Source organism: Microbispora sp. H11081 (assembly GCF_012999535.1).
Classification (GTDB): domain Bacteria; phylum Actinomycetota; class Actinomycetes; order Streptosporangiales; family Streptosporangiaceae; genus Microbispora.
On sequence record NZ_JABBWV010000010.1, the window covers coordinates 1 to 57149 of the forward strand.

The window sequence follows — 57149 nt, forward strand, 5'->3', positions numbered from 1 at the left end:
GCCTGCGGCTTCTTACGCGCCACCGCGGCGTCCTCCAGGTCATTCGTCGCTTCCGATGCCTGGATCACAGTAGTCATCGAGTGCGTTCTCCTTGATCAGGAGTTACACCGAAGACCGTACAGTCCCGGTCACGGGGGTGACATCTGGCCTGATTTGGCACCATGGCCAGCGGCGATCGTGTCGATGTGGCGGGCGAGTTCGAAGTCCTTGCCGGTAAGGCGGTTGCCAGCGTCGTGCGTAGTGATGACGAAGCGGATTTGCTGCCAGGTGATGTGGATGTCGGGGTGGTGGCCGACTTCCCGGGCCTTGGCCGCGACGTACATCGCCAGGTGGACGCACTCGTGATACGTGTGCTTGAACGTTCGAGCGATGCTCTCGCCCTGGCGTTCCCAGCCAGGTAGCTCGCGCAGGTGGGCGGCGATCTCCTCTTCGGACAGCGACTCAGGGGTCAACTGCAGCCTCCACAGCGATAAGTTCAGCCGTACTGGCGGACGATATCGGCCAGATCGCGGCCAGAGGCAGTGCCGGCCCAGGCGGTCGCGTAGCGCGGAATGGTTTTAAGCTCCTTGCGTAGCCTCACCGATCCGGTGACTTTGACGGCGGAGGCAGCGACAGACGCGATCCCGACGACACGTTCCGGCTCAGGAACGGCGGCCAGAGCGGCGGCCTGACGCGCCCAGAACACCCCGTTGTCGCGACGCGCCGATCCCGGTGCTACGCCGAGAATGCTGTCCCACAGGGCGGCAGCCTCTCGATAGGCGCCCAGGCGTAGGTAGGCGGTCGCTCTCTGGACGTCGATGTACCGGAGAGTTCGACGGCAGGCGTTGCCCCAGGAGTACTCGTCGTCAACACGGTCCACGAGTACGGCCGCCTGATCCAAGAGTCGGTCGACGAGATCCTTGTTCTTCTCGGGCAGCATCGAGTGTCCGAGTGCCTTATGGACCAGAGCGAGCACCCGTACTTTCGGGCATAGCTTGCTCTCGTCGGCCAATGCCGCCTCCGCATAGTCAACGACCATGTGCCCGGTATCGAGATCGATCGCGAGCATGGCCTTGTTCGTGAGGGCGTAGCTGATGAGCTGCGGGTCCTGCGAGCGGTGGGCCATGTCGAGTGCGACCGCCCGCCAGGCTCGGGAGCGCGCGACGTCACCGGCGTCCTGATACAGCCAACCCAGCAGTGCCGCGTACGCGACGCCGGCACCCAGGAGACCGCGACGTACGGGCACATCCGCGGCTTGGACGAGTTCCTTGATGAGCTCCGCTTGGGTGGCAACGGTAGGGATGAGGTGGCGAGGACCGAGCCACATGTCCGCCTTGTAATGACCGGGAAGCTGTTCGAGGAAGTACATGACGAGCTCCGGGGCTACGGGGGCCTGATGAGGATGATTGACGGCGCCGGTCCGGCTCATGTCCAGGATGTCATCGCGCTGCCGGTACACACCGAGACCGTCTGCAGCTTGCCGGGTGCCGCTACCTCCAGCCTCCCCGAACAGTTCCGCTTCGCCAAGCCCGAAGGCTCGGGCGTACAGGACGCGGTAGGGGTCGCCTGGGCGGTTCTGCCCGGCCTCGTACGCTTTGATGCGGCGGATCATGGTCTCCCTGGAGGGCAGGCGCGGACGGATGTCCTCGTCGGCGGCCTCGACCAGGCGGCGGGCCATCTCTCGCTGGCTCCACAACCTGTTTCGCCGCTCGGCGCGCAGCCGTGCGGCCCATGCGGGTAGGTCGTCGCTCATCGCCTGCACCTCTGCTCGGATCCGGGGGTGATCCTTGGCCGCCCTCAGTTTCCCTCATCCGCACCTGTGCCGGGAAGGTTACGCAGCGCTGTCATAGCAGGTAGAACCGAGCGGGTCCGGCACAGGACCCTGATCAGGAATCGAGGTCCGAGCTGTGACAGACCGGAACAGCACCACACCGGCCGAGGGCTGGCGGGTGATGACGAGTGATCGCGGACGACTGTGGGCGACCCGCGAAAGGCCCTTCCCGGCGGCGGCCGAGGACGCGGGCGCCGCCCGGACTGTCGACGGCGACGACCTGACCGAACTGTGCCAGGTCATCGCCGAGCAGGAGAGCCTGGCCGCCCTTGCCTCGGCCCCCTGACAGTTGCCCGGGGCTGCATGTGCCTCCGGAGCAGGCGGGGTGCGTCGCGGTCCGGTGGATGAGGGAGACCAGGCGCACGGTCCGGGCTCGGGTCGTGGCGCACACCTGTGACCACTGCTCGCCCCTGGCGTACGAACTCTGCGCGTCCGGCGGGCTGCTGTTCGTCCGCCGGACGGACCGGAGCGGCGACAGACCGGAGGTACGGGAGACCGAACGCCTCCCGGACGCGCGGGCGCGCCGGTTGTGGCTGACCGTGCTGCTCGGTCGGGCCCGATGAGGACACTCGTCCGGCAGGCTCCCGCGAAACCGGGGCAGACCCGCGCGATTGCCCCAGCCCACCGCCCCGGATGGCCCGCCAGCCGCACGATCGGCAGCTGAAGGTGGTTTCCCGCCCGGATCGGGGGTACGGCGTTACGAGGTCAGGGCGGCCGGGTTTCCCACTCGCCGGCGAGCCCGCCCGACCCACAGGCGATGCCCGCGGTCCCCCCGGGCGTCCGGAAAATCCGTATCCCCACAGGTGAAGGAGCATTTCCATGCTGACGCTGACCGACAACGCCGTCATGGCGATTCGCGATCTGACGGTCGGTGAGAACATCCCCGACCAGGCGGGCCTGCGGCTGGCGCCGAAGCCCGGCGAGGAGACCTCGCTCGAACTGTCCCTGGTGAGCGCGCCGCAGGCCGGCGACCAGGTGATCGAGCAGGCGGACACCCGGGTCTTCGTCGACCCGGGGGTGGCGCCCGCCCTCGACGACAAGACGCTGGACGCCGACATCGGCGCGGAGGGCGCGCACGCCTTCAAGCTGATGCGCCGATAGGTCCACCTCGCCAGCCGGGCCCGCGGGCCGTCCGGCACCTGACCGGCCGGCGGATCTCGCGGGCTCGCGGCGGGTCATCACCACGAGACACCGCGCACAGGCGCTCAGGCCCCGCCCGTCACCTTGATCGCCTGCCCGGTGATGCCGGTGTTGGCGGCCGAGCCCAGATAGACGACGGCGCTCGCGACCTCGGCGGCGTCGAGCAGGCGGCCGATCGGCGCCAGCGCGCTGTAGTGCCCGCCCATCTGCTCGACCAGTTCGACGTTCGTCTCTGTCCTGGTGAGGCCGGGCATGACCACGTTGGACAGGATGTCTCCGTCCTTCCCGAGCCCGAACGCGGCGGACCTGCTGAAACCGTGCAATGCCGCCTTGGCCGCGCCGTAGTACTCCCCGCCGGGCATGCCGTCGACCGCGACGCTCGACGAGATGTGCACCATCCGGCCCCACCCGCGCTGCCGCATGGTCGGGACGACCGCTCGGCTGAGGGCCAGCGTTCCCTCGACGTTGGCCCGGATCATCTTCCGCCAACTCTCGTCGGGCGCGGCCTCGAAGGGGAGATCCGGCTCCGGCTCGGCGGCGCCCCAGTGCACGGCGTTGTTGACCAGCACGTCGATCCGGCCGGACCACCTCAGCACGGTCTCGACCAAAATACGGGCCGACTCCTCGTCGTCCAGCGCGTACGGCGCGACGAGCGAGCGTCCGCCGATCTCCTTGGCGAGCCGTTCCGCGCTCGCCTGGGAGCGGTGACAGGTGAGCACCACGTCGGCCCCTTCGGCGGCGAACCCGCGGGCGATCTCGCGGCCGATGCCGCCGGAGGCTCCCGTCACGATGACCGTACGGCCGGTGAGTCCCAGATCCATTTCGACGCTCCTCACGAACGACAGCGAAAACTCGAGCAGGGCCAAGGATCCGGCGGAAGCGACCGCCGGAGGGAGGCCGGGCCGAGACTGGCCCCCACAGGGCCACGATCGGAGGCGGGGCCACTCGGTAGCCTGCGAAGCGTGAGCGACACCAGTCTGGGCGCGTTCCTCCGGGCCCGCCGCGAGGCCGTCACCCCCGCTGAGGTCGGTCTGCCCGGCGGCGGGCGGCGCCGCACCCCCGGCCTTCGCCGTTCCGAGCTGGCCACGCTCGCCGGGATCAGCGTCGAATACCTCACCCGGCTCGAACAGGGGCGTGATCGTCACCCCTCGGTGCCCGTGCTCGCCGCCCTCGCCGACGCGCTGCGCCTGTCCGCCGACGACCGCCTCCATCTGCTCCACCATTTCAAGGCGGCCGACGGCGCCGGCCGGCTCGTCGGCCCGTGCCAGGGACCGCCTGCGCAGTCCGTACGGCCCACCGTCCTGGCGCTGCTCGACCGGTTCGAGCCCGCCCCCGCGGTGGTGGTCAACCGGCTCGGTGACGTGCTCGCCCACACCGGCGGCTACGAACGGCTCACCGGCCCTATCGGGTTGCTGGACCGCCGGCCGCCCAACCTGGTGCGATACGTCTTCGCCGATCCCCGGGCCAGAGCCGCCTATCCCGAGTGGGACCGCGTCGCCGACGAGCGGCTCGCCGCCCTGAGATTGGGCGTCGGCCGCGAGGACCCGCACGTCGAGCACCTCGTGAACGAACTGACCCTCGCCGTCGGCGCTCCCTTCGCCGAACGGCTGACGACCCCGCCCGGCCCGTCGCGGCGCACCGGCCTCGAACGGCTGACGCACCCGGACGTGGGCGAGCTACGGCTGGCCTACGAGACCCTCGACCTGTCCGGCGACGACAGCCAGTCCCTGATCGCCTATCTCCCCGCGGACGACGTCACCGCCTCCAGGCTCGACCGCCTCGACGGCCGCCGCCCCGGCTCCCTTCGCGCCGTCACCGGCTGAGGGCTATGCGCCTTCGGTCCAGTAGCGCTGGAGACGGGCGAGAGCCTGGTCCTTCGACATCCCCGCGACCTCGGCATCGGTAAGCCCTGCCCGGTGAATGAGGAGGTGCACGAGATCTGCGGGAAGCGCCTCCGGCGGTGTCTGAGGGCCTCCTCTGTTGGGAACGACCCCGTCTCGGACACACTCCCAGAACTCCTCCTCGGAGACCTGGAGCTGGTCCCGCAGGATATGAGCCCACAGGCTGGGCCTGGAGGGCCTGGCCGTCGTCGACGTCGTCGCAGCAGGTCAGGACGGGGATGAGGGCGGGCAGGGGCCGATCGTGCATGTGGTCACCGCCGACGAGGGCGCCCGGGCCTGCCCCGAGTGCGGGGTGCTGGCGGCCCGGGTCAAGGAGTGGGTGACCACCCGGCCGCGTGACCTGCCGGTCGCGGGCCGCCGTTGTGACCTGCGCTGGCGCAAGCGCCGCTGGTACTGCGATGAGCCGGCGTGTCCGCGGGGGACGTTCACCGAACAGGTGGCGCAGGTCCCGGCCCGGGCCCGGCTGACCGTGCGATTACGCAAGGCGGCCGGGGCAGCGGTCGGTGACGGTGGAGCGACGATCGTGCAGTCCGCGCGCGATCACGGCGTGTCCTGGCCCGTGGTGTGCGCGGCGTTCACCGCGCACGCCGGCCCCGCTGGGCATGGGATGAGACTGCCGGCACCTGGCAGACCGTTGTCAGGAGTCGAGGTCCGAGCTGGGACAGACCGGAACAACACCACGCCGGCCGAGGGCTGGCGGGTGATGACGAGCGATCGCGGACGACTGTGGGCGACCCGCGAACGGCCCTTCCCCGCGGCGGCCGAGGACGCGGGCGCTGCCCGGACTGTCGACGGTGACGACCTGACCGAACTGTGCCGGGTCATCGCCGAGCAGGAGAGCCTGGCCGCCCTTGCCTCGGCCCCCTGACAGCTGCCCGGGGCTGCACGTGGCCCCCGAGCAGCCCGGCCACGTCGCTATCCGGTGGATGCGCGAGACCCGACGCCACGAGACCGAGCGCTTGCGGTACGCGCGGATGCGCCCGCTGTGGACAGAACTGCTGCTCGGCCGCACTCGATAAGACCCTCCCGGGACCGATCAGTCCAGGACGAGGAACTGCTTGCCGTCGATCAGTTCGCGTACCGCGTCGAGGTGGCCGGCGTGGGTCTCCGTCTCGACGAGGACATGGAGGATCGCCTCACGCAGGTCGCTTGGCGGCTGTCGTCGCGGCAGTCCGGCCACCAGCGCGGCGCCTGGGTCGGTTTCGGCGAGGCGTTCGGACACAAAGGGACTAGGCGAGGTCGGCCGCCCGCAGCTCGCCGATACGCGTGATCTTGTTGAGCCCGGCCGGGGTGTCCGGGTCGAGCCCGAGGGCGAGGGCGGCGTCGTGGGCCGCGCGCTGGATGGGCAGGATCGCCAGGAACGGCACCCACTCGGGCAGTCCCTCGGGGAGCGTAACTCGCTGGTCGGCGGGCGAGTCGCCGGAAGGCCCGACATACACGGTCTTCGCCCCGCGCAGGCCGGCCTCGGTAACCACCTGCTCGGCCAGGTGACGCCCGAGGGGGTCGGCGCCGACCGCGATGACCCCGTTGCCGGCCGACACCGCGTTGACGCTCCCGTGCAGGAACTCACTCGCCTCAAGGGATGCCACGAGCGTCCGCAGCGTCTCCCGGATCTTGATGGCGCCCTCTTCGGCCACGGACTCAGCGAAGCACTCCCCCACGAGGACGAACCCGCTCAGTCCCGCGAGGTCGAACCTGGCCTCGGGATCGTCCAGCACGGCCCGCATCAGCCCAGGGAGCCGGCGGCGCGCCTGGTGGAGACGTTCGGGGGATCCGGCAAGCGCGAGCCCGAGCAGGCAGGCTAGCGTCGTGGTGAAGCTCTTGGTGGCCGGAACGGCGCGCTCACCGCCCGCGCAGCAGTCGAGCACGCTCTGCCTGTCGCGCGCCAGCCGCGCCAGCGCCGACTCGGGAGAGTTGGTGATGACGAGCAGCCGTGCCCCCTGATCGGTCGCGCGCTGCGCCGCGGCCAGCACCTCGCGGCTCTCCCCTGACTGGGAGATGGCGATCACCAGTGCACCGGACAGGTCCACACCCGGATTGCCCCAGCCCAGCTCGGCCGGGGAGAGCTGGAAGGCCGGCTTCCCCGTGAACGTGCGGATCGCGTGCACCCCGTAGGTGGCGGCAGACCGCGACGATCCCCGGCCCAGCAGCACGACCGACCTGGCGTCGCGAACCGCCTCGCCCAGATAGTCCCGCGCCGTCCACACACCGTCGAGTGCGGCGGCGACACGATCGGGCTGCTCGGCCATCTCGGCGCGCATCAGGGCGCCGGGATCCATCCGTACCATTGGTCCTCGCTCGTCAAAAATAATAACGTGATGATAACTAGGTCGACCACTAGCCGCTGAGGCTCAGGGAGAGAAGCGGTCAGGCGACCCGATGATGCAGGGGCTCCCCGGCGAGCGCGCGGAGCACCTCCTGTACGGCCGTGACCCCGGCCCGCTCGACGGCCTCCTGGGTCGTCCCGGCGCAGTGCGGCGTGAGGATGATGTTGTCGAGCCCGATGAGCTCGCTGTCGCTGAGCGGCTCGCGGGCGAAGCAGTCGAGCGCGGCTCCCGACAGGTGCCCTTCGCGGAGGACGGCGGCGAGCGCCGCCTCGTCGACGATCCCGCCACGGGCCGTGTTGACGAGCACGCTGCCCGGCCGCATCGCCCGAAGCGCCGCCTCTCCGAACATATCGGCCGTGCTGTCGGTCAGCGGGCAGTGGATCGAGATGATGTCGGACGTGGTCAGCAGCTCGTCGAACTCCACGAGCGGGACCTGTGCCTCCGATGCGACCGGGTCGAAGGCCACGACCTCCAGGCCGAGAGCCGCCGCCCGGCTGGCGACCTCACGACCGACCACACCGAGTCCGACGATGCCGAGCCGGCGCCCCGCGAGCTCGAAGCCGGGAACCCGCCGCCACGATCCGTGCCGTACGGAACGGTCGAGCGAGGTCACCCGGCGGGCGACGGCGAAGATCAGGGCTATCGTGAGCTCCGCCACAGATACCGCGTTGGCGCCCGGCGTCCTCGCGACGAGGACACCGTGCCGTCGCGCGGCGTCGAGGTCCACGTTGTCCACACCGCTGCCGAAGCGCACAACGGCGCGGAGCGTGTCGGTGGCGAGCACGGCCGGTCCGACTTCGTCGAGCCCCACGATCGCCGCGCTGCAGCCGGTGACCAGCTCGGCGAGTTCGTCGCCGGTGAGCGGCCGGTCGACCGCGGGATAGCGAGGGGTCAGCCCGTGCTCCGCCAGCAGGGCTTGGTGCCGTCCCGCCGTCTGCCGGAAACCGCGGGGCGTGACCGCGATGGTCGTCATGAGCTCTGGTACCGCGGGTTCGGGACCACTTCGGGTCCGGACGGGCCCTCGACGACCAGGACGGGGAAGCCCCGCTCCTCGATGGATCCGTAGTCGTGCCCCGAGTCGCCGATGTAGGCGGCGAAGAAGACGAGCGGCTCGTCTCCCACGTTGACGCTGCGGTGCGACCATCCACCGGGGATGTAGTTCATCGAGCCGGGGCGCATCTCCTCGACGGCGTACTGTCCGTCCTCGGTGGCCATCACGAGGCGGCCATAGCCGGAGGTCGTGAGATACACCTCCGACCGGTCGCGCACCTCGTGGAAGTGTCCCTTCGTCATGAAGTACTCGTTGCCGACCTTGCCGTTGTAGAGGCGGGTCGTGCAGGTCTGCAGCTCGGAGTTGGTCTCTGGGACGTCGATGTTGAAGACCTCGTAGACCATCTGCGCGCCCTCGCAGTCCTCGGCGTAGGCGCCCCTCATGTCGGACAGCCGCCGCCGCACTAGGCGGTTGTCGGGCGCGATGTCCCCGGTCGCGAGGTCGAGGACACGCGTGAACGGTTGAAGCATCAGGCTCTTCCTGTCTCTTCGAGTAGGAGTGGGGGGGTCAGCTCCGCAGGGCCTGGACGTCCTTCTGGAACTCCGCGTCCGCCAGGCTGGCCTCAATAACCCGAAGGATCGTCGATGCCCCTCCCCGCATGGGGTTGATGCGGATCGCGTACTTCTCCAGCCCGGGCATGCCCTTGAGGAAGGTGCTCGTGAGGTAGGTGAAGAGGGGAAGCACCTCCGGCTGCGCCTCCTCACCGACGGACTGGCTCGGGGATCCGTTCCGCCACGCCGAGCGGACGAACGCCTCCGCCACCGGCTCGTCGAACACCAGGACGCTGCACCGGATCCCCGGTTGCGCCGCCACGGCCCCGCGGACATACGGGAGCCGCCCGGCGGACACCAGCTCGTTGATCCGCTCCGTCGTCTCGATCACCGCCGCGTTCTGTACGGCGAGCGCCACCGGGGCGAAGACCAGCATCCGCAGAGCCTGCATCGCGGCCGGTCCCTGCACCTGACAGCCCGCCGACGACAGGTCCCGCCGGATGCCGGAGATGAGCTCCTCGTCGCCGAGCACGCACCCGATCTGCACCGGTGAGAGCAGCTTGAACAAGGAGAACGCACTGGCGTCCGCACCGAGCTGCACGCCGATCCGGCGCGACCGCATGACGGCGTAGTTGTCGTCGACGATCACCTTGACGCGGTCGCCCAACAGGGAGCGCGCCACGTCGATGATGTCGGTGATCTCATGGTTGTCACCCAGCCCCTGCGGGACGTGCTGGATGTAGAGGCCCTCCGGCTCGACGTCGGCCACGGTCTTGCGCACCGCGTCGAGGTCGTTGAAGTCGACTTGGTGGAGGCTCAGCCCCATGTGGTTCATGGCCGGCAACGTGGTCTTGTACGGGTGCGCGGAGTGCAGGACGACGTTGTCGCCCGGCCGGAGCGACGCGTTGAGCATCGCCCGGATCGAGCCGGTGCCCGCGCCGTGCACGAGCACGGCGTCCTCGGTCCCGAAGAAGCCGGCCAGGGCGCGCTCGACGCGGGCGGTCGCTCGGGGCCGCCCGCCGCCGCCGAAGCCGACGGTGGCGAGCTCGCGGACCTGGCCGTAATCTTCCGTGAAGTAGACGTCCGATCCCATGACCGCATGGATGGCGTCCACCAGGGCGTACTGCGTCTCGATCGCCTGGTCCAGAGTCATGTGCTCCCGGACTATCGTGGCCCGCAGCTGATCCAGCGCAAGGACCGGGATGTCACTCGGAGAGCTCACCGATGACCTCCTCGATCGCCTTGGTGACGCCGTCGAACATGGCCCGCACGTCGTCGTGGGTCGCGACCAGCGCGGGGAACAGCGTCACGACGTCGCCGGTGGCGCGGCACATGAAGTAGTTGCGCATGCCGGCATTCGAGACTTTGCCGCCGACTCCCCACTCGGCCGGGAAGGGCTCGCGCGTCTCCTTGTCCCGCACCAGCTCGATGCCGATCAGGAAGCCCTTGCCGCGCACGTCGCCGACGTGCGGGTTGGTCTCCCCCCACGCCCGGAGCTGCGCGAGCAGCCACTCGCCCTGGTCGCGCACGTTCTCGATGAGCTTCTCGTCGCGGATCGCGTCGAGTACGGCGAGCCCCGCGGCGCACGCGACCGGATGCGCGGAGTAGGTGTGGCCCGAGACCTTGGCCTGCCCGGCTCCGCCGTCCCCGATGAGGACGTCCATGACCCGCTGCGACGCGATCGCCGCGCCAAGCGGGATGTAACCGCCGGTGATGCCCTTGGAGACCGTGATGACGTCCGGGACGACGCCGTAGTGCTCGGAGCCGAAGTAGGCCCCCGTGCGGCCGACACCGATGAAGACCTCGTCGTCGATCCACAGGATGTCGTACTTGTCGCAGATCTCACGCAGCCGGCGCAGGTAGTTCGGCGGCGGGGTGAGGACGAGGGCCGCGGGGATGGCCTCGGCGAGGATCCCGGCGACCGTCTCGGGTCCCTGGCGGAGGATCTCGTCCTCGATCGCCTGGGCGCACGCCTCGCCGTACTCCTCCTCGGTCATGCCGGCGGGACGGCGGTAGGTGTAGCAGGCGTCGAGCTCGACGAAGCCCGGCGCCAGCGGCGCGAACCATGTGCGGAACTCCGAGCTGCTGCTCGCGCTGGCGCCGACCAGCGTGGTGCCGTGGTAGCCCGTCTTGCGGTAGAGGAACTTCGTCTTGCTCGGGTTGCCACGCTGGCGGTGGTAGGACTTGACGAGCTGGGTGGCGCTCTCGACGGCCTCGGAACCGTCGCAGACGAAGAACGAGGTGGTCAGGTCGCCCGGCGCCACCTCCGCGATGCGCTTGGCGAGCTCGATCGAGGGCTCGTTGATGAAGGTGCGCAGGGACACCCACTGCATGGTCCTGATCTGCGACGCGACCGCGTCCGCGACGTCCTCGCGGCCGTGTCCGAGCGTCGCCGCGGCGGAGCCGCCGGCAAGCGCGTCGAGGTAGACGTTGCCGTCGATGTCCTCGACCTGCACCCCTCTCGCCCGGACCGCGATCGGGCCCTGTGCGCGGCGGGTGCTGTCGGCCGAGACGCCATGCCGCCACACGTAGCGCACGGAGTCCTCAATGAGGCGGTGCTTGCGCTCGTCGGCCGTTTCCTCGGTGGTTGCTACATGCGTGGTCGCTTCGGTGCCCTGCACGGCGAAGACCTCCAACTTATAATGATGTAATGATGACCCTATAGGTCAGGCTCTTGCCTATCAACAACCTGTGCGGCCGTTTATCGGCTGGTGAGATGGCCGGAGGCGCGAAGCGCGGCGCGGTAGGCTTCCGCACGCTTGACCACGGCCGTGAGGTCGCCCGTCTCGACCGCCGAGCGCGGGACCAGATCGGAGCCGGCGAAGACGGCGAGCGCCCCCGCGGCCAGGAACTCGGGGGCCGTGTCCGGCGTGATGCCGCCTGAGGGCACGAAACCCACCTCGGGGAAGGGGCCCCGCAGGTCCTTCAGGTAACGAGGGCCGCCGAGCCCTCCGGGGAACAGCTTGACCGCTGCCGATCCCGCCCGCACGGCGGTCATGACCTCCGTCGGGGTCAGAGCCCCGAGGAAGAACGGAACGCCTGCCGTATGGCAGGGCTCGACCACGTCGAGGGCGAGACCAGGGGAGACGATGAAGCGGGCGCCCGCGTCGATCGCCGCCCGGGCGTCGTCCGCGGTGAGCACCGTGCCGGCCCCCACGACGGCCCCCTCGGCGGAGGCGGCGGAGGCGATCACGTCGAGCACCCCCGGGATCGTGAACGTGAACTCCACGCACCGCACGCCCTCGGCCGCGAGCGCGGCGGCGAGACCGGCCGGGTCGGCGACACTGCTGCCACGCACGACGGCCGCGACACGGTCGGCCGCCAGAACATCCTGAGGACGCTGAGGCGTGAAGGCGGTAGCCGGGGCGGGTTCTGGATTCGTCGTCATCTCGATAGATCAATCTCTGGTGGGATCATCGGCGGTCACCGCCGCCGGTGCGGCTTGCGGGGGGCCGTGCGGGCGCGGCGGCGTGGGAGGCCTCCTCGAAGGGCCACGTCGCGAGCAGGTGCGCGACCTCCTCGACCCGCGACGCGCGCAGCACCCGCTCCGCCAGTCGTGCGGCCTGCCGCGAGTCGATCTCACGGATCAGCTGCTTCAGCCTCGGCACGATCGGGGGCGCCGCGGAGAAGGCGCGCAGGCCCAGACCGACCAGGAGCGGCAGCGCGTGAGGGTCGCCGGCGAGCTCACCGCACACGCTGACCTTCACCCCGGCCTCCCTGCCCGCGTCCAGGACGGCCGAGATCACGCGGATGACCGCGGGGTGCAGGTCGTTGTAGAGGCTCCCGAGGTTCGGGTTGTTGCGGTCCGCGGCGAGCAGGTAGGCCGTCAGGTCGTTGGTCCCCACACTGAGGAAGTCGCATCGGGCGGCGAACTCCCGTGCCAGCACGGCCACGCTCGGCACCTCGACCATCGCCCCGACGGACAGCCGATGGTCCGCCGCGAGCTCGCCCAGCAACGCGTCCACGGCGTCAAGCTCCTCCAGGCCGCTCACCATAGGGACCATCACGTGCACGTTGGAGTGGTCACGGGCCACCCGGGCGAGCGCCCTGAGCTGCGTGGCGAAGACGTCCTTGCGGTCAAGGCACAGCCGGACGCCGCGAAGGCCGAGAAACGGGTTGTCCTCATGGGGGACGCTCAAGCCGTCCACCGGCTTGTCGCCCCCGACGTCGAAGGTCCGGAAGACGACGGGGCGACCGCCCGCCGCGACCGCCGCCGCGGTGTAGGCGGCGACCTGGCCTTCCTCGTCCAGCACGCGCATGGTCCCGCTGAGGAGCAGCTCGGTGCGGAACAACCCGATCCCGTCCGCCCCGTAGGAGACCGCGGCCGCGACCTCCTCTGCCGACGCGGCGTTGCCGTATACCGCGACGTCGACGCCATCTGCCGTGCGCACGGGGTCGTCACAGACCTCGACCACGTTCCTCGCCGTCCGGTGGCGCTCCGCCGTACCCGGGTCGGGGTCGAGCTCGCAGGTCCCTGCGTCGGCGTCGACCGCGCAGAGCACGCCCTGCCGCACGGCGGGCTCGACAGCGGCGAGCAGGCCGCTGACGGAGACGACCGCCGGTATGCCGAGCTGGCGGGCGAGGATCGCGGCGTGCGAGGTGCGGGTGCCGCGCTCCGTGACGATCGCCCGCACGACGGCCGGGTCGAGGCCCAGCGTGTCGGACGGCATGAGCTCCAGGGCGGCCAGCACGACCTCGCCGTCCGCCGCGGTGGGCAGCGGGGTCGTGCTGTCCACGCCGAGATGCCGGAGCACGCGCTGCGCGACGTCGAGCACGTCGGCCGCCCGCTCGCGCAGGTAGTCGTCGTCCAGCTCGCGCAGCTCGGCCGCCACGGCGTCGCTCACCTGGCGCACCGCCGCAGGCGCCGCTATGCCGCCGGCGACCAGCCGCTCGATCTCACCTCGCCACTCGTCGTCGTCGAGCAGCAACTCGTGCGCCTTGAAGATGCCGGCTTCCTCCGGGCCGAGCCGCGCCGTCACGTCGGCGACGACCGCGGCCAGCTCCGCTCGCGCGGCCTCGATGGACTCGGTCAGGCGCTCGCCCCACGTGCCCGGGACGAGCGCCCGCACCGAGACCGGCGCGGAGTGCGACCCACGGCTGGGGAGGACGTACAGCGGGGCGCAGGCCGAGCCTCCGGACACGCCCGTACCGGTCAAGATCATGAGTGGCCGCCGCTTCCGTCGGCGCCGTCGGGGTCGAGCAGGGCGACGAGCGCCTCGATCGCCTCCGCCTCGTCGAGGCCGTCCGCCGTGATGGCGACCGCGGTCCCCTGCCCGACGCCGAGCTTGAGCAGGGACACGAGGCTCTTGCAGTTCCCCTTACGGCCCTTGGCCTCCAGGGAGAGGTCGGAACTGAACCGCTTGGCGGTCGCGACGAAGTCCGCCGCCGGACGGGCGTGGATTCCTGAGGGGATACGCACGGTCACCGTACGCGTAACACTCACGAGTTCTCCAGAGGTGTGGTCGTCGGGAGGAGGTCGTCGCCGAGCGGGAAGCCCGCGCGGTCGAACACCCCGAGCAGCCTCGGCTCGGTGGCGACGTCCGCGAGGACCGCGACGAAGCAGCGGCTGACGAAGACCTGGGAGCGGAACGCGTAGAGAACGGTGTCGCCCACCGACAAGGCGCCGAGGTCGTCGACGTAGAGGTTGCCGTAGTAGTCGATCGCCTCCGCGGGGTCCAGCTCCACCCGCGCGGTCACGGGCTCGTCCCTGCCGCGGCCGTAGATCAGCGCGCTGCGCGCCCGCGACCGGGGGTAGAACCCGCCGCCGAGCGAGAAGACGGTGTCGCCGAGGATGTGGGTGACCTCGGACACGTACACCATCGCCGGGATCTCCGGCTGGTCGGTGACGGCGTGCAGCGGGGTGTGCCCGGTCAGGCAGCTTCCCGGCTCGACGTGGGTCGCGCCGTGCTCGGCGAGCATCCCGACCGTCGCCGAGCACGAGGCGCTGGGCGCGTTCACGATCGTCGCGTCCATGCCGGCGTCGCGGAGCATCCGCGCGCCCTCGGCGATGGTGGTGAGGTTGGACGTGGGCCGCAGCTCGCGGGCCTCCTCGTCGAACAGGACACAGGGGAAGGAGGTGACGCCCGCCACCCGCACACCGTCGAGCGCGTCGATGCGCTTGGCCACGTCGACCAGCTCATCGATGGGCACACCGCCCTTCTGGGCGGCGTAGTACACGTCGCCCTCGCGAACCACGCGGACGAGCACCGCCTGCTCCCTGCCCGCCGTCCGGGCCGCCTCGGCGAGCCGTTCCGCCTGCTCGAACCCGAAGACGGTGACGACCTCTGGCTCCATCGCGACCGCGGTCGCCAGCTCCGCGAACGGCACCTGCACGAGGTGGCCGAGATGGCCCATCCGCAGGCCGTGCCGGTGCAGGACCCGCGCTTCCTCGAAGTCCACCGCGACGACCTTCTCGATGCCGCTGCGCGCCACCGCGTGCGCCACGACGGGATTGCGGCCGAACTGCTTGGTCATCTGGTAGGTGACAAGCCCGTGCGCGGAGGCCGCGGCCGAGACCGCGCGGGTGTTCGCCGCCACCGCGTCGACGTCGACAACGTAGCAGTTGGAGGGAATCCTGCCGGCGCGGTGCAGCTCTACCGTGGCTTCGATGAGCTTGGGGTTGCGCCGCTGGGTCGCGTCTACGAACACCAGATCTCCTTGAGGAACGAGGTCCCGGACCTGAGAGCCGGCACGCCGAGGATCTCTCCCGCGGTGGCGCCGATGTCGGCGAGCGTGGCCCGCACGCCGAGCGGGACGGGGCTGACGCCGGGTCCGTACGCGATGGCGGGGGTGTACTCGCGGGTGTGCTGGCTGTGCCCGACGGCCGGGTCGTTGCCGTGGTCACCGGTGATGAACAGCGCGTCTCCCGGCCGGAGCCGGTCGAGCAGGTCGGGCAGCAGCTCGTCGACCGTGCGGAGCGTCCGGGCGTACCGCTCGACGTCCTGCTCGTGCCCGGCGAGGTCGGTCTCCTGGACGTTGGCGACGATGAGCCCGCCGGCCATCGCGTCGAGGTGCCCGACGACGCGGGCCAGCACGTCCTCGGTCCTGACGATGTTCTCGGCGACCGCCCCCTCGCAGCGCACGACGTCCGCGGCCTTGCCGAGGAGCACGACGTCGTAGCCGGCCTGCCGGGCGCGGCTCGGCAACTGCTGGTCCACCGCGAAGTCGACGCCCAGGTGGCGCACCTGGTAGTGCTCGTCGTAGACGCCGAGCGCGGGGGTGTCGACACCGATCTGCCCCGAGGCGCGCTCCTTGACGTGGGCCCGGATGGCATCGATGTCGAAGCCTCGTCCGCCGACCACGATGACGCGGGGCACCGGCACGGTCGCGCGGACGATCTCACCGATCCTGGTGAGGTCGTCGAACGAGATGTCGTCCTGCGACGCGGTGACGTTGATGTTGAGCCGCGGCCGGGCCTCGATGTTGTCGGCGACCAGCACACACCCGTCGACCACCAGGGGCGAGAGCCCCGGAGTCAGCGGCTCGCAGCGGTGACCGGCCTGGGTGAGCGCCGCCACCACCTCGTCGAGGACGTCGGCAAGCAGGAGGAGCCGGACGTTGTCGAGGCCGCCGCCCATGAGCTCCTGGTGGCCCATATAGGTGTCCGCGCCGGGGTGGCGCAACGCGCACCTTCCGTAGGCCGCGGACGGGGACGGCTCGGGGGGAACGCCGTCCACGTCGGTGAGGTTGCCGAACCCGAGGGCCGCCAGGTTGGGCAGCTTGAGCGGGCCCTCGGCCTGGTCGACGTGGCGCAGGGTGTTGGCGCCCGCGTCTTCCGGCGGGTGGTCGGGCATGACGCCCACGCCGAGACCGTCGAGGACGAGAATGACGACGCGGCGGTCGCCCATGCTTTCATTCACGGGGGTTCGCCCTCTTCACTCGTCGTCGAGGATCGCGCACAGGTGCACGGTCATGTAAGCGATCTCCGACTCCGGTACCTCACGGTCGAGGAGCTTCTCGCATTCCTCCATGACACGCTGGATGACCTCGCGCTCCCGGGTCCGATCGCGGATCTCCTCGTCCACCACGGCGGACGGCGCCGCTTCCCTTTCGAACCGGTTCAGCCGGGTGAGGGCGACCGCGAGGTGGGTCACGAACGGCGCGGCGTTCTCCTCGGTGAACGTGACGGCGAGCTCGTCGGCGATCTCGGCGATAGCGAGCTCGGTGAGCCGCCGGGCCAGCGGGGTGATCTGCCGGGCCTCCTCGAGCAGGTCGAGCCGCTCGGCGAACTCCGCGCTGATCTGCTCGGCGAGCGAGGTCTCCGATACGGCGCCTGGGTCAGCCATTGCCCGCCTCCTCGCCGTTGGTGTCGCGGTGGGCGAGGATCGCCTTGATGATGAGCGGGATCGCACTGCGGGACTGCTCGTAGGGGAACCCGAACGCGATCTTCCCCTCACCGACGAGCTGGGCGACCTTCTCGTCGCTCACGGCCATCCCGGGTGTCCCGGCGATGCCGACCTTCGTCGAGCCGAGGAGGGCCGTCGCGGCGGCGAGCGCGCCGCCTCCTCCGGACCAGCAGGTGCCGAGGTAGTAGTCTGCCTGTCCCTTCTTCACCAGCCGGGCGCCCTGCATGTCGCCGAGCGCGGCCGCCTCGACCCGGCCGCCACCGGCTTCCTGCGCGATTTTGGCCATTCCCGCGGCGTCGACGCCCGCGGCAACGACTCGGATGATCTCTCTGCTCGCCATCACGAGCCTCCTATTGCTTTCTCACATCCGGCATGGAAAATGGCGGACGCTTTCTGCGTCGGGCCTGCCGCTGATCCACTAAAGTTACGATCTAATGTTGAAATCATCGGTGATGATGTCATGATGTTAGTGCCTTAGGGAGTGGTGATGGCTGAGCGTCCTCCGTTGTCGATCCGGCGGGACGTGCCGGTCCCCTACTACGAGCAGCTGAAGCGGCTCATCGTGCAGCAGATCGAGAGGGACGGGCTCCAGCCCGGGGACCTGGTCCCCAGCGAGGTCGAGCTCTGCGAGAAGTACGACGTGTCCCGCACGGTCGTGCGACAGGCCGTCGGCGATCTCGTCAACGAGGGGCTGCTGCACCGCATGCGGGGAAAGGGCACGTTCGTGGCGCGGCCCAAGCTGCGCGAGCAGTTCATCGAGAGCACGGTCGGCTTCTTCGAGGACCTGACGACGCGGGGCCACAAGGTTGTCAGCGACGTGCTCAACCTCGACCTCGTCGAAGCCGGCAGCAAGGTCGCCGAGGCGCTCGGCGTGCCGGAGAAGACCCCATGCATCGAGCTCGTACGGCTTCGCTCGGTCAACGACGAGGTCGTCGCCTTCACCAAGTCGTACGTCAACTCCTCGAGCAGGGAGCTGCTGGCCGACCTGCGCAAGGCCGAGCTCTCGAAAACCTCGCTCTACCGGGTCCTGGAGGACAACTGGGAGATGCGCATCGAGTCCGGGCACCGCTCGCTCGAGGCGTCCAAAGCCCAGGGCATGCTGGCCCGCCTGCTCCACATCCGCTCGGGCGAACCCGTCCTCTACATCGAGTCGGTCGGCCGCGACGGGAGCGGCAGGGCGGTCGAGTACTTCCAGGCGTGGCACCGCGCGGACCGCACGCGGCTCGAGATGAACGTCGTGCGCGACCACCGGCCCGCGCCCACCGACTTCATGCATCGCTGAGCCCCCCGGCCACGTGGGCGCCCGCCCCGGCCCGCCCCCTCAACGGCTCGGCGACACGGGCGAGCTGCCCGAACAGCTCGGGCGTCATGGGAACGCCGAAGACCTCCGCGATGACCTCGGTCCAGCCGTGCAGAAAGTAGCGCCACCCGTCGTGCACCATCAGCCCGCCGGCCGCGGCCTGCGCCCGGGCGTGGTCGAGGAAGACGAGATCGCCGCGGTAGTTGAGGTCCCACACCACCGCTTCGGCAGGGAAGCGCACCTGGGCGGAGACCGGAGAGCCGGGCAGGTCCTTGCCCATCCCCGTGGCGTTGATGACGAGTGAGCCGGGCGGCGCGGCGGCGACGAGCGCGTCGTTGAGCGCCACGTCGCCATGAGTCGCGAACTCCACCCCGGCGTCCACGCCCATCTCCGCCGCGACCTCCCGCGCGATGTCGGTACGCCGCGGGTCACGATCCACCAGGACGACGCGCTCGGGACGGTGGCCTTCGGAGAGCAGGCGCACCATGATGGCCAGGCCCGCCCCGCCCGCTCCGAAGCAGACCACGTGGCCGCCGGAGTTCGCCCAGTGGTCGCTCCCCAGCATGTGGTCGAGGGTCAGACCCGCCGTCAGCGGATCCTTCGCCAAGCCCCTGACCTGGCCGTCCGCCGAGACGATGCACGACACCTCACGGCACAGGCCGGCATACGGGTCGAGCTCGCTGAAAAGGTCACCCGCCGCCTCGTACACCGCCGCCTTGTGCGTGGTGACGAGCCCGCCGCGGGCGGCCGGATCTGCCGCGATGGCCTCGACGCAGGCCCGGTAGACGGCGGGCCCGGCGCCGAGCGGCACATCGATGCCGGTGATCCGGGCGTCAAGCCCCAGGTGCCGCGCCCACGCGGGAAAGAGGGTCATGATGCTGGAGCCCGACGTCGTGACGCCGATGAAGTAAAGCGCTTCTTGGGCGACGTTGCCAGTGTCCTGTTGCGGAGTGGTGGAGATCGTCTGCCAATTCGGCATTCGGTAGTCCCTTCAGGTTGTGATGACATTATGATGAGCATTGTGGGACAGTCAAGAGACGCGGGAGGCGGCATGAGCGGGCAGGTGCGGACAGTGACAGGAGACGTCGATCCGGGGTCGTTGGGCGTCACGCTGGGACACGAGCACCTCTTCACGCGACCCGCCGAGCGGCTCCAGGATGGCGGCGACATGGTGCTGGACGACGAGGACAGGGCCGTCGCCGAGCTGGAGCTGTTCCAGCGCGCCGGCGGCGGAGCACTCGTCGAGGTGACGACCCCCGAGTTCGGACGCGATCCACTCGCCCTGCGCCGCATCTCCGAGCGCTCTGGCGTGCACGTCATATCCACGACCGGGCACGCGTCGGCGGAGTACTGGAGCGGCGTCATCGACGTCGACGCCATGACCGAGGACGATCTGGTCGCCGAGATGGTGACCGACCTCGTCACCGGCATGGCGGACACCGGAGTCCGCTCCGGCATCATCAAGGCGGGGACGTCCTACGAGGTCGTCCTGGCGGCCGAGGAGCGGGTGCTGCGCGCGGCGGCGCGCGCGCAGCGGGAGACCGGGGCCCCGATCACGACACACACCAGCGCCGGCACGATGGCGCGCGAGCAGGCCGACATCCTGCTCGACGCCGGGGCGGACCCGTACCACGTCTGCCTGGGCCATCTCGACCGCCGGCTCGACTTCGACACCCATCGCGGGCTCGCCGAGGACGGCTTCTTCCTCGGCTACGACTGCGTCTCCAAGGACTGGTACGAGCCGGACGCCCGGCGTGTGGAGCACATCGTGCGCCTCTTCGAAGCAGGGCTGGGAGATCACATCTGCCTGTCCGGCGACCTGGCCCGGCGCAGCCAGCTCGTCTCCTGGGGCGGCGGCCCTGGATACACCTACATCCCGTGGCGTCTCGCACCGTGGCTGCGCCGGGCCGGGCTCGGCGACGACGAGCTGCGCGCTCTCATGGTGGACAACCCCGCGCGGCTGCTGACCTGGGGCCCGCGTGCGTGACGGCTCCGCCGCCCCACATCCTGACCGCTTCCTCCTGAGGACTGGAACCCGATGCTCTCGTGCAGCGCCTCGCCGGACTGCCCGTTCGCCGACGGGCACACCGACCCGTGCGTGGTCCCGGTGGTGGATGGCTTCGGCTGGGTGCCGATGCCATCCGAGCCATGGAACGAGATCCTGGACGGCCTGCACCAGGGCGGCTCCTGGGTCACTCCCACGGAGGCCGAGTTCGACGCCGTACTCACCCTCTACGCGTCCGCGCAGCCGATCTCCGGTCGCCTCGAGCAGCGCCACTGGCCCATCCTCGACGCGGGGATGCCGGACGAGAGCGAGCTCACAGCGGCGATGCGCTGGGTGCACGCCCAGTGGTGGGCCGGCCGGAGAGTGCTGGTGCGCTGCCAAGCCGGTCTCAACCGCTCCGGCCTCGTGGTGGCCCGGACGTTGATCGAGACCGGCGTCGAGCCCGGCGAGGCCATCCGTCTCATCCGCGCCAAGCGCAGCGGCTACGCCCTGTGCAATCCACGGTTCGAGGCCTATCTCAGAGCGATGACCAAGCTGGCCGATTCAGAACCGCAGCCGTGAGGTGTGGCGACGCCTACTCGACCAAGGTCCCCGTGTGGAAGCACAGGATGGCCCACCGCGGGGACCGGCCGTTACCCGCGTGAGGACGGAGTAGCCGCGCGGACCACGCGCCGACCGGGTAGCCGAGCCGCTTCACATCCACGCCGAAGGAGGTCGAGAGCTCCTCAGCGAGCCGTCATTCCGCCTTCGCGGAGATCCATCCGGCACTGGTACATCGTCGGAGTGCCGGAGCGCTCAGGTTCTCCTGAATCGACCTGACCGCGAACAGTCCGTCGCCCTTGCGGTCACCGGAGCAGTAGGCGATCCCGGCTCGCTGCGCTCGACGAGCCCCTGGAGCACTCAGTTCCGTGCCGTCCACAGTGATCGACCCGGCAGTCACGGGTCGCACGCCCGCGATCGCCTCGATCAACCCGGCCGCACGCTCCTACCTCGACTCCGCCCGCAAGCACGGGCTGAGAGCCTTCCACGCCATCCACCGCGCCTTCACCGGCAACCTCTGGATGCCACCCGTCGCCCTGGCCGACTGACCAGCCAGGCTCACGCAGCGTCACAGAGCCGCTGAATGCTTACGGGAGGGAAGCACCGATTTCCTGCTCTTACCGCTGTTATCGGCTGGGCCGTTCACGCTTTCACTGCCGCCACACGCGGCGCTGAGGGCGAGCGTCACGACGCCGGACACGACCACGGAAAGGCGCCTCATCTTCTCCGGCATGTCGTTTACCACCGATCCGCCGTTCGCTCGTTGAGAGCGAGCGATTAAGAACGGCGTCCGGGAGTGGCGGTTCAGATCGCGGGAATGCTTTCATGCCGCTTCCCGGAGTTTCTGGACAGCGGAACGCATTCACTACTGAGCCGCGGTGGCCGTGAGCGTGGACTCGCGCAGCGCGGTGAACTGGGCCTCGATCCGGTTGAGGTAGGACGGGTTGGTGGGTGTGCAGGTCCAGGGCGGCGAACAGATGCCGTACGCCCTGGGTGCGGGTGCAGGTGGCGCGCATCCGCGCGGGGGTTCCCGGTCGGGGTCCTGCCGCGTTCGATCATCTGGGGCAGGACCGCCGCTGTGCTGTTCAGCAGGCCCAAGCAGTTGAGTCGAACTGGCGTCGCCAGTCGTCGGCGGACTGCCGTGCGACCGGCTCGAGCGTCATGAAACCCGCGTTGTCGATGAGCAGGTCGACCGATCCGTACTGCTCCTCGGCCTCCGCGACCACCGACCGGTAGCCCTCGGCGTCAAGGACGTCGTGCTTGCGGCAGATCGAATCCGGCAGGTCCAACGCCTCGAGCCGGTCGATCCGGCGGGCGGTGAGCAGCGGCGGGTGTCCGGCCGTGCTGAACGCCCGCGCCGCGGCTGCGCCGATTCCCGGAGCTGGCGCCGGTGATGGCGACAAGTGGCTTGGTCAAGATACTTCTCCTGTTCGCTGATGGCGATTTGGCCGCCTCGCGAATCCGCTGGGCGGCACAGGACGCCGGGGCCATCGCAGAGGGAGGCCACCTGGGCGGCGAGTCAGGTGATCTGGAAGCCGAGGACGGCCAGGATGTTGACGAACACGCCGACGGCGAGTGCGGCGTAGGCTCCGACGGACATCGGCATAACCGGGAAGTTCTTGCGGCTGTTGAGGAACCAGGCCGCGATGACGATGGCGAACCCCCACTGCCCGGCGAAGGCCGAGGCGGCGAGCGCGCCACCGATCAGGAAACCGATCTCCATCACGTGGAAGATGGCCGTCCGCATGACGTCCGCGACCTCGCGGATGGACGGCAGCCGCTCGATGCCGCGGACGACCGCCACGAGGGCGAGCACCTCCACCGCCCGCAACGCCGCGCAGGCCGCCGCGGCGGCCCACGGGTTCGGCATGAGCATGGCGATGCCCTGGTCCAGGAATGTGCCGGTCGCCATGCAACCGGTGACGGCCGCGGTCGTGAACTTCATCGGGATGAACGCGAAGGCCCACGCGAGCATGATCAGCGCCGCCGGGATGGCCAGGCCTTGGGCGTAGAGCAGCCCGGAGATGGGGTCCTTCGTCATGAGGCCCCAGTTGTACGCCGCTCCCATCAGCGCCGCGAGAGCGACGATCGGCAGGAGGGCCCGGCGGATTCGCCGTGCGTTCTCGTCGAAGACGTCCTCCTCCTCGTCGTCATCGTCCTCGACGGCCCAGGCCACGGTGGGCTCCTGCGCCGCCTTGCCCCGCCGGGCCTCCAGGATGAGAAATGCGAGGAGGAACACGATCCCGACGGTGAACGACCACACCGCGGGGTACGGCAGGCCCGCCGTCCGGGCGCCGAACCACGCGACCGAGCAGGCCACGAGCGCGACGAACGCCCGGCGGTAGCCGTAGTGGTAGGCGATGGTCAGCACCGCGAACAGGAAGTACGCCCCGGCGGCGGGCTCGCTGAAGAGTTGGACCGGGCTGGCCATCTCGATGGGCAGGCGGTGCATGACCTCAGTGATGAGGCGGAGCAGGACCGCCATCGCCGCGCCCCACAGGCCGCCCGCCAGCAACGCGAGCGCGACCCCGCGCCGCGCACGCGCGGTCCGGTGCCACGGGGACGACTGATCTCCCCGGACGGTCACCCCGATCCAGTCGGTCGCCATGAAGATCATGTAAACCAGGGGGATCACATAGCCGATGGAGAAGGGGATGCCGAAGGCCCAGAAGAAGCCCCACGCGAGGTTGAAGGACGTCTTCGACACCTCCTTCCGCGGCAGTTCGCCCTTACGGAAGGAGCCCATGACGGGCCGCAGGCCGTCGTGGAAGACGCTGACGCCGCGGTGCGCGAGCGCCGACGCCAGTGCGCCGATGGCCGCGAACAAGACCACGGACGGGATGAACGGGACGGGGAGCGTCACCGCATGACCGATCGTCACGAGCAGGAACCTCGCAGACACAAAGGAATTTCGGGGGGCCGCAATCCACTGGGGTGAGTCGACGCGGCTCGACACCGGCGGAGGGAGCTGGGGATGAGAGGAAAGGAAATCAGGGGACCGATGGGTTCAGAGGACGAAGAACAGGAGCAGGGCACCCGCTACCAGCGCGGCGTACAACGGTAGACCCTTCCAGATCCTGCGGTCGGGGCCGGCCTCGCCCTTCCGGTTGAGGGCCACCACCACGATGACGATGAGCCCGGTGACCATGAGCTGTGTCCACGGGTTGACGTTGAGGAGGTTCAGCAGGTTCTCGAACAGAGCGATGATGAGTACCCCGACACCGGTGCCGAGAATACTGCCGCGCCCACCGGTGAGCGGCGCCCCGCCGACCACGACCGCGGCGATGGCGGCGAGCTCGTAGCCGGTGCCGAAGTTCGCGTCGGCCGTGCTCAGCCGCGCGGTGGCCAGCACACCCGCCAGCCCCGCGAGCAGACCGCTGATCACGTAAACGGACAGCCGCAGTCGGTTGACGTTGATGCCGGAGAAGAACGCCGCCTCCTCGTTGCCGCCCATGGCGTACAGCTTCCGGCCGTACACCGTCCGGCTCAGCACGAGCTGTCCGACGAGGAGGGCGGCGCCGAGGATCACGATCGGCACCGGAATGCCGAGGATCACGCCGGTCGCGAGGTAGTCGAGGCCGGGCACGCTCACGTAGATGGGGGTCGCGTTGGAGAGCTGGAATGCGACACCGCGGGCGATGGTCAGCGTCGCGAGGGTGACGATGAAGGGTTGCAGCCGGGCCGTGGTCACCCCCAGCCCGTTGACCAATCCGAAGAACGCGCCCGTCGCGAGGGCGGCGACAATCGTCCCCGTCAGGCCGTACCCCTGGTAGAGGGCTCCCACGACGCCGGCCGCGGCGGTCACAGAACCGACGGACAGGTCGATGCCTCCTCCCCCGGCCAGGATGACGAGAGTCTGGCCTATCGCGAGCAGACCGACGACGGCGGAGATCCGCAGCACGTTGGACAGGTTCGGCGCGGTGAGGAAGGCCGGCGACAACATCGTACCGATGACGATGACCAGCGCGAGCGCGGGAATCATGCCGCTGTTCGCGAAGACGCTCCGCGCCCTGCGCATGGTGTCGCTCCTGCCACCGGCCTTGGGGCCGGACTGCACGCCGCTGTCGGCTGTAGTGGTCATGAGATTCCCGTTCCCATCGCCATTTCGAGGATTTCGTGCTCCGTCGTCGTATGTGCCGGTACCGCGCCGACGAGTCGCCCCTGACGCATCACGAGGATCCGGTCGCAGATTCCGAGGAGTTCCGGCAGTTCGGAAGAGATCACCAGGACGCCGGCTCCCTGGTCGGCGAGCCGTCCGATCTCGCGGTAGATCTCCGACTTGACCTCGACGTCGATGCCTCGTGTCGGCTCGTCGAGGATGTACAGCGCCGGTTGCCGGGTCAGCCAGCGGGCGAGCACCACCTTCTGCTGGTTGCCCCCGCTCAGCGTGCCGACGGGGGTCGAGACGCTTGGCGCCTTGACCCGCAGCCGCTCGCTGGCCTGCTTGGTGTGGTCACGCAACCGGCGCGTTCTCACGAACGGCCCCCGGGCGAACGAGCGCAGGTGCGGGAGAGCGATGTTGTCCGAGATGGACAGGTTCAAGACCAGTCCTTGGGATTTGCGCTCCTCAGGCACGAGCACGATCCCCGCCGCGATGGCGTCCCGTGGCGTCCGTACGCGGACCCGGCGGCCCCGTACGGTGATCTCACCCGCGTCGACCGGGTCCGCCCCGAACAGTGCTCGCGCCACCTCGGTCCGCCCGGCCCCCACCAGCCCGGCGAGCCCCACGACCTCTCCCGCGCCGACCGTGAAGCCGACGTCCTCGAACACGCCGCGCCGGGTGAGGCCGCTGACCGTGAGGACCGGCTCCGAGCCGGTTCGGGGTTCCCCTGGACGGTCGAAGAACCGCTCCACCGAGCGCCCGACCATGGCCCGCACAAGCTCGTCCTCAGTCACGCCGGAGGACGAGCGGTGCTGCACGACGTGGCCGTCCCGCAGCACGGTGACCTCGTCAGCCAGCCCGGTGATCTCGTTCAGCCGGTGGCTCACGTACACCAGCGCGGCTCCGGTCGACTGCAGCTCTCGCAGCACGGCGAACAGGCGCTCGATCTCCGGGTCCGTCAGCGCCGCGGTGGGCTCGTCCAGGATGTAGACCTTGCCGTCCAGGACGATCCCACGTGCGATCATGACAAGCTGCTGAACGGCCGGCCCGTGCTCGCCGAGGAGCGAGGCAGGGGACACCCGCGCGCCGAGCCGTTCGAGCAGCTCCCCCGCCCCGCGCAGCAGGGCACGCCGGTCGACGAGCCCGGCCCGCCGGGGCAGGCAGCCGAGGTAGATGTTCTCCGCCACCGAAAGATGCGGCATGAGCGACAGCTCCTGCGGCACCAGGCTGATCCCCCGGCGCCGGGCGTCCGCGGGGCCGTGGAACCGTATGGCGGCGCCGTCGACCGCGATCGTTCCCGAGTCCGGCTGGAGGACGCCGGCCATGACCTTCATGAGGGTCGACTTGCCGGCGCCGTTCTCACCCACCAGCGCGTGCACCGTTCCCGCGTGGACGTCGAGGCCCACCTGGGACAGTGCGGTCACTCCGGTGAACGACTTCGTGATCCCGCGAAGAGAGAGCAGGGGCGGTCTCACCGTACCCCTCTCTCCCGATCCGATCGATTCCTCGCGCTCCCGCTTCGGAGTCCCAGGAGTCATCGGAGTCATCGCGTCTCCAGCCATCTGACCATCACCTCGGATCTGCCCCGCCGTAGCCGGCTACTTGTTCTCGAGCTGGCCCCAGGCCCTGTCGAGTTGGTCGTCCGCGTTCTCCGACGTGATCAGCTCCGGCTGGGACAACACGATGTTCTTCTGGACCTCCTTGCCGAGGAGGTGGTAGGCGGCCGCGCGGAAGGCGATGTCACCGTGGAGGGGGGTCCAGGGAGCGACGGCCTTGAAGTTGCCATCCTTGACGTTCTGCACCTCGGGCTTGGAGCCGTCGATCGTGAGGATCGGGATTCCGGTCCGGCCGAGCTCCTGCATGGCCTTGTGGATGCCGACCGCGATCTCACCGGAGTGGACGTACCACGCGTCGATGTTCTTGCCGTCGGGGGACTGCAGGAAGTCGAGTGCCACCTTGTAGCCCTGGGCCCGGCTGTAGTCGGTGGGCGGCGTCGTCACGACCTTGATGTTGGGGAACTGCTGGCCCATGACCGAGACGAACCCCTCGTGCCGGAGGATCTGGGCCGAGGACCCGATGGCGCCGGACGTCTCGGCGACGACGCCCTTGCCGCCCAGCAGCTTGCCCGCGGTCTCCGCGAGCTGCTGGGTGGCCGTCTTGTAGTCCAGGTAGATCCAGGTGTCGTACTGATCCGTGGCCACCGTGCGCTCCATGCCGACGACGGTGAAGCCGGCCTTCTTGGCCTTCTCGATCTCCGGGGTCAGCGGGCCGACGGAGTGCGGCCACACCAGGATCGCGTCCGCCTTCTGCGCCATGCAGGTGTCGATGTCCTGCACCTGCTTCAGCGCGTCGTTGTCGGTGTTGTAGTAGATGACCTTGACATTCGGGTGCCGCGCCGCCTCCAGCATGACGCTTTCCTTCTGCGCGACGGACCACGGGTGCCGGATCAGCGCCTGCGAGAAGCAGAAGGTGTAGGTCTTGTTCGGGTCGCCGATCGGTCCGTCGGGGAGCGGCAGCACCTCCTTGTACGGCAGGGACAGCGGCGCGCCGGTGATGGGGCCCTTCTCGACCGGCCCCGGCTTGCTGTCGAACGCGACGGCGTCGGCAGGCGGAAGCAGGTACTTGTCGATGACGGTCTTGGATGCGCCGGAGTTGGCGGCGGCGTCGTCGGACGGCTTCTGCGGTGAGCAGGCCACCAGCCCGGCCGCGACGGCGAGCGAAACAGCGATCGTAGCGGCGCGGCGCGCCGGGAACGGACGGGGACGGGGGTCCTCTACGTACATGGTTCCTCGTTATTTCGGGGGGGTGGTTTGAGGAGGGGTCAGTTGCGGGCGCTCGCGTAGAACGACTTGACGACGCCGAGGACATGCCGGGCCGATCGTCCGTCGGACATCGGAGCCCGGTCGTGCGCGATCGCGTCGGCGAAGTCGGCGAGCTGCGCTATGTGGCCGCGCCCGTACGCGAGATTGGTCTGGAAGGACGGATCGTCCAAAGGCTCGTCGAAGACGTGGGTCTCTCGGCTCCCGTTGAGATACTCGACGTCCAGCCGGCGCGAGTCGGTGAGGACCGCGACGCCCTTCGTGCCCGAGATGGTGATCCGCGACTCGAACTTCAGGCCGACGGACATCGACGCCGCGATCGTCGCGAGTGCTCCGCTCTCGAAGCGGAGCACTCCGCCCGCGGTGTCCTCGACCTCGGTGGAATGGGTGAGCGTGGCGATCGCGCCCCGGGTCTCCTTCACCTCGCCCAGGAACCAGCAGAGCAGGTCCAGGGCGTGAACGGCGTGGGTGTTGAGGACGCCGCCACCCTCGCGCTCCCAGGTTCCGCGCCAGCCGCTGCCGGCGAAGTAGCTCGTGTCCTCAGGGTTCTTGTAGTACTGGAAGAGTGCCGTGCCGAGCACCGGGCGGCCCAGCCGTCCCGAGTCGAGGAGCCTGCGCAGTGCCTGGGCGTTGTCGTTGAACCTGTGCTGGAAGACGACAGCCAGCTTCACGCCGTTGTCGTCGCACGCCTCGATGATCCGGTCACATTCCTCGACGGAGGTGGCGAGCGGCTTCTCGCAGAAGACATGCACCCCTGCCTGCGCCGCGGCCACGCATACTTCCTCGTGGAGGTGGTGCGGCAGGCAGACGCCGACGGCGTCCACTCCAGCCGCGAACATCTCCCGGTAGTCGGTGTAGAAGGGGACATTCCACTCCCGGCCCGACGCCGCCGCCCGCTCCTCGTCCACGTCGGAAACGCCGACAAGCTCGACTCCATCAGCCGCCAGCGCCGCCTGGGCGTGGTTACGGTGGATCCGACCGCATCCGACAATCCCGTACCGCATGCGCGCTCCTCTCATCATGGTGTTATGACGTTATTACAACTTAAATGCTTGTCAAGGGTTCTCTGCGAATCTGTGCGAACTGTTAGAGCCCCAGGTCAGACCCCATCACCACACGAGTGCCCAGCATGAGGGCGCGCCTCAGCGCCGGTCGTGGTGACCCCCGACGCCGCCCAGCGCTCGTGTCGCCACCAGGGCCGGCCGCACTCCCGCCACGACCCGATCGGCAGCGGCTCAGGCCGCTCCTCTACCAACCTCCAGACGGCGTGCGCGAGCCCAGTGCACCGGCGAGTACGCCACCGTCCACCTCAGGCGAAGGCGACTCGGCCGACCGCGATGAAAGGAGTGACCGCCAGGCTGCCGTGTTGCGGCGCTGGTCGATTTCCGGCACGACGGCGGACTGTGGTCCGTCCGCCGTCGAGGACGTCCAGGGATGATCACGGTGCGTATGCCGGAGGGCTGCCACCGCGCGGCGATCCCGGGCACGACCAGTTGGTCTCATCATGGTGTTGTGACGTTATTACAAGAGTCGAGCGGGTAAAAGAGGTAGCAGGGCGTCGAGTTGCCCGAACCTTCGCTCCGGCGTGTGTGCGGGAGCACCGGTATGCGCCGTGGTTTGCGGTGGACGGTGTGCGTCGGCGCGTTCATTGGGCAACCGGGCGCGAGCATCGTCATGCTGATCTTCCCTGCGTTGCAGCGCGGGTTTCACGCACCGACGACGGCTGGTTTCTACCTGCGCAGCCTCTACCCGCCCGAGGTCCGCATCGCCAGCTGTCGCCGGGGGAGACGGGTTGAGGAACGAGCAGAGGGCCGGGCCCGTTCGACCACCGGGCCGTTCCTGGGATCGCTCGGTGCCGACGCCACCCTGGTCGGCAGGCGACCGGTGCCGGCGAGGCGGCGGGCCTGCTGCTGCGTCTGATCACCGGCCCTGCGTCGGACCGTACCGGCCGCTACTGGGGCTGGACAGCCTACGTTGGCCTGGTCAACGCGCCGACGCGACCATCAGACCCGCGCCCGCAGCAGCCACCACTGGCGACGGCGGCTACGACATCACGAAATCAGGCTGTAGCACTGGCCCCATCGCCCACGGCCATCGCCAGCGGCGGCCGACGAAGCCCAGCCAGAGCTAATGAGCGTCCCTTTTATGCCTTTTTGCTACTTATGTTAACGTTTACTACCGTTCCACTTCGGGCGTCCGGATGCGCGACAGTAATCCACCGATATGCAACTGTTTCCACCAGTTCGCAAGATCCGGGTCATCTTTGCTGCCCACTGCTCGCGGGTGATCGCGTACTCGACCTCGCCGAGGTCGCTGCCGGGGAGCGGTTCCTCCCAGTCCTGGTGGAACGTACGGACGTACCGCATGCCGATCGAGGTCATGGTCGCGCGGGAGGCGGTGTTGACCGCCATGGTCTCGGCGAAGACGCGGGTCAGTCCGAGATCTTCGAATCCGTGGCGAAGGAGCTCGCGGGCTCCCTCACTGGCCAGACCCTGGCGCCAGTAGCGCCGCAGGAGCCGGTAGCCGAGCTCGGCCTGCCCCTCGATCTGGCCCTGGTCGGCCCGCGTGGGCGGCTCCAGGATCCACCAGCCGACGAACCGCCCGTCCACGAAACCGGCCCAGAAGCCCAGCCCGGGAACGCGATCCGCGACGGCGAGCCGCCTGCGGTGCAAGTCCTCCACTTCCTCACGGGTACGCGCACGGCCGGCGAGATAGCGCATGACCTCGGGATCGGCGTCCAGCTCGACCTCGTGTTCGAGGTGTTCGTCGGAAAGCGGAACGAGTTCGACGCGTTCGGTGCGCAGGATCGCCTGGGACATGGGAGGCATTCTTTCCCCTGCACCACTCGCCGGTCATGCGCTTTTCCCGCGGGCGCCGTCAGGCGGCACCCCTGTCAGCGCTCGGTCAGAGAGACGGGAAGCGGCTTTCGTCTGCCAGCCGACGGCTCAAGAGACGACGCGGGCCGGTGCCCTCGTCTCCGAGACGATCGTCGGGGTTGCGCAGTGCGCACCGATCGATGGAAAGGCATCCGCAGCCGACGCAGTCGGACAGCTTGTCGCGAAGGCGGGTGAGCTGCTCGATGCGAGTGTCGAGTTCGGCTCGCCATGAGGCGGACAGGCGGGTCCAGTCTTCCCTGTTCGGTGTGCGCTCCTCCGGAAGTCCTGCCAGCGCCTCGCCTACCATGCGCAGCGGAATGCCGACTCGCTGCGCCACCCGGATGAAGGCCACCCTGCGCAGGGTGTCGCGGGAGTAGCGTCGTTGGTTTCCCGCAGTCCTGCGGCTGCGGATCAAGCCCTTCTCTTCGTAGAAGTGCAAGGCGGTCACCGCGACACCGGCACGGGCAGCGAGCTGCCCGACAGTGAGCTCCTTGGCATCGAAAGGGGGTTTTGTCACGCCTCTCAGGCTAGAGCTTGACCTCGCCTATAGTCGAGGTTTCACCCTTGAGGGGTGACGAGATCTCCTGCGGACACCGCCCCGCCCACCACCGGCCGCGCTGGGCGACGGGAATGGATCGGGCTTGCCGTTCTGTCCCTCCCCGCTCTCCTCGCCTCCCTCGAACTGACCGTGACTCATCTGGCGCTGCCCGCCATCGGCAGAGCACTGGCAACCGACAGCGCTGAGCAGCTGTGGATCGTGGACGTTTATGCGTTCCTGCTCGCCGGATCGCTGATCACCATGGGTACGCTGGGCGATCGGATCGGCCGCCGACGCCTCCTGCTGATCGGCGCGGCCGCGTACGGCGTCGCGTCCGTGCTCGCGGCCTACGCTCCCAGCGCGGGCGCGCTCATCGCGGTCCGCGCGCTACTCGGAATCTCTGGCGCCACGTTGATGCCGTCCGTGCTCTCCCTGACCGTCGCCATGTTCCGGGATCCCCGGCAACGCACCGTCGCGGTCGGGATCGTCATCGCCAGCGTGTCCGGAGGCACCGCGATCGGCCCTCTCGTGGGCGGGTGGTTGCTGGAGCGCTTCTGGTGGGGGTCGGTTTTCCTGCTCGGCGTGCCGGTGATGGCACTGCTCCTGGCGCTGGGGCCGATCCTGCTGCCCGAGCGACGCGACGCGGGGGCAGGGCGGTTGGACCCGATCAGCGCCGCACTGTCGCTGGCCGCGGTGTTGCCGGCGGTCTACGGTCTCAAGCAGATCGCCGCCGACGGTCCCGACCGGCTGCCCGTGCTCTCCGTCACAGCCGGGCTGCTGTTCGCCGTCGTTTTCCTGCGGAGGCAGCGCGCGTTGCGCCACCCGCTGATCGACCTGCGATTGTTCGCGAACCGGGCGTTCAGCACCGCCGTGGCCACGCTGGCGCTCGGCATCTTCGTGTTGTGGGGCTTCAACTACGCCTTCGCGCAATATCTGCAGTTGGTGCGCGGGCTATCGCCGCTGGAGGCCGGTCTGTGGACGGCGCCCTCGGCTATCGGGGCGATCGTCGGATCGACGCTGGCCTCCAGGATCGTGCGCTGGATCGCCCCGGGACCGGTCATCGCGGCCGGACTGGCCCTGGCCGCCGTCGGCTTCGTCGTGGTCGCCCAGGCGGGCATGACGGCCGGGACAAGTGCCCTGGCCCTTCTGGTCACCGGGGCCGTCGTCGTGTCCGCTGGGCTCGGTCCGATGATGGCTCTGGCCACCGACATGGTCGTCGGTAACGCACCCCCCGAGCAGGCCGGCGCCGCCTCGGCGATCTCCTCGACCGCGCCTCAACTCGGCGGCGCACTCGGCATCGCACTCCTTGGCAGCGCCATCACCGCGGTGTACCGGAGCGAAATGAGCCGCGCTGTCGTGGCGGGCCTCCCCTCAGAGGCCGTGTCCGCCGCGAGGGAGAGCCTGGGCGGCGCTGTGACGGCGAGTCGCGTTCTTCCCGACCTGCCCGGGGCCATGCTGCTCAGCACCGCCCGTGAAGCGTTCGCCGCGGGGTTTCAGCTGAGCGCCGTGGTCAGCGCCGCGACCGTGGCAGGCATGGGCGTCACGGTCGCGGTCATGCTGAGGCACGGCCGAGTCGGCGCCAAGCCGACCGCCCGACGTTGATCGGACATTCACCTACGAGCTATACCGAAACGATATTCCGAATTACCCGATTCCGGCCTGGTCACGGAACCGTCCCAGGTGAGAAACGCGCACGAACGAGTCCCGCGCCATAACGCACGATGATCCTCGGCATATTGTGAGGAGTCTTCGTGTACCCCACACCACCACCCGCTCCCCTGCAACCCATCCGGGGTGTGGGGACGGCGGCCGTCGTGATGCTGGCCGCCGATTCCGTGGTGTGCCTGATGGCCTCCGTCATCGACGCACAGCGGGCCGTGCTCGTCGACAGGTTCCTGACCGACACGAACTCCGTACCGATCAGCGATCTCGAAACCAACGATGTGCTCTACGCCGCGTCCGGGCTGGTGGAGACCGTCGTCTACGTCGCCACCGCCGTCGCGTTCCTGGTCTGGCTGTTCCGGGCCCGGGCGAACGCGGAGGTCCTCTGCCCATGGCCGCAGCGGCGGGCCACACCCTGGCTGATCTTCGGGTGGGTCGTGCCGATCGTGAACTTCTGGTTCCCGAAGCAGATCGTCGACGACATCTGGACGTCGTCCAAGCCCGGCGCGGTCGAGGAGAGCGGAAGCCTCGCGACCGCGCGCCGTTCCGGCCTCGTCTGGGCCTGGTGGCTGGCGTGGGTGGTCATGACCCTCGTGACCAGGCTGGTGAGCCGCATGTACGTGGACGCCGAGGAACTGCCGGAGATCCGGGACGCCGCGGTCTTCGACATCGTCGGCAACGTCCTGACCATCGGCACGGCCGCCCTGGCCGTCGCGGTCGTCCTGGCCATCACCCGCTTCCAGGAGGACCGCCGTCAGGCGGCCTTCTGGTCGTACGCGGCCTGAGTCGCCGGGAAGACTCAGGCACGGGGGTGACCTGGGCCGGCCGCTAGATCAGATCTAGCGGGTCCTGTCCGTCGATCTGGCGCCTCTTCCGTGAACGGACCTAAGGAGACGACAGATCATGCGGGACCGGACGACGGACCTGGCTATAGAGGCATCGGGCCTGGTCAAGATATTCGGCGAGAACCGTGCTGTGGACGGTCTCGACCTCACCGTGCGCGCGGGCACGGTCTACGGAGTGCTCGGCCCCAACGGAGCGGGGAAGACCACCGCCGTCAAGATGCTGGCGACCCTACTGCGCCCGGACGGCGGCGAGGCGAGGGTGTTCGGTCACGACGTGCTGCGCGAGGCCGACGCCGTACGCGGCCGGGTGAGCCTGACGGGCCAGTACGCCTCAGTGGACGAGGAGATGACCGGGATGGAGAACCTGGTCCTGCTCGGCAGGCTGCTGGGGCACAAGAAGCCCGCGGCCAAGGACAGGGCCATGGCGCTGCTGGACGCCTTCGGGCTGACCGAGGCCGCCGGCCGGCAGGTCAAGACCTACTCGGGCGGCATGCGCAGGAGGCTGGACATCGCGGCCAGCATCCTCAACACGCCCGACCTGCTGTTCCTGGACGAGCCCACGACCGGGCTCGACCCGCGCAGCCGCAACCAGGTGTGGGACATCATCAGGATCGTGGTCGCTCACGGCACCACCGTGCTGCTCACCACGCAGTATCTGGAGGAGGCCGACCGGCTGGCCGGGCGCATCGCGGTCGTCGACCACGGCAGGGTCATCGCCGAGGGCACCCCCGGCGAGCTCAAGTCGTCGGTCGGCTCGGGATCGGTGCACGTACGGCTGCGCGACGCCGCGCAGCGGCCGGAGGCCGAGCGCGTGCTGGCCAGGGAGCTGAACACCCAGGTCCACCTTGAGGCCGACCCCGTGGCCCTGACCACGCGCGTCCCCGGCGAGGACGCGGACGCCGGTGCGGAGCGGGCCGCGCGCGCCCTCGCGGCGCTCGCCGCGTCCGGCATCGTCGTCGACGACTTCTCCCTCGGCCAGCCCAGCCTCGACGAGGTCTTCCTCGCGCTCACGAACCACCCGGCGACCGACCAGAACACGCAGGAGGAGGCGGCATGAGCGCCACGACCACCGAGAGCGGCACGGCCTTCGTCCCCGCCGCCGACACGCTGGGCGCGGTCCTCGCCCCCGGGGCGCGTCCCCCGCGCCCCAGCGCCCTGTCCGCCTCGCTGACGTTCGGCTGGCGGGCGATGCTGAAGATCAAGCACGTGCCCGAGCAGCTCTTCGACGTCACCGCGTTCCCGATCATGATGACGCTGATGTTCACCTACCTGTTCGGCGGTGCGCTGGCGGGGTCGCCGACGGAGTATCTGCAGTATCTGCTGCCGGGCATCATGGTGACGAGCGTCGTGATGATCACTATGTACACCGGGGTCGAGGTCAACAAGGACATCGAGAAGGGCGTCTTCGACCGTTTCCGTACGCTGCCGATCTGGCGGCCGTCCACGATGGTCGGCTACCTGCTCGGCGACGCGTTCCGCTACACGATGGCGTCGACGGTCATCCTCGTGGTCGGCCTGGTGCTGGGCTTCCGCCCGCAGGGCGGCGTCGCCGGCGTGCTCGCCGCGATCGCGTTGCTGGTGGCCTTCTCGTTCGCGTTCTCGTGGATCTGGACGATGTTCGGGCTGCTGCTGCGCAGCGAGAAGTCGGTGATGGGCATCAGCATGCTGGTGCTGTTCCCGCTCACCTTCCTCAGCAACGTCTACGTCGACCCGCAGACCATGCCGGGCTGGCTGCAGGCGTTCGTCGGCGTCAATCCCATCTCCCACCTGGTCAGCGCGGTGCGTTCGCTGATGGCGGGCAGCCCGGACACCGGCGAGATCTTCTGGGTGCTGGTCAGCGGCGCGGCGTCGATCGTGGTCTTCGGCGCGCTGACCATGCGCCTCTACAACCGCAAGTAGCGCCGGCACGCCTGCCGGACACGACGCTTCCGCCGGTCACCCGCGAAAAGCGACCGGTGCCCGGGTCCGCCGCCGGGCGGGCCTGGGCACCGGACCGCCCGGCGGGCAAGCATCCGATCCGGCAGGCCGGTGGACGTCTAGGCCGGCCCAAGTGGCGTCCAAGCGGCGTGCGGCACGCTCCTCCCGTAAAGCCCAAGCAGCGATCCCCTGGGAGGAATCGTGTCTCGAATCAGAACGCGTCTCACGCTCGCGACCGTAGTGTCGGCCGCGGCGATGCTGGGCGTCGCAGGAGCCGCGGCCCCCGCGCACGCGGTGGACGAGCAATGGCACACCCTGGTCCTGCACGAGGACGCGGGGTACGAGGGCTCGGTCAGGGTCATGTACACGGTCGTGTCGAGCGACGCCTACGACAGGGTGTACATGCCGACCTCCAGCCCCGACCTCGGCGGGTTCAGCGACAAGACGAGCTCCCTGACCAACAACGACTGGATGGCGTGGGTGGTGTACGACGACAAGCAGTACCGCGATCGTCACTACTGCATCCGTCCCGGTGAGACGGTGCCCAACCTCAGCTCGTCGAAGTGGAAGTTCAACGACAAGATCTCGTCCGCCAAGCGGCTGGAGACGGCCAGTTGCGCCGGATATCCGGCGTTCTACAGCACCGGCTGAGAGGTTGAGAGGTGACGCGTGCCGGAGCGGGACACCCGGGGGGCGGCTCGGGCCCGGGGCGGGAAACGTCGTGCGGGCCGCCGTGTCGCGCGAAGGCGGCGTCACAGGTGCGTCATCGAAGCCGCGCCCGCCGGTGCGCTGTCACAGGTGCGCTGTCACAGGTGCCACGTGAGCTCGTGCTCGGGCTGGTATCGGCAGGTCGCCCCGGTGGAGACGGAGGCGCGTAGATGAGCGGCCAGCGCGGGGTGGAGCCCGTCGAGCTTGCGCAGCACGTCGCGGATGCGGGCGGTGACGGCCTTGCGGGCGCGTTCGGCCTCGTCGCCGAGGCGGCGGTCGCGCCCGCCGAGCCCCGACGCGGAGCGCAACTCGGCCAGCAGGGCCGCCCGCTCGCCGTCGAACTCGGCCGCCCTGTCGTCGTCTCCCCGCTCGGCCGCCCGGTCGATCTCCTCGTCCAGCAGGGCGAGCCTGCGCCGGTATCGCGCCTTGGCCTCCTCGTCGAGGACCGCGTCGCCGCCCATCCCCCGGGCGGCCACCACGAGATCCCCACCCTCCGGGGCGAGCAGCCGTACGGCGGGCAGGTCGGCGCCCGGACGGCTCAGCAGGCAGTGCAGGTCGCGCAGCCCCTTGGCGTCGGGCAGGTGAACGGTGTGGCCGCCGAACCCCAGCCGCCAGACCGCGCCGTCCCGCCGGAACTCGGCCCCCGGCCGGCCGGGCACGGGCATGGGCACGGCGGCGCGCTCCCGCAGGCGAGCCAGGCGGACCCGCTCCACGATGTGCCGCATGCCGAGCCGAGCCGCTTCGCCCTCCACGTCGTCCAGCAGCTTGCCGGCCTCCCCGGCGTCGCCAGGACGGCCCCGCCGCAGCAGCGCCTCGCCGAGATGGGCCCGCGCCTCGACCGACCACGGGCGGGCCAGCAGCAGGTCGGCGGAGTGCCACGCGGCGGTGAACCCGTCGACCGCGTCGTCCCAGCGCTCCTGCGCCGCGTCGACGAGAGCGCGCAGCAGGACCACCGGGCCGCCGATGTCCCAGCCGTAGATCGAGACCGCCCAGTTGCCGAGGTAGGGGTCGAGCTCGGCCCTGACCTTCTCGCACAGCTCGGGGTCGCGCGACCAGGCGGCGACCATGGCCTGGAACCGCAGCCACAAGGGCTGTATCGCCCGCCGCGGCTCGCCCCTCGCCGTGACGTCGCGCAGGTGGCGCAGCGCGGCGCCGCCGTCTCCCCTGCTCAGCGCGGTCATGGCCTCAAGCAGGCCGGGACAGGGATGCCGGCTCCTGCGCAGCGCGCGGTGGATCTCGTCGAGGTCGTCGTAGCGGCCCTGGAGCATCCGCACCGCCCAGCGGTGGTGGTGCAGCATGTGCGTGAACTGGTCGTACCCGTCCGCGATCCCGGTCAGCTCGTCGAGCAGGGCCTCCGCTTCGTCGAAGTCGCCCATGAGGGCGGCGATGATGCTCCGGTCGCTGACCGTCGCGACGTCGATGCGTGGCAGGTCGGTGCGTCCGCCGAGCGCGACGAACTCGCGGAACTGCGCGAGATAGGCCGGGTCGCCCTGCTCCAGCAGCGCCACCCAGCGCAGCGCGGCGGCGATGCTCTCCATCTCCGCGTCTCCCGTGCGATGGGCCAGGGCCAGCAGTTCACCGGTGAGCGCCGCCCTCTCCGGTGCGGTGCCCGGCCCCCAGATGGTGTCGTGGTAGGCCCAGAGACTGAATGCCAGCGCCTCGTCGTCGTCGCCTCGCCGGGCGAGCACGGCGACATGGATGGCCAGGTCCCGCACGAGACGGTCGAGAGAGAGCCCGCCGTCGGAGGGCCGCCCGCCGCCCACCAGCGCGCCGTGCGCCTCCCGCAGCAGGGCCGCGCCCAGGGGGCCGCTGTCACCGCCGTCGGCCGCGTAGAGGGACAGCGCCACCCGGGCGGTCAGCTCGGGGTCCGCGGCCTGTCGCGCGACGGCCGCCGCCTCCTCGAAGACACGCTGCCCGCCGTCGCGGTCGTCCCAGTGGTTGAGCTCACGGGCGAGCTCGAGTGCGATCACGACGTGGCGGCGTGGGTCACCGGCGACGGCGGCGCGTTCGAGCGCCCTGCGGTAGTGCCCTCGCGCCTCCTCGGTGGCCAGACGGACGGCGGCGTCGCGGGCCGCGGACAGCAGCAGGTCGACCACCCGGCCCGCCTCGACATGGTCGCCGGCGAGGTGGACGTGCCTGGCCATGTCGGCGGGAAGCACATGATCGGCGAGGCCGGCGGACCGGTCGACGGCGTGGACGACGGCCGCGTGCCTGACGGGTGCCGTCTTCTCGTCGAGGGACTCGTAGAGCGTCTGGCGCACCAGGTCGTGCGCGAACGCGAAGACCTCCCCGCCTGCCGCGTCCTTCGCCACGACGAGCCGGGCGGCCACCGCCTGGTCGAGCAGCCGTTCGACGTGGAGCACGGGAGCCCCGGCGACGGCGGCCAGCACCTGACGATGGAACTCCCGGCCGAGCACCGCGGCCGTGACGAGCAGGTCCACGACCGGCGCGGGCAGCAGGGACAGCCGCCGCAGCAGGGTGTCGCGGACACCCGGGGCGATCGCCGTGACGGACCCGCCGCTGCCCCACAGACGCGCCGTCTGCTCGACGAAGAACGGGTTGCCGCCGGTGCGCCGGTGCACCTCGGCGACGAGGTCGGCGGACGGGTCGCGGCCGGCCGCGCGGGCCATCAGCGCGCCGACCTCGTCACGTCCGAGCCCGGTCAGGGTCACGGTGGTCGCCCGCGCCGCCAGCGGCAGCACGAGGGGCCGCAGCGGATGGTCCGCCGCCTCCACCTCCACGTCGCGGTAGGTCCCCATCAGCAGCACCCGCTCGAACCAGGTGTGCTGTGCCGCGAACTCCAGCAGCCTGAGCGACGCGGTGTCTGCCCAGTGCAGGTCTTCCAGCACGACCACCAGGGGCCGGCTCTGCGACACCGCGACCAGCGCGCTCGTCACCGCGTCGTACAGCCGGAAGCCCTCGGCCGCGTCACCGCCGGGCGACTCGCCGAGCAGTGCGGCCAGGCCGGCGCCCCCGGCGTCCTCGGCCGCCGCCCACTCCTCCGGCGCGGCGTACCGCCGCATCCCCCGCAGGACCTGCACCCACGGCCAGTAGCCCGGGGCGTTGTCGGACTCCCAGCAGGCTCCGCCGAGGACCAGTGCGCCCAGGCGCCTGGCCTCCTCGGCCGCGCTGGTGACAAGCGTGGTCTTGCCGATGCCGGCCTCACCGGCGACCAGCGTCAGGCCGCCGTGACTGCCGACCGCCCGCGCGATCTCGGCACGCAGCATCGCGGCAGGATGCTCCCTGCCGATGAGCTGAGGGGTCGCGCTGTCGGTTCGCATGCCGCTTCGACGGTATCCGCCCGCTCCGACAATTTCCCAGCCTCCGATGCGGGCAGACTGCGTCAGCCGAGGAACTTGGTGAGGAGCTGCGCCAGCGCCGCCGGCCGCTGCAACACACCGTGGTCCTCTCCGGGCATCACCTGCAGTTCGGCGCCGGGCACGGTCGCCGCGACGGCCTTCGTCCCCTCCGCCAGGTTCGGCGCGGTCTGGTCGCCGTAGACCGCCAGCACCGGCACGCCGACAGCGGCGAGCCGATCGAACGGCATCAGCTGCCAGGGCGTGCTGAGCAGCACGTCGTACGGCAGGCTGGGCGCCTTGTCGGCCAGGAACGCCCACCCCGGCCCGGCCTTCATCCCGGCGATCGCCTCGGCCGGGACCCCGACCGCCTCGTGGAGGAACAACTCCACCGCGCCGTCGCGGTCACCGGCGGCCACCAGGGCCGTGAGCCGGTCGTAGACGTCGGCCGCCGGCCTCGGCTGGTTCTCGTCCGCGCAGTACGGCGGCTCGTAGACGGCCACCCGGTCGATAGGCAGCCCGCGCATGGCCCCCTCCAGCACGAGGATCGCGCCCGAGGAGTGGCCGAACGCCGAAGCCCGGCCGCCCACGTGCTCGATGACCGCCGCCAGGTCGTCGACCTCGTTGGCGACCCGGTAGTCGTCGCTCTTGTCGTCGCTGGCCACCCGGCCGCGCCGGTCGTAGGTCACGACGGTGAACGCCGAAGCGAGTTCGGCGCCGAGCCCGGCCACCGTGGAGCGGTCGTTGAACGCGCCGCCGACGAGGATCACCGGCGCGCCCTGGCCGATCGTGTCGACGGCGAGGGTCGTGCCGTCCTTCGAAGTGATTTTCTCGGTCATGTCCGTCAGCCTTTCAGGGTCTACCGTCGCGTGAAGGTCATGTGGGTGATGCCGCTCGGGGTGGTCACGGACTCGATCCCGAAGCGCTTCTCGAGCCCTTCGAGCCCGTCCCACAGGCGTTCGCCGCGGCCCAGGACGATCGGGACGACGGCGACGTGCATGTGGTCGACCAGGTCCGCGGCCAGGAACTGGCGGACCGTGCTCGGCCCGCCGCCGATCCGCACGTCGAGATCGCCGGCGGCCTCGCGAGCCTGCCGCAGCACCTCCTCAGGGGTGGCGTCGACGAAGTGGAACGTCGTGCCGCCCTCCATCTCCACCGAGGGCCTGGGGTGATGGGTCAGGACGAAGACCGGCGTGTGGAACGGCGGGTTCGGCCCCCACCATCCGGTCCACTCGTGGTCCTCCCACGGGCCCCGCTGCGGCCCGAACTTGTTGCGGCCCATGATCTCCGCGCCGACGCCCTCGTTCCAGGTGCGGGCCACGGCGTCGTCGGCCCCGGCGCTGCCGCCGGTCTTCCCCTGCATGGCGAGGAAGACCCTGGTGTCGAAGAACCACTCGTGGAGCCGTCCACCCGCGTGGCCGAACGGCTCTTCGAGGGTCTGACCCTCGCCGGTGGCGAAGCCGTCCAGGGAGACGGCGAAGTTGTGCACTCTGACCTGAGGCATGGCTGCTCTCCCCGCCCTCGACCAGTGATTGCAACTTGCAATCACTTGCCTTGAGCGTAGAGTAGGTAGTGGCGAAACGCAATCACTCGGAGGTGGCCGTGCGAGCTGAACCGCGATCCGGCTGTGCGATCAACGCGGCGGTTGAGGCGCTCGGCGACCAGTGGAGCCTCATCGTGCTGAGGGACGTCATCTTCGGCGGGCGCAGGCACTTCCGCGACCTGCTCGCCAACTCCGAGGAGGGGATCGCGTCGAACATCCTCAGCAGCCGCCTCAAGGCACTCGTCGCCGGAGGGCTGCTGACCCACGAGGACGCCGGGCGGGGACGACGGGGGACATACAGCCTCACCGAAGCCGGCATCCAGACGGTTCCCGTCATGGTCGCGCTCGGCTCGTGGGGCCTGCGGCACCGTCCGACGACACCGGAGCTGACCATCCGGGCGCAGTTGCTGGAGGAGGGCGGCCCGCCACTGTGGGAGAACCTGATGGACGAACTGCGCGAGGCGCACCTCGGCATCCCCCGGCCCGACCCCGATCGCCCCCGCGCGTCCCAGCTGCTCCAGGAGGCGTACGAACGTGTCCTGGCGACGTCGGCCTGATCGCATAGGGTGATCCACGTGGCGTCTCTCCCGAGCGGTCGCGTCGTCGACCTCAGTCATGTGGTCAGGCACGGCATGCTCACCTATCCGGGACTGCCCGGGCCGGAGATCGGCGACCACCTGACGCGCGAAGACTCCCGCGGCAGCTACGCGCCGGGCACCGAGTTCCACATCGGCCGCATCACCATGGTGGCGAACACCGGCACATACCTCGACACGCCTTTCCACCGCCTCGCGGACGGCGCGGACCTGGCCCAGGTCGACCTGTCCCGGCTGGTCGACGTCCCCGGCCTGCTGATCGACGTCTCCGGCTCCCCCGCGCGCGGCATCGGCGCCGACGCCTTCGAGGGCCACGACGTCACGGGACGCGCGGTCCTGCTGCGCACGGGCTGGGACAGGCACTGGGGCAGTCCGTCCTACGGCGACCCGGACCATCCCTTCCTGACGGCGGACGCGACCGCCCTGCTCGCCGACCAGAGACCGGCCGTCGTCGGCATCGACAGCGTCAACATCGACGACATGGCCGACGGCCTCCGCCCGGCCCACACCGGCCTGCTCACCGCGGGCATCCCGATCATCGAGCACCTGCGCGGGCTCGACCGGCTGCCGCGGACCGGCTTCCGCCTCCACGCGGCGCCCGTCGCCGTGTCCGGCATGGGCACCTTCCCCGTCCGGGCGTACGCCCTCCTCCCCTGACCGCCTCCCTCGCCGTACGCGACGTTCAGCTGGAGCGCGAGCCGCGGATCCGACGAGCACCAGACGGAACAGGCTTCACGTGCCCTTCATATAAGTGCACTTCTAAGAAGCCGACTTCTTAGAAGTGTACTTATACACGTCGCCGTCCTACTGCTTTGGCGCGAAGTGGGTGAGGACCTCGGGGTTGGCCATGGCGTCGGGGTTGGCGGCCTTCTCGACCGGGGTGCCGAGCAGGATCTTCCGTACGGGCACCTCCAGCTTCTTGCCCGACAACGTCCTCGGGATGCCGGGGACGACGTGGATCTCGTCGGGCACGTGCCGGGGCGACAGCTCGGTGCGCAGGGCCGTGCGCATGCGGGACACCAGCTCGTCCGACAGGGACGCGCCGCCGGTGAGTGTGACGAACAGCAGCAACCTGCCCTCCGTGCCGAGTTGCCCGGTGTCGATGACGAGGCTGTCCGCGATCTCGTCGAACCGCTCGACGACGCGGTAGAACTCGCTGGTGCCCATGCGTACGCCGCCGCGGTTTAGGGTCGAGTCGGAGCGCCCGTAGATGACGCAGCCGCCGCCGGGAAGGATCTTGATCCAGTCGCCGTGCCGCCAGACGCCGGGATAGTCGGCGAAGTACGACTCCCGGTAGCGCTCGCCCGAGGGGTCGTTCCAGAACATGACCGGCATGGACGGCATCGGCCGGGTGATGACGAGCTCCCCCACCTCGCCCACGATCGGCGATCCCGAGTGGTCGAAGGACTCGACCGACGCGCCGAGGCATCGGCACGGGATGACCCCGGCCCGGATCGGCAGCAGCGGCACCGCGCCGACGAACCCGGTGCACACGTCGGTGCCGCCGGAGAACGAGCCGAGTTGCACGTCGGGCTTCACATCGGAGTAGACCCAGGCGAACCCCTCGGGCGGCAGCGGCGAGCCCGTCGAGCCGATCCCGCGCAGCCGCTCCAGCCCCTCCGGCTTCAGCCCCGCCTTCATCGACGCCATGATGTACGGCGCGCCGGTGCCGAAGTAGGTCACGCCCTCCTCGGCGGTCAGCCGCCACAGCACGCCCGTGTCGGGATGGGCCGCGCTGCCGTCGTACAGCAGGATCGTGGACCCCACCAGCAGGCCGCCGATGAGGTAGTTCCACATCATCCAGCCGGTGGTGGTGTACCAGAAGAACACGTCGCCCTCGCCGAGGTCCTGGTGGAAGGACAGCGACTTGAGGTGCTCCAGCACGATCCCGCCGTGCCCGTGGACGATGGGCTTGGGCAGGCCGGTGGTGCCCGACGAGTAAAGCACCCACAGCGGATGGCCGAACGGCACCCGCTCGAACTCCAGCGGCGCGGTCCGCGCGCGCAGGTCGTCCCAGCTCAGGCCGTCGTCGGGCGCGGCGGCGGCGAGTACGGGGATCCAGACGGTCGCCTCAAGCGCCGGCAGCTTCCCGGCGATCTCGCGCACCACCTCCGACCGGTCGTACGCCTTGCCGCCGTACCGGTAGCCGTCCACCGCGATCAGCACCTTCGGCTCGATCTGGGCGAACCGGTCGGTCACCCCTGCCGCGCCGAAGTCGGGAGAGCAGGAGGACCAGATCGCCCCCAGCGAGGCGGTGGCCAGGAAGGCGATGAGGGCTTCGGGGATGTTCGGGACGTAGGCCACGACCCGGTCGCCACGCCCGACGCCCAGCCGTACGAGCCCGGCCCTGACCCGCGCGACCTCCTCGCGCAGTTCGCCCAGCGAGTACTGCCAGCGGCTGCCCTGTTCGTTGCGGAAGATCACCGCCGTACGGCCGGGGTGGCCGCGCAGGGCGTTCTCGGCGTAGTTCAGGTCGGATCCGCTGAACCATTCGGCGTCCGGCATCGTTCCCTGGATGACGGGCCCGTCACCACGCGTACCGACCACACCGAAGTAGTCCCATATGGACGTCCAGAAGTCGGCCGGAGACTCGACCGACCACTTCCACACGTCCTCGTAGTCCCCGGGACGGCCCACCTGTTCCATGTAACGGGTGATCCGAGCCCCCTGCACGACCTCGGGCGTGGGTTCCCAGAGCAGAGCGTCTTCCTCGACCATGCCCCCCATCTTCGCCACGCCACAACCGCGTGTCATCCTCCAGGCCCACAGAGAAAAGGCCTGTTTATTGGGCTCTGAGCTGATCTATCGCCATCCGGGCGGCGGCTCCGATCGCGGCGTCGGCCCGCGGCTGATTCTGCGCGGTGCCGAACGACCGGGTGAACACGGCCACGGCGTAGCGCCCGCCGTCGGGATACTCGACCACCCCGACCTCGTTGCGCAGCGTGGGCAGCGTGCCCGTCTTGCCGCTCACCGCGACGTCGTCGAACGGGAAGCCCGAGGCCAGCCGGTGCGGCCACACCTGCAGCGCCATGAGGCGGCGGATGGCCGCGCAGGAGGCCGCTCCCGCCGCCTCGTCCCGCCAGATCATGGCCAGCAGCCGGGTCATCTCGCGTGGCGTGCTCCGGTTGCCCGCCGCCGGGTCGAGCGCGCTCAGCCGCGCCACCACCTCGGGGTCGGTGCACGCCTGGGTCACGGCCGACTGGTCCGCCACGCCCGCGTCCACCCACAGGCTGGTGAGCATCTCGCGGCAGTTCTGCACCACCCGCGTCGCCGTCAGCCCGAGGCCGTCGAGCAGCGCGTTGACCGCCTCCCGGCCCACCCGGGCGAGCAGCACGTCGGCCGCGGTGTTGTCGCTCACCGCCATCATCAGGTAGGCCAGGTCGCGCAGCGACAGCGTGGCGTCGTCCAGCATCGCCGCCAGCCCGGTGCCCCCACCCGTACGGTCCGTGGCCGGCACGGCGACACGTTCGGTGAGGTCGAACAGCCCGCGCTCGGCCTGTCGGTGCAGTTCCAGGAGCAGTGGCACCTTGAAGACCGACGCGAGCACCACCGGCTCGTCGGCCCGCAGGCCCGCCTCGCGCCCGTCGTCGATGTCGACCGCGTGCAGCCACCCCGTGACGCCCGCGGACCGGAAGACGCGCTCCACAGGATTCATACCGGGGTTCACACCAGGGCTGATGCCGGGTTTCATGCGAGGAACCCGGTCGCCGGGCGCGGCGTCACCCGCGGCGCGGGCGGCACGCCTTCGTCCACCATGCCGGCGCTCTCTTTCAGCACCTGTACGGCCACGGTCGTGAAGTCTCGCACGTACGGCCCCGGCTCCGTCCGCCAGGCAGGGGAGCAGCGCCAGGCAAGGGGCGTGCCTGCGAGAGGTCGCCACACGACGCCCGGCACCTCGGCGGGGGCGCCGAACGCGACGGCCGTGCCGGACAGGACCAGGCCGAGGGCGAACTCCAGGCGGTCGGTGCAGACGATCTCGGTGGGGACGAAGCCGCCCCGGCGGCACGAGGCCAGCGTGTCGTCGTACAGGCCGGGCTCGGCGTCCCGGGGAAACAGCACCAGGTCCCGCCCGGCCAGGTCGCCGAGGTGCACGGTCGCCCAGGCGGTCAGCTCGTCGTCCTCCGCCAGCAGGACGCCCGGATGCCGGACGAGCACCGGCCCGTACGCGAGCCCGTTCGCGGCGACCGGATGGCGCAGCAGCCCGACGTCGAGCCTGCCCTCCAGCAACGCGCCGACCTGCGCGGCCGTGCCCATCTCGGTCAGCGACAGCCGTACGTCGGGGCGGCGTTCTCGAAACCCCGCGATGAGCGCGGCGAGCACGGCCGCGCCCAGGTCGGCGGGGACGCCCGCCCGCACGACCGCCGCGTCGCCGCGCGCGAGGTCGGACATAAGGTCGCGCATCCGCTCGACCCTGGCGACGATCTCACGGGCCTCGGGCACCAGCAGCCGTCCCGCCTCCGTGAGCGCCACCCGCCGGCTCGACCGCTCGAACAGGCGCACGCCCAGCTCCTCCTCCAGCCGCCTGATGCGCTGGCTCAGCGGCGGCTGCGCCATCCCCAGTCGCGCGGCCGCGTTCCCGAAATGCAGCTCTTCCGTCACAACCAGGAAGTAGCCGAGATGCCGGACCAGGTCCACGAGCTGGGAGCATATCCGAACCGCACATGAAGCACGTTGATATCCATATTGGACATCCTTTCCGCCGATCTGCTGCTCTTGGCGTGCACTCGACTCGAAGGGGGACGCATGCGAGAGCGAAGGCGCTGGCCGTACGTCACGGCGGCGGTGCTCGTGCCGGTGGTGGCCGCAGGGGTCACTGTGTGGGCGCTGCGGACGAAGGGATCGCCCGAGGAGACCGCGCGGGACTTCCTCGCGGCCTGGTCACGTTCGGACTACGCGGCGATGCGCACGCTCGCCGCCGACCCGCCGGCCGGCTTCGAGAACACCTATCGACGCTTCCACGACGACCTGAAGCTCACGGGGCAGCGCTTCCAGGTCACAAGCGTCCAGGACGACACGGTGCGGTTCCGGGCGCGGCTGACCGGCCCGCTGCCCATCGCGTACGACGGGAGGCTCCGCCTGGTCGAGCGCGACCGCGCCTGGAAGGTGGCATGGACCTCGACGGCCATCCACCCCCGGATGGGAGACGGTGTCCGGGCCAAGCTCACCACCGTGCCCGCCGAGCGCGCGCCCATCACCGCCGCCGATGGCACCCGCATCGACACGCCGGACGCCCCCGGCTCCGTGCAGCAGATCGTCGAAGGGCTGCGCGAGCAGTACGCCTCCCGCCTGGCCGGCACCGCGTCCGCCCGGGCCGACCTGGTGGACACCCGTACGAACACGAAGGTCGCCACGCTGGCCGAGGGCGGGTCGAAGCCCGGCAAGCCGCTGGCGACCACCCTCGACCTGCGGGTGCACCAGGCGGGAGCGCGGGCCCTGGAGGGCGTGGACAAGCCCGCCTCGCTCGTCGCGCTGCGTCCGTCCACCGGCGAGATCCTCGCGGTGGTCAACAAGCCGGGCGGCTACAACCGCGCCCTGCTCGGCACGTATCCGCCCGGCTCGACTTTCAAGATCGTGACCGCCTCGGCGCTGGTCGCCGGCGGCGTCACGCCCGGCCAGACCGTCGAGTGCCCGGCCGAGAAGACGATCGGCGGCTTCCCGTTCCACAACGCCGAATTCCACGACTACGGCACGCTGCGCTTCGTCGACGCCTTCGCCCACTCGTGCAACACGACGTTCGGCGACATGGCGGTCCGGCGCCTCGGCGCCGATCGCCTGTCCAAGGTGGCCGCCGACTTCGGTTTCGGCGCCAGCATCAAGATCGGGGTGCCCGCCGTGGACGCCGCCTTCCCCGCGCCGCATGACGACACCGACCTCGCGTCCGCGGCCATCGGCCAGGGGCGCGTCCTGGCCAGCCCGCTGAACATGGCCGCCGTCGCCGGGGCCATCGCCGCCGGCACCTGGCGGCAGCCCCGGCTGGTCCCGGCCTCACTCGTCCCGGACGGCGGCACGCCGCCGCGCGCGCTGGAGCCCGCGGTCGTGTCCGCGCTGCGCCGCCTCATGCCCGCCGTAGTCAGCGAGGGCACCGCGAGCGGCGTCTCCTTCCCCGCTGGCGCGGCCGGCAAGACCGGCACGGCCGAGTACGGCTCGGCCGAGGATGGCCAGAACCCTCCGACGCACTCGTGGTTCATCGGATACAAGGGCGACCTGGCCTTCGCCGTAGTGGTCGAGGGCGGCGGCACCGGAGCGCAGGTGGCGGCCCCCGTCGCGGCCCGCTTCCTCAAGGCGCTGTGACTCCTCAAGGCGCTGTAACTCCTCAACGCACTGTGACTCCTCAACGCACTGTGACGACGCTCAGTACGGCCAGCCGGGGACGTTCAGCCGCACGCGGTAGAGACCGAAGTTGCCGCTGTTCCCGCCGCGGGAGGGCGTTCCCGAGGTGATGTACAGCGTCTGACCGTCGGGGCCCCCGAAGGCGACGTTGGTGGTGTTGAGCCCGGCGGAGATGGTGCCGAGTTGAACGCCCGACGGCGCGTACACGTGGACCTTGCCGTCGTTGAAGGACGCCTGGTAGAGGTTGCCGGCGCAGTCGATGGTCGCGCCGTCCGAGCCGTTCAGGGACGCGAAGTCGGCGCGGGCGCCGACGCTGCCGTCGGCGTTGACGGGCCACTTGTAGATCCGGCCGGTGCCGTTGCCGCCGACGTAGAGCGTCTTGCCGTCGGGAGAGAGCACGATGCCGTTCGGCTCCCGGATGGTGTCGTCGATCAGCGAGACGACACCGTTCTTGACCCGGAACACGCCCGTGCGGCCGGACATCTGGTCGGGCCGGTTGGCGCGCTGGAAGTCCGGGTCGGTGAAGTAGACGGTGCCGTCGGCGCCGACGGTGAGGTCATTGGGTGAGTTGAAGACGCGACCCTGATAGGAGGAGGCGACCACGCCCCGTGTCCGGTCGGGCAGGCGGAAGGAGGAGACGCTGCGCTGGTCGTGCGTCGCGGCCAGCAGCGTGCCACCGTCGCGGCTGAGGGCCAGACCGTTGCTTCCGGAGCCGGAGATGAAGGTCTCGAAGGTGTTCGGCTCGGTGAACCGCAGCACGTCCGCGGGCTGTACGCCTTCCTGTCCGGTGCCGTCACGCATGAGCGACAGCAGCAGCGTCTGGGTGGTGGCGTCCCAGACCGGGCCTTCGAGGAAGTTGAACCCGTCCCGGATCTTGGTGGCGGTCACCGACGACGACGGCAGCGGGTTGGGGTAGGTCGCGCCCGGCGTGCACGGTCCGACGCCGGGAAGCGGCGTACCCGGCGTGGGCGTGACGGACGGCGTCGGGCTCGGCGTGGGACTCGGGCTCGGCGTGGGACTCGGTGTGGGACTCGGGCTCGGCGTGGGACTAGGTGTGGGGCTCGGGCTCGGTGAGGGGCTGAGGGGGGCGGGGCCGCTGCACATGAAGCCGTTGAGCCAGAAGGTGGTGGGCACGGAGTTGGCGCCGGTGAGGCTCGCGGTGAATCCCATGCCACCGACCGTGGCGTTGGTGGCGATGGAGCCGTTGTAGGACATGCTGGTCGCGGTCACGTGCGTGCCGGACTGCGTCCAGGTGGCGTTCCAGCCGGACCCGATCTTCTGGCCGGAGCCGGGGAAGTCGAACTCCAGTTTCCAGCCGTCGACAGGGTCGCCGAGATTGGTGATGGCCACGTCGCCCTGGAAGCCGCCGCCCCATTGGTTCACGATCGTATAGGTCACCTTGCACCCGGCTGCGGCCGTGGCCGGCGTCGTCGTCATCGCGGCTCCACCGGCGACCAGCGCGGCGGCCAGCCCGGCGGCCGCGACGGTTGCGAGACTTCGTCTCATCAGGAGTCCTTTCGGGGGGCAGGAGCCAACCGGCACGCGCGCTCTGAAATTAAGCGACCGAGGAGGCGGTAGCGATCGGTCCCCCGGTACGGCGGTCGCCGGGTAAGACGCGGCCGGCGGTGCGGTGAACGATCGCGGGCCGCGCGGACGGCCGCCCCGGCCTGGGCGAACGCGGCCGCCCGCCCGACCGGCGAGTCGATCGGCGGCCGAAAGCAACCACGCCGCGGCGCTGAAACGTTCAGCCCGCGCCCCGGTACGGCCGGCGCCCCGCCGAGTCCGGGGTCAGCGGGCCGTTCAGTGGGCCGTTCAGTGAGCCGTTCAGTGGGCCGTACGGTCGGCCGGGGTGGTGAGGCGGGCTATGGCGGCGACGACCTCCGACGGGTTGGACAGGCCGGGCAGCACGATGTCGGCGCCCGCCTCGTGCAACTCGGCGGCGGTGGACCGGCCCGACGCCACCGCGATCATGGCCGCGCCACCGATCTTCGCTGCCTGGACGTCGCGGGTGGAGTCGCCGACGAGCACGGTGTTGCCGGCCGTGAAGGGGACGCCGTACCTGGCCTTGGCCCGGCCCTGGGCCACCTGCAGCAGGGTGGCCTTCGGATAGACCTCCTCGCCGTACCCGCCCACCTCGACGTCGATCCACTTGTCCAGCCCGAACGCCTTGAGCTTGTGCACGGCGTTGCTCTTGATGGTGCCGGTGAGCACCGACTGCACCACGCCGTCGAGGCGGGAGACGGCCTTGAGCGCGTCCTTGGCTCCGGGCAGCGCACGGCCGTCCTTGGCCAGCCTGCCGCGCCGCTCGGCGAAGCTGACGGCCAGCGCGTCGATGAACCTCGGCAGGTGGTAGTCCTCGACGGCGATGCCGTTGACGGCCAGGGTCTCGAAGATGATCTCCGAGTCGGGGCGGCCGTGCGCCGGTGCGAGCTTCACCAGCGGCCGCCCTGTCACCAGCCGGAACGCGTCCGCGTAGGCGTCACGGGTGACGATGGCGACGTCGACGAGCGTGAGGTCGACGTTCCAGAGAACGAGGCGGTTGATCGCGGCCTCCGTGGGGGTGCGTTAAGAATCGCCCCCAGCGTACGACCCCTTCGGCCGTGATCTTGTAGTTTGTCGCAGCGGGGTATGGCGACCTGGCCACATCCCGTTCGTGATCTTGCAGTTTGTCGCACGTAGGGCCGCCCACCTGCCCCTCCACACTCTGTGATCTTGCACTGACCTCGCCAGAGCGGCCGCCGAGCAGGACATGCACGGTCCGTGATCACGCTATTGCATGATCACGGAGGACGTAGCCGCAGCTCAACGGCACACAAGGGCGCGACAGTGCATGATCACGAAAGAGAGCTGCCCAGCTCAGGCCGGGTGTCTGCGACAAACTACAAGATCACGGCCCGGGGGGGTGGGGGGGTTAGACGAGGTCGAGGGCGTTGGCGAGTGAGTCCACCACGGGCACCCCGACGCCTTCCAGCTCCGACCGTCTGGTCATGCCGCCGGTGTAGAGGATCGCGCGGGCGCCGACGTGCATGGCCGCGTGCGCGTCGTCCACGCTGTCACCGATGACGACGACCTTCGCCGAGTCGATACCGAGCGCGCGCAGGTGCTCGACCATGTGCTCGGCCTTGTGGCCACCGGTCGCCGAGCGCGAGCCGTCGATACGGGTGAAGTGCCCGTCGATGCCGAACTCGCCGGTCTTGCGGACCAGCCTCTCGTGGCCCCACATGGACAGCAGCGACTGCGAGCGGCCCGCCTCCTCCCAAGCGCGCAGGCTCGACAGCGCGCCCTCCGCGAGGCTGCACGCGTCCATCAGCCGGTGGTAGTGGTCGTGGAAGCCCGCGTCGAGCATCTCCCATTCGCCCTCCCTGAGCGGCCGGCCGAGCATGCGCTCGTACGCCACCCAGATGGGGCGGGTGTACACCTCACGGAAGCCGTCCGCGTCGTACGGTCCGAGGCCGTACTCCTGGAAGAGCTCGTTGGTGGCGCCGACGACGGCGTCGATGTCGTGGAAGAGGGTCCCGTTCCAGTCCCAAACAATGTGTGTCATCGTGTCTCCCAGCTTAGACGCCGGGTGTGACATTTCCATGAACGCCAAGGGTCAGGTGAGCAGATCCGGGATCTCCTGAGTGGCGTACCACAGCAGTTCGTGGTCCTCCGCGCCGTCCACGACGAACCGCGCGTCGTCGTCCCCGCGGTCGGCCGCCGGCAGCGCCGCGATCGCCGCCTCCACGTCGGACCGCGCGCCGGTGTCGTCCACGTGCACCGAGGCGACCAGCCGCAGCGGGACCGGCTCCAGCACCCGCACCCGGGCCCGCTCCTCCAGCTCGGCGCCGGTCTTCACGCTCTCGTCGGGCACCTCGGCCGCGATCACCACCCGCCGCGCGGCCACCTCGACGCCGTCCGTACGGTCGGCCGCCAGCATGCGCAGGGAGGCCCTGGCCGCCTCGGTCAGCGCGACGTACTCCAGCTCCTCGGTGTCCCCCGAGACGTACCACTCGATCAACGCGGGGGTGACCGCGAATCCGGTCAGCGGGGCCGGTCCCAGCTCTCCCGCGGCGACGACTCGCGCCAGGGCGGGAATCGTGGACGGCAGATACACACGCATGCGTTCCTCGTGAAGATCTCGGTGTGAAGATGCGGACGGGCGAAGCTACAGACGGGCGGTGCCGGTCTCGCGCAGCGGCAGGCCGAACAGGCGCTCCAGCTCGGCGATGGTCGCCGCGGGCTCGTTGTGGTGGACGCCGACCAGGCCGATCGCGCGGGCCGCCACGATGTTCGCCTCGATGTCGTCGACGAACACGCACTGCCCCGGCTCCAGCCCCAGCAGGCCGAGCGCGTGCCGGAAGATCCGCTCCTCGGGCTTGCGCATGCCGACCTCGCCCGAGATGACGACCGCGTCGAAGACGGCCTCCCAGCCCTCACGCGTGTAGTGGTCGCCCCACGAGTTGGACACCAGACAGGTGCTGTGACCGGCCGCGCGGGCCAGGCGCAGCATCTCGTTCATCTCCTCGACCGGCCGGAACCCGGCGAACATCCGGACCAGCAGGCCGTCGGCCTCAGGCGGCCCGCCGTCGAGGGTGACCAGCCGGGCCGCGAGGTCGCGCTCGAACTCGAGGACCGGGATCTCGCCCCGCTCCAGCGCGTGGATCGGGTTCTCCGCGCCGGGCTCGGCACCCGCCCGGTACGCCTGCGCGACCAGGGCGCGCATCACCTCCCGGTAGTGCCGGGGGTCGATGCGGTCCGCCTCGATCCACTCCGCGATGGACTCGGCGAGGCTCGTCGTCAGAACCCCGCCCCAGTCGATCAGCACACCCTTGAGCACTGCGCCTCCCAGCCGACGTGCCTCAAATACTAGGCCGCCCGGTCCGCCCGCCCGCTCATTCTGCGGCCGCGAAGACGCGTTCCGCGACCTTGAGGTGCGCGGCGGACCGCAACGCGCCGGGGTCGGTCCGGATCGGGCCGAAGAGCCCGCGTCTGTCCTTGAGCCGCAGGATCCGCAGCACCGACTCGTCGAGCCTGCGCTCGGAGATCCGTCCCGACTTCACCGCGGCCAGTACGGCGTCGTACGCCTTGGGCAGGTTCGGCGGCATGAGGAGGATGTCGGCGCCGGCGAGGACGGCCCGTACGGCGACCTCGGCGTCGCCGTACTTCTCCCGCACCCCGGCCATGTCGAGCGCGTCGGTGCTGATCACTCCGTCGAAACCGAGTTCCTCGCGCAGCAGGCCGGTGAGAAGGCGCCGGGACAGCGTCGCGGGGTCGCCCGAGGGGTCCAGCTTCGGCATCACCACGTGCGCCGACATGATCGCGTCGACGCCGTGCTCGATGGCCGCGCGGAACGGCGGCGCGTCCAGCGTCCGCCACTGCTTCTTCGAGTGCGTGATGACCGGCAGGCCCGTGTGGCTGTCGGTCGAGGTGTCCCCGTGGCCGGGGAAGTGCTTGGCGACCGATGCCACGCCCGCCGCGTGAAAGCCGTCGACGGCCGCCCCGACCATCGCGGCCACCTTCTTCGGGTCGGAGCCGTACGCGCGGGGGCCGATGACGGGGTTGCGGGGGTTGACGTTGACGTCGGCGACCGGCGCGAAGTCGAGCGAGATGCCGAGGTCGCGCAGTTCCTCACCGGTCACCCTGGCGACGTCGCGCGCGTACGCCGTCTTGCCTGTGGCGCCGATCTGCGACGCGCCGGGAAGCTTGGTGATGATCGGCTTGAGCCGGGAGACGATGCCGTTCTCCTGGTCCACGCCGATCATCAGCGGCGCCCCGCCCGACCTGACCGCCGCCTCGCGCAGGCCCGTGGTGAGCGCGGCGACCTGGTCCGCGCCGGAGACGTTGCCCGCCCAGTCGAACAGGATCACCCCGCCAGGGCGGAACCTCTCCACCACCTGCGCCGGCGTGGCCACGCCGTACCGCGCCGTGTTCTCCTTGCTCGCCGCCCCGGCCTTCGGGCCCCAGATCACGATGGTGAACAACTGCGCGACCTTGTCCCGCAGGCTCATCGCCGCGAGCGTCCGTTCGGCCCGGCCGCCGGAAGGCCGGGCCGTGGGCGACGGCGAGCCGGCCCCGGACGGAGACGCCGCCGGCGCGGACGACGACGCTGACGACGACACCGGTGACACGGCCGCGGGGCTCACGGACGAGCACCCGGCCGCGAGAAGGGCGAGCATGACGACGCCATGTCTGATCCGTGGCACGTTCTTTACCGTATCCGTGCCGCGGGGGCGACCGGGCCTCGAACCGGCATGCCGGGGGTCAGAGCCCGAGCGCGTCCAGCCCCGGCAACTCCACCCGGGCGGCGGCCTTGGCGGCCCCCGCCGAGGTGGCCGAGCGCGCCGCGACGGCGGCGGCACGGCACTGCGCGAGCGTGTGACGCGCCAGAGCCGCGCGCACCCAGGGCAGCGCCGACGCGCCCATGGACAGCGAGGTGACCCCCATGCCGACGAGCACGCAGGCGAGCGCGGGATCGGCCGCGGCCTCGCCGCAGACCCCGCAGCCCTTGCCCGCCGCCGAGGCCGCGGAGGCCGCCGTCGCGACCAGGTCGAGTACGGCCGGATGCCACGGGTCCTGCAGCCCGGCGACGGCGCTGACCTGGCGGTCGGCCGCGAGCGCGTACTGCGTGAGGTCGTTGGTCCCGATCGAGAAGAAGTCGACGACCCCGATGAGGTCCGCAGCCCGCAGCGCCGCCGACGGCACCTCGATCATGATGCCCGCGACGCCGAGCCCCGCCGTACGGCAGGCCGCCGCGAACCACTCGGCCTCCTCCACGGTGGCGACCATCGGCGCCATCACCTGGACCTCGGCGGAGACGCCCGCCGCGGCCCCGGCCAGCGCGTTCAGCTGGGCGGTCATGATCTCCGGATACCGGCGGAACACGCGCAGGCCGCGCTCGCCGAGCGCCGGGTTCGGCTCCTCTTCCGGGGGCGGCAGGAACGCCAGCGGCTTGTCGGCGCCGGAGTCGAGCGTGCGCACCACCACGCGGCCGTGCGGGAACGCCTCGAACACCCTCCGGTAGGCCTCCTCCTGCTCGCTTCCCGACGGCGGGGTCTCGCGGTCGAGGAAGAGGAACTCGGTGCGGTAGAGGCCGACGCCCTCGGCGCCGTTGGCCAGCGCGCTGTCCAGGTCGCGGGGGCCGCCGATGTTGGCGAGCAGGGGCACGGGGTGGCCATCGGCGGTCGCGCCGGGGCCGGTGGCCGCCGACAGCGCCGCGCGCCGCGCCTCGTCGGCGGCGCGCGCCTCGGCCACGCGGGCCGGGTCGGGCGCGAGCAGCACCTGGCCTGACGCGCCGTCGACGAGCACGGGGGTGCCGGGGGCGATGTCGGTCGCGCCGGCGCAGCCCACGACGGCGGGCACTCCCATCGACCGGGCGAGGATCGCCGTGTGGCTGGTCGGCCCGCCCCGCTCGGTGACGAACGCGGCGACCACGTCCTTCGACAGCAGCGCGGTGTCGGCCGGGGCGAGGTCCTTGGCGACGAGCACGAACGGCTCGGCGGCCCCGGCCGGCACCCCGGGCATGGGCAGGCCGGTGAGCACGGCGATCACCCGGTCGCGGATGTCGTCGAGGTCGGCCACGCGCTCCGCCAGGTAGCCGCCAGCCGCCGCGAGCAGGTCCCGATACCCCCCGAACGCGTCGAAGACGGCGCGCGGGGCGGCCACGCCCCGGTCGATGAGCTCGCCGACCTTCATGGCGAGGCTCGGGTCGCGGGCCATCAACGCCTGCGCGCCCAGCACCTCCTGGGCGTCGCCGCCCGCCCTGGCGCCCCGCGCCTCCAGGTCGGCGGCCACTTCCTCGACCGCCCGCGCGGCGCGGGCCCGTTCCGCGGCGGCGTCGCCGTCGTGGCGCGCGTCCTTGTCGGGCTCGGGGATCTCACCGGCGAGCACATGGGCCGGGCCGTACCCGACTCCGGGGCTGACCCCCGTCCCAGCCGTCTTCCGCTGTCCGTCCACCGGCGTCAGGAGGCCGCGGCGATCTGGGCGAGCTCGTCGAGCAGCCCTTCCGCGCCGTCGCCGTCCGCGCTGATGACGATCGACTCCCCCTGCCGTACGTCGAGCGCGAGCACCGACAGGATGCTCTTGGCGTTCACCGGCGTGCCGCCCGCCTTCGCGACGGTGACGTCGTAGGGCGCCTTCGCCGCGGTCTGTACGAACATCGCCGCCGGCCGGGCGTGCAGACCGACCTCCGAGGTGACGCTGACTGTGCGTTCGGCCACGTTTCTTCCTCCCTGGGCGGTCTAGACCGCCGGTAGTTCCGTCAAGGGCCATTCAAGGCCCGACATATCCGGTATTACCAGATCCGCGTGTGAGAGCTCATCGGGATGATGGGTGGTGGCGACCGCGACGCAGCTCATGCCCGCGGCCCGGGCCGCCGCGATTCCGGCGAGCGAGTCCTCGAACACCACACACTTCGCCGGGTCCACCCCGAGCAGGTCGGCCGCGAGGAGATACCCGGACGGATCGGGCTTGCCCACGGCCACGTCCTCGGCGGAGACGATGGTCCGTACCACCTCGAGGACGCCGATCTCGGTGAGGCGCTCCACGGCCCACCATCGCTGGGCGGACGTGACCAGGGCCAGCGAGTCCCCCAGTTCCGCGACCCGGGACACCAGCTCCGCCGCCCCCGGGACCGGCACGATGCCGGGCAGGTCCGGATGGTCGTAGTAGGAGCGGATCTCCTCCATCGCCGCCTCCGGATCCATCCCGGGCAGCACCTCGGGCAGGACGTCCACCCCGCGACGGCCCATCAGGCCCCGGAGCAGCGTCTCGTTGTAGGCGATCCCATGGCCGTCCAGGAACATCCGCCACAGGGCCAGGCTGCGGATCTCCGTGTTGACCAGCGTGCCGTCGAGGTCGAAGAGCGCCGCCTCCATCACCGGCGCCTCACGCCCACTCGAACAGCGCGTCGCCCGCGTCCACGCCGCCCTCTGCGACCCTGCCCACCGCGTCCGCCGGCGCGTCGAGCGCCACCACCGGGCAGACCGGCGAGCGGCCGCCGGCCTCGATCGCCGCGGGGTCCCAGGCC

The 57149-nt window shown here is 70.4% G+C and carries 58 protein-coding genes (1 of these 58 running past the window's edge); 17 read left to right on the plus strand and 41 right to left on the minus strand.

From position 1 onward, the window contains the following. Positions 1-128 precede the first annotated feature (128 nt). Together HHX31_RS23130 and HHX31_RS23135 are read right to left on the minus strand one after the other, a co-directional pair. The gene (locus HHX31_RS23130) at positions 129-452 is read right to left on the minus strand and encodes a 4a-hydroxytetrahydrobiopterin dehydratase (RefSeq protein ID WP_169950446.1); all 324 of its coding nucleotides are present in this window, start codon (positions 450-452) and stop codon (positions 129-131) included. A gap of 23 nt (positions 453-475) precedes the next feature. Further along, a complete protein-coding gene (locus HHX31_RS23135) occupies positions 476-1732 on the minus strand; it encodes a helix-turn-helix domain-containing protein (protein ID WP_169950447.1) in 1257 nt (418 codons plus the stop codon). A gap of 154 nt (positions 1733-1886) precedes the next feature. On the opposite strand from HHX31_RS23135, the gene HHX31_RS23140 reads away from it, so the two are divergent. The 3 genes from HHX31_RS23140 (at position 1887) to HHX31_RS23150 (ending at position 2911) form a co-directional block, all read left to right on the plus strand. Next, positions 1887-2096 (plus strand): hypothetical protein, encoded by a 210-nt coding sequence (locus tag HHX31_RS23140; RefSeq protein ID WP_169950445.1) that lies wholly within the window; start codon positions 1887-1889, stop codon positions 2094-2096. Between the two features lie 58 nt (positions 2097-2154). Then, positions 2155-2373 carry a hypothetical protein gene (locus tag HHX31_RS23145; protein ID WP_249346342.1) on the plus strand — a complete coding sequence of 73 codons (219 nt, stop codon included), beginning with the start codon at positions 2155-2157 and terminating at the stop codon, positions 2371-2373. Between the two features lie 256 nt (positions 2374-2629). Further along, positions 2630-2911, plus strand: coding sequence for an iron-sulfur cluster assembly accessory protein (locus HHX31_RS23150; RefSeq protein ID WP_169950449.1), 282 nt, complete (start codon positions 2630-2632; stop codon positions 2909-2911). A gap of 104 nt (positions 2912-3015) precedes the next feature. On the opposite strand, the gene HHX31_RS23155 is transcribed toward HHX31_RS23150, so the two are convergent. Continuing rightward, a complete protein-coding gene (locus HHX31_RS23155) occupies positions 3016-3771 on the minus strand; it encodes an SDR family NAD(P)-dependent oxidoreductase (RefSeq protein WP_169950450.1) in 756 nt (251 codons plus the stop codon). A 141-nt stretch (positions 3772-3912) separates the two neighbouring features. Between HHX31_RS23155 and HHX31_RS23160 the strand changes: the two genes are divergently transcribed. Together HHX31_RS23160 and HHX31_RS23165 are read left to right on the plus strand one after the other, a co-directional pair. Then, positions 3913-4773, plus strand: coding sequence for a helix-turn-helix domain-containing protein (locus tag HHX31_RS23160; protein WP_169950451.1), 861 nt, complete (start codon positions 3913-3915; stop codon positions 4771-4773). A gap of 319 nt (positions 4774-5092) precedes the next feature. Then, positions 5093-5719, plus strand: a complete 627-nt coding sequence (locus tag HHX31_RS23165) for a transposase family protein (RefSeq protein WP_169950452.1) — start codon at positions 5093-5095, stop codon at positions 5717-5719. A 168-nt stretch (positions 5720-5887) separates the two neighbouring features. On the opposite strand, the gene HHX31_RS34585 is transcribed toward HHX31_RS23165, so the two are convergent. The 13 genes from HHX31_RS34585 to HHX31_RS23225 all read right to left on the minus strand — a co-directional run bounded on the left by HHX31_RS34585 (position 5888) and on the right by HHX31_RS23225 (position 17405). Beyond that, positions 5888-6073 carry a DUF664 domain-containing protein gene (locus tag HHX31_RS34585; RefSeq protein ID WP_311932176.1) on the minus strand — a complete coding sequence of 62 codons (186 nt, stop codon included), beginning with the start codon at positions 6071-6073 and terminating at the stop codon, positions 5888-5890. Positions 6074-6080: 7 nt separating this feature from the next. Next, complete coding sequence (locus HHX31_RS34590) at positions 6081-7130, minus strand: SIS domain-containing protein (RefSeq protein ID WP_249346344.1); 1050 nt, start codon at positions 7128-7130, stop codon at positions 6081-6083. A gap of 88 nt (positions 7131-7218) precedes the next feature. Next, complete coding sequence (locus HHX31_RS23175; RefSeq protein ID WP_169950454.1) at positions 7219-8151, minus strand: phosphoglycerate dehydrogenase; 933 nt, start codon at positions 8149-8151, stop codon at positions 7219-7221. Beyond that, positions 8148-8699, minus strand: coding sequence for a glucose-6-phosphate isomerase family protein (locus tag HHX31_RS23180; protein WP_169950455.1), 552 nt, complete (start codon positions 8697-8699; stop codon positions 8148-8150). Before HHX31_RS23180 ends, HHX31_RS23175 begins: the two co-directional genes overlap by 4 nt. Before the next feature lie 37 nt (positions 8700-8736). Continuing rightward, positions 8737-9942, minus strand: coding sequence for an aminotransferase class V-fold PLP-dependent enzyme (locus tag HHX31_RS23185; RefSeq protein WP_169950456.1), 1206 nt, complete (start codon positions 9940-9942; stop codon positions 8737-8739). Beyond that, positions 9926-11356, minus strand: coding sequence for an aspartate aminotransferase family protein (locus HHX31_RS23190; RefSeq protein WP_169950457.1), 1431 nt, complete (start codon positions 11354-11356; stop codon positions 9926-9928). The genes HHX31_RS23185 and HHX31_RS23190 overlap by 17 nt, the downstream gene beginning before the upstream one ends. 65 nt (positions 11357-11421) lie before the next feature. Continuing rightward, positions 11422-12108, minus strand: a complete 687-nt coding sequence (locus HHX31_RS23195) for a bifunctional 4-hydroxy-2-oxoglutarate aldolase/2-dehydro-3-deoxy-phosphogluconate aldolase (protein WP_169950458.1) — start codon at positions 12106-12108, stop codon at positions 11422-11424. A gap of 25 nt (positions 12109-12133) precedes the next feature. Next, positions 12134-13882, minus strand: coding sequence for a phosphoenolpyruvate--protein phosphotransferase (gene ptsP, locus HHX31_RS23200; protein WP_169950459.1), 1749 nt, complete (start codon positions 13880-13882; stop codon positions 12134-12136). Continuing rightward, positions 13879-14163, minus strand: coding sequence for an HPr family phosphocarrier protein (locus tag HHX31_RS35265; protein WP_169950460.1), 285 nt, complete (start codon positions 14161-14163; stop codon positions 13879-13881). Before HHX31_RS35265 ends, ptsP (HHX31_RS23200) begins: the two co-directional genes overlap by 4 nt. Further along, positions 14160-15368, minus strand: coding sequence for an alanine racemase (locus HHX31_RS35780; protein WP_169950461.1), 1209 nt, complete (start codon positions 15366-15368; stop codon positions 14160-14162). The genes HHX31_RS35265 and HHX31_RS35780 overlap by 4 nt, the downstream gene beginning before the upstream one ends. Next, on the minus strand, positions 15359-16579 hold the full coding sequence (locus tag HHX31_RS23215; RefSeq protein ID WP_169950462.1) for a phosphopentomutase: 1221 nt from the start codon (positions 16577-16579) through the stop codon (positions 15359-15361). Before HHX31_RS23215 ends, HHX31_RS35780 begins: the two co-directional genes overlap by 10 nt. Before the next feature lie 15 nt (positions 16580-16594). Continuing rightward, a complete protein-coding gene (locus HHX31_RS23220) occupies positions 16595-17005 on the minus strand; it encodes a PRD domain-containing protein (protein WP_169950463.1) in 411 nt (136 codons plus the stop codon). After that, positions 16998-17405: a DUF2620 family protein gene (locus HHX31_RS23225; RefSeq protein ID WP_169950464.1), complete on the minus strand. Its 408-nt coding sequence runs from the start codon at positions 17403-17405 to the stop codon at positions 16998-17000. Before HHX31_RS23225 ends, HHX31_RS23220 begins: the two co-directional genes overlap by 8 nt. A 147-nt stretch (positions 17406-17552) precedes the next feature. On the opposite strand from HHX31_RS23225, the gene HHX31_RS23230 reads away from it, so the two are divergent. Next, a complete protein-coding gene (locus tag HHX31_RS23230; protein WP_169950465.1) occupies positions 17553-18347 on the plus strand; it encodes a GntR family transcriptional regulator in 795 nt (264 codons plus the stop codon). On the opposite strand, the gene HHX31_RS23235 is transcribed toward HHX31_RS23230, so the two are convergent. Further along, positions 18334-19344: a shikimate dehydrogenase gene (locus tag HHX31_RS23235; RefSeq protein ID WP_211590221.1), complete on the minus strand. Its 1011-nt coding sequence runs from the start codon at positions 19342-19344 to the stop codon at positions 18334-18336. The two genes, HHX31_RS23230 and HHX31_RS23235, sit on opposite strands and share 14 nt — an antisense overlap. Positions 19345-19416: 72 nt before the next feature. Between HHX31_RS23235 and HHX31_RS23240 the strand changes: the two genes are divergently transcribed. The 3 genes from HHX31_RS23240 (at position 19417) to HHX31_RS23250 (ending at position 21458) form a co-directional block, all read left to right on the plus strand. Further along, the gene (locus tag HHX31_RS23240; protein ID WP_211590222.1) at positions 19417-20352 is read left to right on the plus strand and encodes a phosphotriesterase; all 936 of its coding nucleotides are present in this window, start codon (positions 19417-19419) and stop codon (positions 20350-20352) included. A 51-nt stretch (positions 20353-20403) separates the two neighbouring features. Beyond that, positions 20404-20931, plus strand: coding sequence for a dual specificity protein phosphatase family protein (locus tag HHX31_RS23245; protein ID WP_211590223.1), 528 nt, complete (start codon positions 20404-20406; stop codon positions 20929-20931). Positions 20932-21278: 347 nt separating this feature from the next. Further along, positions 21279-21458: a hypothetical protein gene (locus HHX31_RS23250; protein ID WP_169950467.1), complete on the plus strand. Its 180-nt coding sequence runs from the start codon at positions 21279-21281 to the stop codon at positions 21456-21458. Between the two features lie 537 nt (positions 21459-21995). Here the strand turns inward: HHX31_RS23250 and HHX31_RS23255 are convergent. The 8 genes from HHX31_RS23255 to soxR form a co-directional block, all read right to left on the minus strand. Further along, entirely contained in the window at positions 21996-22313 is a 318-nt protein-coding gene (locus tag HHX31_RS23255) for an SDR family NAD(P)-dependent oxidoreductase (RefSeq protein ID WP_169950468.1), read from the minus strand. 116 nt (positions 22314-22429) lie between these two features. Further along, a complete protein-coding gene (locus tag HHX31_RS23260) occupies positions 22430-23791 on the minus strand; it encodes a YhfT family protein (RefSeq protein WP_169950469.1) in 1362 nt (453 codons plus the stop codon). A 126-nt stretch (positions 23792-23917) separates the two neighbouring features. After that, a complete protein-coding gene (locus HHX31_RS23265) occupies positions 23918-24991 on the minus strand; it encodes an ABC transporter permease (protein WP_169950470.1) in 1074 nt (357 codons plus the stop codon). Beyond that, on the minus strand, positions 24988-26487 hold the full coding sequence (locus HHX31_RS23270; RefSeq protein WP_311932178.1) for a sugar ABC transporter ATP-binding protein: 1500 nt from the start codon (positions 26485-26487) through the stop codon (positions 24988-24990). Before HHX31_RS23270 ends, HHX31_RS23265 begins: the two co-directional genes overlap by 4 nt. Before the next feature lie 123 nt (positions 26488-26610). Further along, complete coding sequence (locus HHX31_RS23275) at positions 26611-27795, minus strand: substrate-binding domain-containing protein (protein ID WP_169950471.1); 1185 nt, start codon at positions 27793-27795, stop codon at positions 26611-26613. Positions 27796-27833: 38 nt separating this feature from the next. Then, complete coding sequence (locus HHX31_RS23280) at positions 27834-28835, minus strand: Gfo/Idh/MocA family protein (protein WP_169950472.1); 1002 nt, start codon at positions 28833-28835, stop codon at positions 27834-27836. 1161 nt (positions 28836-29996) lie between these two features. Further along, complete coding sequence (locus HHX31_RS23285) at positions 29997-30650, minus strand: GNAT family N-acetyltransferase (RefSeq protein ID WP_169950473.1); 654 nt, start codon at positions 30648-30650, stop codon at positions 29997-29999. A gap of 85 nt (positions 30651-30735) precedes the next feature. Beyond that, the gene (gene soxR, locus HHX31_RS23290) at positions 30736-31224 is read right to left on the minus strand and encodes a redox-sensitive transcriptional activator SoxR (protein ID WP_169950474.1); all 489 of its coding nucleotides are present in this window, start codon (positions 31222-31224) and stop codon (positions 30736-30738) included. 54 nt (positions 31225-31278) lie between these two features. On the opposite strand from soxR, the gene HHX31_RS23295 reads away from it, so the two are divergent. The 5 genes from HHX31_RS23295 (at position 31279) to HHX31_RS23315 (ending at position 36320) form a co-directional block, all read left to right on the plus strand. Beyond that, a complete protein-coding gene (locus tag HHX31_RS23295; protein ID WP_169950475.1) occupies positions 31279-32847 on the plus strand; it encodes an MFS transporter in 1569 nt (522 codons plus the stop codon). Positions 32848-32996: 149 nt separating this feature from the next. Further along, complete coding sequence (locus tag HHX31_RS23300; RefSeq protein ID WP_169950476.1) at positions 32997-33692, plus strand: DUF4328 domain-containing protein; 696 nt, start codon at positions 32997-32999, stop codon at positions 33690-33692. A gap of 118 nt (positions 33693-33810) precedes the next feature. Continuing rightward, positions 33811-34809, plus strand: a complete 999-nt coding sequence (locus HHX31_RS23305; protein WP_169950477.1) for an ATP-binding cassette domain-containing protein — start codon at positions 33811-33813, stop codon at positions 34807-34809. After that, positions 34806-35651, plus strand: a complete 846-nt coding sequence (locus tag HHX31_RS23310) for an ABC transporter permease (RefSeq protein WP_169950478.1) — start codon at positions 34806-34808, stop codon at positions 35649-35651. Before HHX31_RS23305 ends, HHX31_RS23310 begins: the two co-directional genes overlap by 4 nt. A gap of 219 nt (positions 35652-35870) precedes the next feature. Continuing rightward, on the plus strand, positions 35871-36320 hold the full coding sequence (locus HHX31_RS23315) for a hypothetical protein (RefSeq protein WP_169950479.1): 450 nt from the start codon (positions 35871-35873) through the stop codon (positions 36318-36320). A 155-nt stretch (positions 36321-36475) separates the two neighbouring features. Here the strand turns inward: HHX31_RS23315 and HHX31_RS23320 are convergent, their stop codons facing one another. From HHX31_RS23320 to HHX31_RS23330, 3 genes are all read right to left on the minus strand, one after another. Then, entirely contained in the window at positions 36476-39658 is a 3183-nt protein-coding gene (locus HHX31_RS23320) for an AAA family ATPase (protein ID WP_169950480.1), read from the minus strand. Between the two features lie 62 nt (positions 39659-39720). Beyond that, the gene (locus tag HHX31_RS23325; protein ID WP_169950481.1) at positions 39721-40512 is read right to left on the minus strand and encodes an alpha/beta fold hydrolase; all 792 of its coding nucleotides are present in this window, start codon (positions 40510-40512) and stop codon (positions 39721-39723) included. Positions 40513-40532: 20 nt separating this feature from the next. Continuing rightward, a complete protein-coding gene (locus HHX31_RS23330; RefSeq protein WP_169950482.1) occupies positions 40533-41177 on the minus strand; it encodes a dihydrofolate reductase family protein in 645 nt (214 codons plus the stop codon). Positions 41178-41275: 98 nt separating this feature from the next. Here HHX31_RS23330 and HHX31_RS23335 point away from each other — a divergent pair, with 98 nt between their 5' ends. Together HHX31_RS23335 and HHX31_RS23340 are read left to right on the plus strand one after the other, a co-directional pair. Then, complete coding sequence (locus HHX31_RS23335; protein ID WP_169950483.1) at positions 41276-41773, plus strand: helix-turn-helix domain-containing protein; 498 nt, start codon at positions 41276-41278, stop codon at positions 41771-41773. Between the two features lie 18 nt (positions 41774-41791). Then, complete coding sequence (locus HHX31_RS23340; RefSeq protein ID WP_311932180.1) at positions 41792-42469, plus strand: cyclase family protein; 678 nt, start codon at positions 41792-41794, stop codon at positions 42467-42469. 147 nt (positions 42470-42616) lie between these two features. Here the strand turns inward: HHX31_RS23340 and HHX31_RS23345 are convergent, their stop codons facing one another. The 3 genes from HHX31_RS23345 to HHX31_RS23355 form a co-directional block, all read right to left on the minus strand. Next, entirely contained in the window at positions 42617-44530 is a 1914-nt protein-coding gene (locus HHX31_RS23345; protein WP_169950484.1) for an acetoacetate--CoA ligase, read from the minus strand. A gap of 64 nt (positions 44531-44594) precedes the next feature. Beyond that, positions 44595-45467: a serine hydrolase gene (locus HHX31_RS23350; RefSeq protein ID WP_169950485.1), complete on the minus strand. Its 873-nt coding sequence runs from the start codon at positions 45465-45467 to the stop codon at positions 44595-44597. A gap of 32 nt (positions 45468-45499) precedes the next feature. Beyond that, positions 45500-46447 (minus strand): LysR substrate-binding domain-containing protein, encoded by a 948-nt coding sequence (locus HHX31_RS23355; RefSeq protein ID WP_169950486.1) that lies wholly within the window; start codon positions 46445-46447, stop codon positions 45500-45502. A gap of 108 nt (positions 46448-46555) precedes the next feature. Between HHX31_RS23355 and HHX31_RS23360 the strand changes: the two genes are divergently transcribed. Next, positions 46556-48103, plus strand: coding sequence for a penicillin-binding transpeptidase domain-containing protein (locus HHX31_RS23360; RefSeq protein ID WP_169950487.1), 1548 nt, complete (start codon positions 46556-46558; stop codon positions 48101-48103). A 60-nt stretch (positions 48104-48163) separates the two neighbouring features. Here the strand turns inward: HHX31_RS23360 and HHX31_RS23365 are convergent, their stop codons facing one another. The 10 genes from HHX31_RS23365 to HHX31_RS23410 all read right to left on the minus strand — a co-directional run. Continuing rightward, a complete protein-coding gene (locus HHX31_RS23365) occupies positions 48164-49648 on the minus strand; it encodes an SMP-30/gluconolactonase/LRE family protein (protein ID WP_211590225.1) in 1485 nt (494 codons plus the stop codon). A 318-nt stretch (positions 49649-49966) separates the two neighbouring features. Continuing rightward, positions 49967-50686: a haloacid dehalogenase-like hydrolase gene (locus HHX31_RS23370; RefSeq protein WP_169950642.1), complete on the minus strand. Its 720-nt coding sequence runs from the start codon at positions 50684-50686 to the stop codon at positions 49967-49969. Positions 50687-51053: 367 nt separating this feature from the next. Continuing rightward, entirely contained in the window at positions 51054-51686 is a 633-nt protein-coding gene (locus HHX31_RS23375; RefSeq protein WP_169950488.1) for an HAD family hydrolase, read from the minus strand. A 51-nt stretch (positions 51687-51737) separates the two neighbouring features. Further along, positions 51738-52244: a DUF6912 family protein gene (locus HHX31_RS23380; protein ID WP_169950489.1), complete on the minus strand. Its 507-nt coding sequence runs from the start codon at positions 52242-52244 to the stop codon at positions 51738-51740. A gap of 45 nt (positions 52245-52289) precedes the next feature. Continuing rightward, positions 52290-52961 (minus strand): HAD family phosphatase, encoded by a 672-nt coding sequence (locus tag HHX31_RS23385; protein WP_169950490.1) that lies wholly within the window; start codon positions 52959-52961, stop codon positions 52290-52292. Between the two features lie 55 nt (positions 52962-53016). Beyond that, on the minus strand, positions 53017-54327 hold the full coding sequence (locus HHX31_RS23390; RefSeq protein WP_311932181.1) for a glycoside hydrolase family 3 protein: 1311 nt from the start codon (positions 54325-54327) through the stop codon (positions 53017-53019). A gap of 58 nt (positions 54328-54385) precedes the next feature. Beyond that, the gene (ptsP, locus tag HHX31_RS23395) at positions 54386-56077 is read right to left on the minus strand and encodes a phosphoenolpyruvate--protein phosphotransferase (protein WP_169950491.1); all 1692 of its coding nucleotides are present in this window, start codon (positions 56075-56077) and stop codon (positions 54386-54388) included. 5 nt (positions 56078-56082) lie between these two features. Further along, positions 56083-56340, minus strand: a complete 258-nt coding sequence (locus HHX31_RS23400) for an HPr family phosphocarrier protein (RefSeq protein ID WP_169950492.1) — start codon at positions 56338-56340, stop codon at positions 56083-56085. Positions 56341-56361: 21 nt separating this feature from the next. Further along, positions 56362-56997 (minus strand): HAD family phosphatase, encoded by a 636-nt coding sequence (locus tag HHX31_RS23405; RefSeq protein ID WP_169950493.1) that lies wholly within the window; start codon positions 56995-56997, stop codon positions 56362-56364. 10 nt (positions 56998-57007) lie between these two features. Further along, positions 57008-57149: the end of a PTS glucose transporter subunit IIA gene (locus tag HHX31_RS23410; protein WP_169950494.1), read on the minus strand. The gene runs 305 nt beyond the window's last position; 142 of the gene's 447 nt are visible here — the last part of the coding sequence; its start codon lies beyond the right edge, outside the window; the stop codon is at positions 57008-57010.

Bases quoted from the DNA above. Each gene is read 5' to 3' on its own strand.
- HHX31_RS23320 (WP_169950480.1), bottom strand. From the start codon at position 39,658: ATGCGAACCGACAGCGCGACCCCTCAGCTCATCGGCAGGGAGCATCCT.
- HHX31_RS23310 (WP_169950478.1), top strand. From the start codon at position 34,806: ATGAGCGCCACGACCACCGAGAGCGGCACGGCCTTCGTCCCCGCCGCC.
- HHX31_RS23325 (WP_169950481.1), bottom strand. From the start codon at position 40,512: ATGACCGAGAAAATCACTTCGAAGGACGGCACGACCCTCGCCGTCGAC.
- HHX31_RS23235 (WP_211590221.1), bottom strand. From the start codon at position 19,344: ATGCCGAATTGGCAGACGATCTCCACCACTCCGCAACAGGACACTGGC.
- HHX31_RS23180 (WP_169950455.1), bottom strand. From the start codon at position 8,699: ATGCTTCAACCGTTCACGCGTGTCCTCGACCTCGCGACCGGGGACATC.
- HHX31_RS23380 (WP_169950489.1), bottom strand. From the start codon at position 52,244: ATGCGTGTGTATCTGCCGTCCACGATTCCCGCCCTGGCGCGAGTCGTC.
- HHX31_RS23365 (WP_211590225.1), bottom strand. From the start codon at position 49,648: ATGAGACGAAGTCTCGCAACCGTCGCGGCCGCCGGGCTGGCCGCCGCG.
- HHX31_RS23375 (WP_169950488.1), bottom strand. From the start codon at position 51,686: ATGACACACATTGTTTGGGACTGGAACGGGACCCTCTTCCACGACATC.
- HHX31_RS23360 (WP_169950487.1), top strand. From the start codon at position 46,556: ATGCGAGAGCGAAGGCGCTGGCCGTACGTCACGGCGGCGGTGCTCGTG.
- HHX31_RS23330 (WP_169950482.1), bottom strand. From the start codon at position 41,177: ATGCCTCAGGTCAGAGTGCACAACTTCGCCGTCTCCCTGGACGGCTTC.
- HHX31_RS23155 (WP_169950450.1), bottom strand. From the start codon at position 3,771: ATGGATCTGGGACTCACCGGCCGTACGGTCATCGTGACGGGAGCCTCC.
- HHX31_RS23240 (WP_211590222.1), top strand. From the start codon at position 19,417: ATGAGCGGGCAGGTGCGGACAGTGACAGGAGACGTCGATCCGGGGTCG.
- HHX31_RS23285 (WP_169950473.1), bottom strand. From the start codon at position 30,650: ATGTCCCAGGCGATCCTGCGCACCGAACGCGTCGAACTCGTTCCGCTT.
- HHX31_RS23280 (WP_169950472.1), bottom strand. From the start codon at position 28,835: ATGCGGTACGGGATTGTCGGATGCGGTCGGATCCACCGTAACCACGCC.
- HHX31_RS23225 (WP_169950464.1), bottom strand. From the start codon at position 17,405: ATGGCGAGCAGAGAGATCATCCGAGTCGTTGCCGCGGGCGTCGACGCC.
- HHX31_RS23135 (WP_169950447.1), bottom strand. From the start codon at position 1,732: ATGAGCGACGACCTACCCGCATGGGCCGCACGGCTGCGCGCCGAGCGG.
- HHX31_RS23220 (WP_169950463.1), bottom strand. From the start codon at position 17,005: ATGGCTGACCCAGGCGCCGTATCGGAGACCTCGCTCGCCGAGCAGATC.
- HHX31_RS23245 (WP_211590223.1), top strand. From the start codon at position 20,404: ATGCTCTCGTGCAGCGCCTCGCCGGACTGCCCGTTCGCCGACGGGCAC.
- HHX31_RS23145 (WP_249346342.1), top strand. From the start codon at position 2,155: ATGAGGGAGACCAGGCGCACGGTCCGGGCTCGGGTCGTGGCGCACACC.
- HHX31_RS23345 (WP_169950484.1), bottom strand. From the start codon at position 44,530: ATGGTCGAGGAAGACGCTCTGCTCTGGGAACCCACGCCCGAGGTCGTG.
- HHX31_RS23405 (WP_169950493.1), bottom strand. From the start codon at position 56,997: ATGGAGGCGGCGCTCTTCGACCTCGACGGCACGCTGGTCAACACGGAG.
- HHX31_RS23275 (WP_169950471.1), bottom strand. From the start codon at position 27,795: ATGTACGTAGAGGACCCCCGTCCCCGTCCGTTCCCGGCGCGCCGCGCC.
- HHX31_RS23305 (WP_169950477.1), top strand. From the start codon at position 33,811: ATGCGGGACCGGACGACGGACCTGGCTATAGAGGCATCGGGCCTGGTC.
- HHX31_RS23195 (WP_169950458.1), bottom strand. From the start codon at position 12,108: ATGACGACGAATCCAGAACCCGCCCCGGCTACCGCCTTCACGCCTCAG.
- HHX31_RS23265 (WP_169950470.1), bottom strand. From the start codon at position 24,991: ATGACCACTACAGCCGACAGCGGCGTGCAGTCCGGCCCCAAGGCCGGT.
- HHX31_RS34590 (WP_249346344.1), bottom strand. From the start codon at position 7,130: ATGGATCCCGGCGCCCTGATGCGCGCCGAGATGGCCGAGCAGCCCGAT.
- ptsP (WP_169950459.1), bottom strand. From the start codon at position 13,882: ATGATCTTGACCGGTACGGGCGTGTCCGGAGGCTCGGCCTGCGCCCCG.
- HHX31_RS23230 (WP_169950465.1), top strand. From the start codon at position 17,553: ATGGCTGAGCGTCCTCCGTTGTCGATCCGGCGGGACGTGCCGGTCCCC.
- HHX31_RS23175 (WP_169950454.1), bottom strand. From the start codon at position 8,151: ATGACGACCATCGCGGTCACGCCCCGCGGTTTCCGGCAGACGGCGGGA.
- HHX31_RS23350 (WP_169950485.1), bottom strand. From the start codon at position 45,467: ATGAATCCTGTGGAGCGCGTCTTCCGGTCCGCGGGCGTCACGGGGTGG.
- HHX31_RS23150 (WP_169950449.1), top strand. From the start codon at position 2,630: ATGCTGACGCTGACCGACAACGCCGTCATGGCGATTCGCGATCTGACG.